We start from the raw sequence: 56838 nt of genomic DNA, 5'->3' as shown, positions 1-56838 counted from the left end.
GGCCGGCTACATCGCTTTCCCGCTGATCGGCTCGGTGCCCGCGCGCGGCAAGACGATCCAGGAGATGGAGAGCATCATCGCCGGCAAGCTCAGGCAGGGCTACCTGCGCGATCCAGACGTCTCGATCGAGGTGGCCAACTACCGCTCGATCTACATCATGGGCGAAGTCGGCCAGGCCGGGCAGTACAGCTACGTCGCCGGCATGACCGTGCAGAACGCGATCGCCGTGGCGGGCGGGTTCTCGCCGCGGGCGAACCAGGCGAACGTCGACGTCACGCGCAAGGTCAACGGAAGGATCATCACCGGACGCATATCGATCTCGGAACCGATCCTCGCCGGTGACACGATCTACGTGCGCGAGCGCCTGTTCTGACCCAATGGCTGACCAGGGACCGTTGCGCATCATTCACTGCTTCCGGTCTCCGATCGGCGGGATCTTCCGTCACGTGCGAGACCTGGCAGAATACCATGCGCGCCAGGGACACCAGGTCGGCATCGTCTGCGACAGCAGCACCGGCGGCGCGCACGAGGACAGGCTGTTCGACGAGATCCGCCCCTACCTCGCGCTCGGGATCTTCCGTCTGCCCATCCGGCGCTCGATCAGCCCGAGCGACGTGCGGGCGCTCTGGGACAGCTACCGGGAAATCAGAAATTTGCGGCCGGATGTGCTGCATGGCCACGGCGCCAAGGGCGGCGCCATCGCCAGGCTCATCGGCTCAGTGTTGCGGGTCAACAGGTATCGCGTAGCCCGCCTCTATTCACCGCACGGCGGCAGCCTGCACTTCACCCGCTCGACGCTCGCGGGCCGGACGGTCTTCCGGCTCGAACGCCTGTTCGAGCACTTCACTGATGCGATCGTCTTCGTCTGCGACTTCGAGCGCGACACCTATTTCGAGAAGGTCGGCAAGCCGCGCTGCCGCAGCGAGCGCATCTACAACGGCATCAGCGACCGCGACTTCGACACCGTTTACCCGCAGGAAGGCGCCGCCGATTTCCTCTATATCGGCATGCTGCGCGACCTGAAGGGACCGGACGTGTTCATCGATGCCTTCGCGCGGGCCGAGCGCCGGGTCGGCCGGCCGCTGTCGGCGCTGATGATCGGCGACGGGCCGGACCAGGAGAAGTACGAGCGCACCATGCTGCAGCTCGGCCTCGGCCGGCGGATCGCCATGATGCCGGCGATGAAGGCGCGCGACGCCTTCGCCATGACGCATGCCGTCGTCGTCCCCTCCCGCGCCGAGGCGATGCCCTATATCGTGCTGGAGGCGCTGGCGGCGAACGTGCCCGTCATCGCAAGCCGCGTCGGCGGCATTCCCGAGGTGCTCGGCGAGGACAGCATCGCGCTGGCCGCGCCCGCCGACGCCGATGCGCTGGCGGCATGCATGGCGCTGTCGGTCACCGATCCGAAATGGCGCCTGCAGGCGATGCCCGATCCGGCCCGTTTCAAGGCCACCTTCTCGGCCTCCGTGATGGCCGCCACACTGATGACGCTCTACCGGGACCTGCTGCCGCCGGCCGGGCGCAGCGCCGGTTGTACGGTATCCTCGCAACTCGCGTAAGCGTTTTCTTAGGAGCTTTCTGCTATCCGGTCGGGAACGATACCCGGTCTCGACGAGAGCCCCGGTATGACGCGCCGGGTGGAGCCATGAACCATATCGACAAGCCAGATGCCTTCGACGCGGAGCAGATCCGGCGCAAGGTGTCGGAGGTGCGCACCATCGCGCAGGGCGCGCAGCCCGAAGAGCAGGACGGCGGCAAGACGGTCGAGCTCAATCCGCTGGCGCAGCAGATCGCGCTGCAGTTTCGCGCCGACAGCTATTCGCCGAACATGATCACCGGGCTGCTGCGGCTGCTCGAATTCAGCGTGCTCTTCACCATCGGCTACGCCATCACCACCTTCTACGTGGCCCCGGCGAGAGAGCTGGTGCTGTTCTACGTCGGCGTGGTCGCCGGCGGCGCGGCACTCGGCGTGCTGCTCCTGCATCTCGTCGATGCCTACCAGATCCCGTCGCTGCGCGCCGCCTGGCGGATGATGCCGCGCATCCTCGGCGCCTGGGTGGTCGCCTTCGCGGCCATGGCGCTGGCGCTGTTCTTCTTCAAGACGGCGGAGACCACGTCCCGCGTCTGGTTCCTGCTCTGGTTCGTCCTCGGCGCCGTCTATCTCGTCGGCGAGCGGCAGCTGATCGCCTATTCGATCCGCCGCTGGGCCCGCAACGGCACGATGGAGCGCCGCGCGGTGATCGCCGGCGGCGGCGAGCCCGCCAAGGAGCTGATCCGCGCGCTGGAACGCCAGCCGGAAAACGACATCCGCATCTGCGGCATCTTCGACGACCGCGACGAACGCCGCTCGCCGTCGGTCGTGGCCGGCTATCCGAAGCTCGGCACCATCGCCGAGCTGGTCGAATTCGCCCGGCTCGCCCGCATCGACATGCTGATCATCTCGCTGCCGCTTTCGGCCGAGGCGCGGATCCTGACGCTCCTGAAGAAGCTCTGGGTGCTGCCGGTCGACATCCGGCTTGCGGCGCATGCGAACGGCCTGCGTTTCCGGCCGCGCAGCTATTCGCAGGTCGGCGCCGTGCACATGCTCGACATCTTCGACAAGCCGATCGCCGACTGGGATTCGGTCGCCAAGCGCATCTTCGACATCGCCTTCAGCGTGATCGCGCTGCTCCTGCTGTGGCCCGTGATGATCGGGGCCGCGCTGGCGGTGAAGTTCACCTCCAAGGGCCCGATCATCTTCAAGCAGAAGCGCCACGGCTTCAACAACGAGGTGATCGAGGTCTACAAGTTCCGCTCCATGTACACCAACATGTCGGACCCGACCGCCAAGGCCGCCGTCACCAAGGGCGATCCGCGCGTCACCCCGGTCGGACGCTTCATCCGCAAGACCTCGATCGACGAGCTGCCGCAGCTCTTCAACGTCCTGAAGGGCGAACTTTCCCTCGTCGGCCCGCGCCCGCATGCGATCCAGGCCCAGTCGCACGACCGCAAGTATGTCGATGTCGTCGAGGGCTACTTCGCCCGCCACCGGGTCAAGCCCGGCGTCACCGGCTGGGCGCAGATAAACGGCTGGCGCGGCGAGATCGACCATGACGACAAGATCCGCTACCGCACCGAATTCGACCTCTACTACATCGAGAACTGGTCGCTGCTGTTCGACCTGAAGATCCTGTTTTTGACGCCGATCCGCCTGCTCAATACGGAAAACGCCTATTGAGTACCGCGGCGATCCCGATGCACCGGCCGATGCGGCCGCAGCTTGCGACCATCGGCCTCATCGCCTCGTCGCTGGTGACGCTCGGCGTCTTTCTGTCCGGCTTCGTGATTTCCGAGCCGGCGCCCTACGAGCTGTTCATGGTCGGGCTGATCGGCGCCTGGGCGATCCTCGGCCTGCGCATCTCGCGCAGCGTCGCGCCGCTCTTGGCGCTCTATCTCACCTTCAACGTCGGCGGCATGCTGTCGCTGACCGTCATGCAGGACATGGCGGACGGGCCGATGTATGTCGCCGTCTCGCTGTTCCTCGCGCTCTCGGCCGTCTTCTTCGCCGCCATCATCGAGGCGAAGCCGCAGCGGCTGCGGCTGATCTTCCGCGCCTGGGTGGCGAGCGCGCTGATCACCGCGCTGCTCGGCATCCTCGGCTATTTCGGCGCCTTCCCCGGCGCCGAGGTCTTCACCCTCTACGACCGCGCCAAGGGCGCCTTCCAGGACCCCAACGTCTTCGGCCCCTTCCTCGTCGCCCCTGCCCTCTACCTGATGCACGGCTTGCTCGTGGGCCGGCTCGCCCGGGCGCCGCTCAACGTCGCCGGCCTGCTGGTGATTGCGCTCGGCCTTTTCCTGTCGTTCTCGCGCGCGGCCTGGGCGCTGTTCCTGTTTTCCGCCGCCGCCATGGTGTTCGTGATGCTGCTGAAGGAGCGGACCGGCGCCTTCCGCCTGAAGATCCTGACGCTGAGCATCGCCGCGGTCGGCGTGATGGCGGTCGGGCTCGTCGTCGCGCTGCAGGTGCCGCAGGTCGCCGACCTGTTCTCCAGCCGCACGCAGCTCGTCCAGGACTATGACGGCGGCCACCTCGGCCGCTTCGACCGCCACAGGCTCGGCTTTCTGATGTCGATGGAGCATCCGCTCGGCATCGGGCCGATGGTGTTCAGCACCATCTTTCCCGAGGACGAGCACAATATCTGGCTGAAATCGCTGACGAGCTACGGCTGGCTCGGGTTCCTGTGCTATCTGACGCTGGTGCTCTGGACGCTCTGGGCCGGGTTCCGCAACCTTTTGCTCGACCGGCCCTGGCAGCCGTTCCTGATGATCGCCTACATCGCCTTCGTCGGCCACACCGCCATCGGCTTCGTCATCGACACCGACCACTGGCGCCACTTCTACCTGATCGTCGGCATCATCTGGGGCTGCTTCGCGCTGGAGCACGATCACCGGCGGCAGCAGCTCGCCGCGAGGCGGGCGCCATGAAGCGGGCCGGCGACCGGGCGACGCGCCCCTTGCGGCTGATGCAGGTGCTGGAGCCGAGCGGCGGCGGCTCGGGCCGGCATTTCCTCGATCTCTGCCGCGGACTGAAGCAGCGCGGCCACATCGTCCATGCGGCCTTCTCGCCGCGCCGGGCGGAGGAGCGCTTCGTCAGCGAGCTCTTCTCGATCGGGCTCGACGGCGTACATTCCGTCGACATGGCGCGCGCGCCCGGCCCGTCCGATTTCGGCGCCTGGCGGCGCCTGCGCGGCCTGATGCGCGAGCACGGGCCCTTCGACGCCGTCCACGGCCACAGCTCCAAGGCCGGCGCACTGACGCGGCTGCGCCTGCCCGGCCCGCACGTGCCGCGGATCTACACCCCGCACGCCTTCCGCACGATGGACCCCGGGCTCGGGCCGGCCGGCTATTTCGTCTACGGCCTGATCGAGCGCTGTCTCGCGCGGTTCCTGACCGACCAGCTGATCTGCGTCTCCGCCGACGAATATGCCCATGCGCGCACGCTCGGCATGCCGCGCAAGAAGCTCTCGACCATCGTCAACGGCGTCGAGGAGCCGGCGCAGGGCCTGCGCCAGCGCATCCGCGCCGAACTCGCGCTGCCCGACAATGCGCTCGTCTTCGGCTTCGTCGGCCGGCTTTCGGCGCAGAAGGCGCCGGAGCGGCTGATCGAGGCCTTTACCATCGCCGCCCGGACGCTGCCGCATGCCTATCTCCTGATGGTCGGCTCGGGCGAGCTGGAACAGGCGGTGCGCGCGAAGATCCGCGCAAGCGCGGCTGCCGACCGCATCCGCCTGACCATGCACTATACCGGCCGCCAGGCGATGGACGCGATCGACGTGCTGGCGATGCCGAGCCGCTACGAGGCGATGTCCTACGTCATGCTGGAGGCGGCCGCCGCCGGCAAGCCGCTGGTGCTGACCGAGGTCGGCGGCGCCTCGACGGTGCTGGAAGACGGCCGAAACGGCGTCCTCGTCCCCAATGTCGACGACCCCGCCCCATTCGCCCGCGCCCTGATCAGGGCCTCCGACCCCCAGCGCCTCGCCCGCTACGAAATCGAAGCCGCCCGCAAGCAGGGCGACTACGGCCTGCCGCGGATGATCGCGGAGACGGAGGCGGTGTATCGGCGGGTGGCGAAGTGAGGGGCAAGATTCGCTGAACTTGCCAGATCCTCTCTTTCGGCTTTTCAGGTACGAACTTCAAACCGATTGGCCTCACCTCAAATGTAGCCGACTTCCCAAGTCGATCGGCCGCCTATAATCTCTGCACAAGGTCGTTTCCGAGGTTATGAATTGAATACCGAAAAATCTTTTGAACGATTTCTCATGGCGATTGGCGCCCTCGTTGCAGTCGGGGTTGCAATACATCTGGCACTAAATGACAAATCCGCGTCTGCAAGCGTCATGGCTGCTTTAGCGGCGGGATTCGCGGCTCTTTATTTTCTTCCCCTCATCGATAGTCTCGAGGTCTTCGGGCTAAAGGCCAAGCTGAGAGAAAGGATTGATGACGCTGACCGCCTACTTTCAACAATTCGTAAGAATGCCATCGTGTCCGCAGAAATCACGGCGGCCCAGGTATCATGGCTAGGGAGGAAGGGACCGTCGTGGAATGAGCGGAGGTTATGGATTGATGCTATTGAGAGACATTTAGTTGATCTTGGGGTGGATGATAGAGAGATCGCCCAAATTAAGAGACCGGTTTTGAATTTTTTGTCCTTCGACCTATATTCAATTTTCAACAAGGTTGTTATTGAGCGCCTGCAGTTTCACATCAAAGCATTTGATAAAGCGATCTTGGATCGTTGTGCCAAGCATGGTGCTGAAGACGTTGAACTTGCGAGTATGCGTGCAGCGCTTTCAGACGAGTTGCACGCCTTGCCTGAAGTTTGGGCAGATTCCCAAATCGCGCAACTTGAACAAATCGTTCAAAGGCGACTTGGACCGTTGTCATTGACGACCGAGGAGAAGCAGACCCTTCTTGCATACGCTGCCGACTTCATTCGGATCTCAGACACCGTGCAGGCCACTGCGACATTGACTGACGAAGCACTCGATCTAGTCCGGCGACATCATGAAAACAGTCGACTTTGGCTTGCTGACTACAGTCGTATTTTTCCGGACTGACGCCCTGTTCTCGGACGGCCGTCTGCTACGCAATCATAAACGTTTCCCCGCCTAGCGCTCCTCCTCTTTGGGTGGCCCCAAGATTGAAAGAACACTAGTGCGATAGTTGCTACTTGGGCCTACTTCCCCCGTCCTCTCTTTTTTCCACCCCCCGCCCATTTTTGCCCTTGCATCCAAATGCCCGAGAATATAGGGCTTTCGTCGGTTCGGAGCGTAGCGCAGCCCGGTAGCGCACTTGACTGGGGGTCAAGGGGTCGTGGGTTCGAATCCCGCCGCTCCGACCATTAAAATCAAATAGTTAGCTACCGCTGTTTGATCTGGCTACAAAAATTTATAGCCATATTGTAGCGTAACCTAAGCCAGATGGCGGGTGGTGAGCTGCATACCGATGAATTCCTACACTCGAGAAGAATTCCACGATCTCGTCTGGACTACGGCCCCCGACGTGCTGTCCGAACGCTTAGGAATCACGGTTCGGCAACTCGCGAAGACCTGCCACGTCCACTTGGTTCCGTTTCCGCCAAAAGGCTGCTGGCAGAAGATCCAGTCTGGACCACCAACAAAGAGAACTCCGCTTCGCTCCGTGGAGAACGCGGCGATCCAACGAGTTGTGCCAGGGAACAATGCTCCATCCGTGGCTAGTGCGTACGCCCTTGCAATCTTCAAGCAATCGCTAGAGGTGGCAGAGGGTATGCACCGCGACCATCAGGGACGTGGGTCGGAGAGTAAATGATGCGGTTGGCAAAAGGGATTGCGTGGCTCATCGCCGCCGTCACAGCGTTGATTTTCGCATTGATGTACACTGGAGAACCACCCCGCTCTCTAGTCGAAGCTGTATGTAAGGGTGACATCTTCGGTACAATTCGCTTAATCGCAAGCGATGCTGATCCGAATGTAATGGTACCGAACGGCAAGTCGGAAATGACCCCCTTGATAAGTGCAGTTGACGATGTGACCTGCCCCAAGATGCTACCGTCGTTGTGGATTCGGACGCTGGTAAGTTATGGAGCAGATGTAAATCTGGCAACATCGGCAGGTTTTACACCTGTAATGGCGTCAATTTCGAGTGGAAATTTATGGGCAGCTGAATATTTGATCAGCAAAGGCGCACATGTCAATGCAAGTGACCACCGAGGAGAGACAGCGTTGATGATTGCCGCGACAATTAATTCTCGCAGTTCCGTCCAGTTGCTGAAGACCATGGGAGGCGATTTGCGCCAGGTAAATAAGAGTGGGAAGACTGCTTACGACCTAGCTGCTGAGAATGAAAATACTGACTTATTACCCTTACTCCAATAAGTCAGATGTGTCCTGATACAATATTGCCTACGTTCGATCAGCCCGACCCATGCCGCGTTGGAGCAGGTTTGATGGTGTCGCCAAACGTCTCAAATCCGATGACCACGAACGTTGCCACAAAGGACAAGATGGCACGTCTCAAGCTGCGTAGCAGGCTTCGCCGCGCTATCCGCTGCCGGACGAGGAACTCTAGCTCATCACGATGATGCCGGCTGGGTAATGCGCCGTTGGTTTCACAAATTTGTGGAACGTGCAATTGGCGGTGTGCATGACATTGGCGCGCCGATGCGCTGGCGGTTGCGGCGGGCGCCGGCGACGGGCATGCCGGCTTCCAGGCAGGCGAAGGTGAAGGCCTCGCGGGCGACCGGCGCGGGCACCGTCCGTCCGAGCGCCTCGCGGCAGAGGCGAATGGCGCGGGCATAGAGCGCGCCGTCGCGCGTCGGCCATTCGTTTTCGAGGAAATCGAGCGCGTCGTAGATGCAGGAGAATTCGCGCGTCAGCCCGGATTGCAGATGGACCCGGACCGGATCGGTCCAGCGAGGATACGGGCTGTTCATTTCGGTGTCTCCTTGAGACCTGCATGCTTCTGTCTGCGCCGATAGACGAGTCGGATGACGATACCGCGACACCGCGGCTGCTCCCCTCTCCCGGCTTCCTTCCGCGCCGCCCTGACACTGGCCGTCACGGCTGCGCGCTCCATGAACGCCGTTCGCCACGGCTTGTTCCCCGTCGATCTCGAAATTTCATCAAATGCAACCTGTCCGGGCCGACAGGGTGGTCTCCCCCGGCGCCGGAACAATTCCGCGGGCGCGGCGGTTTCCCGAACGACCGCAGCGACAACGGGAAGGAGATCGCCATGGACGCATCCCGCAGCAACAGCCGGACAACGCCGGGGCCGGCGGAGGCGCCGGTGAAGGTCGGGCCGAACGCCACCCGGCCGGGACCGCTCGGAAAACCGGTGGCCATCATGCTCGCCTGCGCGCTCGCCCTTGCCGCCGTTGCCTGGGCCGGTGCCGCATTCTGGGGCGAGGCGCAGGATACCGACGCGGAAGGCACGCCGGGCGCCCAGCCCTCGCTCAGCGAGCAGGCGCCCGCCGGACCGTCGCCGTCCTCGGGCGAAGCCAGCGCACCATCACAGAGCGATCCGGCGAACACCGCACCGGCGGAGACGGATCCGACCCCGCCCTCCGCCACCGGCGGCGACAGCCAGAGCGTCACGCCGGACGGCACGCAGTCGGCCCCGGTAACGGCACCGCAGCAGTAGGCACTCGGGCGCAGGCGCGGCCGGCGGAGGCCCTGCCGTGTGACCCGATCGTGAGAGCCTCACACGCACCGTCATCCCGGACCTGATCCGGGATCCAGCGGCGTCCGTGGCGGGCGAAGTGCTCTTTTCGCGCAAGGACTTGCGCGGACTGGATGCCGGATCAGGTCCGGCATGACGGTGCTTTCGGCATGACGGTCATGGAGCGGCAGCGCGAGCCCGGCGGATGCGCGAGCTCGGCTGACACAAGTCTCGATGGCGGCGCAGGGAATTGAAGGACGGCGCGGAGCCCTCGCAGCATGCCCCAGGCGGGGCTAGCGGTCATGCCGGCGAGACGGTGGGCGGCAGGGGACCGGTTTTGCCGCTGCTGCAGCAGGAACCCGATCAGCCCGTCCCATCGGGTCAGCGCAGCAGCCCCTGCCCGCCGTCGATCCATAGCGGGGTTCCGGTGATGTGGCGGGAGGCCGGCGAGACGAGGAAGAGGATCGCCGCTGCCACGTCGCGGGCGTGGCCGGGCGCGCCGTCGGTGATCGGGATGTCGCCTTGCGGCCAGACCACCGGGATCTCCGCCTCGTCCGTATGCCGCCTGTCGGTGTTGTCGTCGATGTTGGTGTCGATCGCCCCGGGGCAGACGGCATTGATGCGGATATGGGCCTTGCCGAGCTCGAGCGCGAGCTGCTGCACCATGGCGAGCTGTCCCGCCTTGGTCGCGGAATAGGCGGTTGCGCCGGGGGTGGTGAACGTCCGGGTGCCGTTGATCGAGCCGACCACGACGATGGCGCCGCCGCCCGCCTTCTTCAGGTGCGGCACGGCCGCATGCAGGGTCAGGTAGGTGCCGCGCAGGTTGACGGCGATCGTTTCGTCCCACTCCTCGGGCGTCAGCTCGTCGATCGGCGCCCACACGCCGTTGATGCCGGCATTGGCGACCACGATGTCGAGCCTGCCCTCCGCCGCCACCAGCCGCGCGACGCGTGAAACGTCCGCTTCGAGCACGTGGCAGCGCCCGCCCGCGGCCGCGATCTCCCGCGCCGCTGCTTCCAGCTCGCCGGCGGATCGCCCGAGCGCGCCGACCACGGCACCCTGTTGCGCCAGCAGGATCGCCGTCGCCCTGCCGATGCCCGATCCGGCGCCCGTTACCAGTGCGACACGGCCCGCAAGCTGCATTCCGATCTCTCCCTCAACCCTTGCGGCGTGGCGGTCGGGAGAGGAAGGCGAGGAGCCGGCCCTCCTCGGCCCTGAGGCCGTTCGGAGCGGCCGCCTGCCGCCTGCCCGGAGAAAGGGGTGAAGTGCGATCGGCGAGCGCCAGCACGTCGGGATGGATGTAGCTCGAGCGGCAGATCGCCGGCGTGTTGTGCAGGACCGCGGCGGCCGCCTCGCTCATCCGGCGGATGGTGGGGCGCTCGTTCGCCTCCAGCATCCGGCGTGCCTCGGCAAAGGCGGCCAGCGTGCCCGCCCAGGTACGGAACGTCTTGGCGGTGACCGGCAGGTCCATGTGCTCGGCCAGGTAGGCGTTCAGCCGCCCGGAATCGACGGGGCGAACGGCCCCGTCCTCTCCCATCCAGACGAACAGCTGCCGCCCCGGCAGGTCCGACACCGCCTCGAGGATCCGGTGCAGCCGCGGATTGCGCAGGACGCGGCGCACCCGCTTGCCGCCCTTGGCGGTGAACCGCAGCTCGATGCCGTCCTCGGCCAGCCGCACGTGCCGCTTCAGCAGCGTCGTGGCGCCATAGGTGCGGTTCTCGGCGGCATAGGCGGAATTGCCGACGCGCAGGTGCTCTTCGTCCAGAAGCGTGACGAGGCCGGCCAGGATCGTGTCGGGATCGCTGATCGGCCCCTCGATATGCCGGCGCAGGATGCGGCGCAGCTTCGGCAGGGCGATCGCGAACGGCACCAGCTGTTGGAATTTGTCGGCGCTGCGCAGCGCCTTCCAGTCGCTGTGGTAGCGGTATTGCTTGCGCCCGCGCGCGTCCATGCCGGTCGCCTGCAGGTGCCCGTTCTCCAGCATGCAGATCCAGACGTCGCGATAGGCCGGCGGCAGCCCGAGCGCTGCGATGCGCATCTTGACGTCCGGGTCGTCCAGGAGCGTGCCGCACGGCAGGCGATAGCAGAAGCCGCGGCCGCGGCGCTCGCGCCGGATGCCCGGCTCGCTGTCGCTGACATAGGTCAGACCGATCTTCTGCAGCGTGCGGTCGAGCATCGCTCCCGCTCCCGTCTCAGGACGCCGGCTGGAATGCCAGCACGCATTCGCCGGGAGCCTTCACTGTTGCCTCTGCCGCAGCCGGGTCGAAGGAGGCTTGAGCGCCGGTGTCGAGCACGCGCTCCCAGGCTTCCACGCCATTGACGGAGGGCAGTCGCAATTCGCATTCGCCGCCGGCGTTGAAAACGAGGAGCAACTGGTCGAGGACCTTACCGACCTCGCCGTTGGTGCCGACCTTTGCGAGATAGAGCACGACGATGCGGCGGCCGGCCTGTCCCCAGGCCTCCTCGTCCATCGGCGCGCCGTCCTCGCGGAACCAGGCGATCTCGGTCGGGCCGTCGCCCTCGCCGTTCAGGAACCGTTCCGGCCGCAGGCAGCCGTGCTCCTTGCGGAAGGCTATCATCCGCCCGCAGAAATCCAGGAAGGAATCGTCGCGGCCGCTCCAGTCGGTCCAGCCGATTTCGTTGTCCTGGCAATAGGCGTTGTTGTTGCCGCCCTGGCTGTTTGCGATCTCGTCGCCGCCGAGGATCATCGGCACGCCCTGGCTCAGAAGCAGCGTCGCCATCATGTTGCGGCGGCGCCGGGCGCGGGCGGCGTTGATGCCGTCGTCGTCGGTCGGTCCCTCCCATCCCATGTTGTGGGAGTGGTTGGCGGAATGGCCGTCCTGGTTGTCCTCGCCGTTCGCCTCGTTGTGCTTGCCGTCATAGGAGACGGTGTCGGCGAGCGTGAAGCCGTCATGGGCGCTGAGCAGGTTGATCGAGGCGGTGGCGCCGCGGTCGGAATGGTTGAACTGCACGGCCGATCCGGTCAGGCGCTGCGAGACGTTGGCGATCATCCCCTCGTCGCCTTTCCAGTAGCGGCGCACGTCGTCGCGGTACTTGTCGTTCCACTCGCGGAACGGATGCGGGAAACCGCCGACCTGGTAGCCGCCGTCGCCGACATCCCAGGGCTCGGCGATCAGCTTGACGCCGGCGAGCACCGGGTCCTGCCGGATCGCATCGAAGAAGCCGCCGTCCCGGTCGAACTCGACATGGCGGGTGCGGCCGAGCGTGGAGGCGAGGTCGAAGCGGAAGCCGTCGACATGCATGACGCCGACCCAGTAGCGCAGGCTGTCGAGCACCATGCGCAACACCATCGGATGGGCGACATTGAGGGTGTTGCCGGTGCCGGTCGTGTCGTAGCTGTGGCGCTTGTCCTCCGGCGACAGGCGGTAGTAGCTGAGGTTGTCGAGCCCGCGGAAGCTCAAGGTCGGGCCGCGCTCCGAACCCTCGGCGGTGTGGTTGTAGACCACGTCCATGATCACTTCGATTCCCGCCGCATGGAAGCGCTTCACCATCGTCTTGAACTCGGTGATGCGGTCACCCGACATGAAGCGAGGCTGCGGCGCGAAGAAGCCGAGCGTCTGGTAGCCCCAGTAGTTTCTCAGGCCCTTGTCGAGAAGGTAGCGGTCATCGGGGAAATACTGGATCGGCAGCACTTCGACCGCCGTGATGCCGAGCTTCGTCAGGTGGTCGATGATCGGATCGGAACACATGCCGAGGAAGGTGCCGCGCAGCTCGTCGGGCACGTCGGGGTGCAGCATGGTCATGCCGCGCACATGTGCCTCGTAGATGATCGTGTCGGTCCAGGGCCGGCGGATCGCCTGGTCGCCGTCCCAGTCGAAGGTCGGGTCCTGGACGACGCCCTTGACCATGAACGGCGCGCTGTCGCGCTCGTCGAAGGAGAGGTCCGCCTCGGCCGCGCCGATCCGGTAGCCGTAGAGCGCATCGTCCCAGGCGAGCTCGCCGATCACCTGCTTGGCATAGGGATCCAGCAGCAGCTTGTTGGGGTTGAAGCGGTGGCCGGCGGACGGCTCGTAGAGGCCGTGCGCGCGGTAGCCGTAGACCGTGCCCGGCCCGAGGCCCGCGACATAGCCCGACCAGATGTCGCCCTCGCGCTTCGGCAGCGGCATGCGCGCCGTCTCCTCCTTGCCGTCGGGCGAGAACAGGCACAGGTCGACCTGCTCCGCATGGGCGGAAAAGACCGCGAAGTGCACGCCGTCACCCGTGAACTCGGCGCCCAGCTCGGGCTTGAGAAAGTCGAGTTCGGAAAAGGAAAAGGTCATCGTCGTCCCGCCCCATCGTTTGCTTGAATTCGGTGTCCGGCCCCAGGATTGGAGGCAGCCAGCGGCAGTGCCAGGCATGGAGGACGTCGCCGTGTCGTCAGTCCCCTCAGCCCTCGCCGGCCTGCTGGCGCGTCTCAGCAACGCGGCACCACCGCGAAAGTTCCGCGGCCGGATTTTTGCGATGCGGAACCTTTGCGGCAGCGCACCGTTTCGCAAACGATGCGGACTTCAGGAAAGACGGCATGGACTGGTCGGAACAGGGCAGACGCTGGGGCGCAACCTTTCTGGGCGACGGCCGCGTCCGGTTTCGCCTCTGGGCGCCCTCGCAGCCTTCGGTTTCCGTGGCGTTCGACGACCGGGACGTCGAGATGCGGCCCGTCGCCGACGGCTGGTTCGAGGCGGACGTCGCCGGCCTTGCGCACGGCACGGCCTACCGGTACCGGCTCGCCGACGGAACCTGCGTCGCAGATCCCGCCTCCGCCGCCCAGAGGGACGACGTCTTCGGGCCATCGCTCGTCATCGACCAGCAACGCTACCGGTGGCGGGACGACGGCTGGCGCGGCCGGCCCTGGCACGAGGCGGTGATCTACGAAGTCCATATCGGCACGTTCACGCCGGAAGGCACCTTCGGCGGCGCGATCGCGCGGCTCGACGGCCTCAAGGCGCTCGGCATCACCGCGATCGAGATCATGCCGGTGGCGCAGTTCTGCGGCCGGCACGGATGGGGATACGACGGCGTGCTCCACTATGCGCCGCACAATGCCTATGGCGGGGTCGAGGACCTGAAGGCGCTCGTGGACGCGGCGCACGCACGCGGCATCATGGTGTTCCTCGACGTCGTCTACAACCACTTCGGCCCGGAGGGCAATTTTCTTCCGCACTACGCCCCTTCCTTCTTTCACCCGGAGCGGCAGACGCCCTGGGGCGCGGCCATCGCCTACGAGCAGCCGGCCGTCAGGCGCTATTTCATCGAGAACGCGCTCCACTGGGTCGGAACGTTCCATTTCGACGGGCTGCGCCTGGATGCGACCGGGCAGATGGTCGACCCGAACGGCCGGCACATCCTGGAGGATATGGCGACCGCAATCCGCCATGCCTTTCCCGATCGCCACATCCATCTGATCACGGAGGATCCCGCCCATCCGGACCTCCTGCGCCGTGACCGGGACGGCCGTCCCCGCCTCTACACCGCCGCATGGAACCATGACCTGCACCATGTCCTGCACGTCGTGGCGACCGGCGAAGCGGCAGGCTACTTCGCCCCGTTCGCCGCTGCCCGGTGGACCGCGCTGGAGGCTGCCATCACCGGCCGGGTCCGCGCGTCCTCCACCGGCTCCGGCAATCTCGGCCCCACGGAACCGCTGCAGCCCTCGATGCAGGTCGCCTTCCTGCAGACGCACGACCAGGTCGGCAATCGGGCCTTCGGCGAGCGGCTCGCTGCGCTGACGGACGAGCGCGTCCTTCGCCAGATGACGGCGCTGCTGCTGCTGTCGCCCCAGGTGCCGCTGCTCTTCATGGGCGAGGAGCTTGGCGATGCCGGCCCCTTCCACTTCTTCATGGATCATGGCACGGCCACGTCGCAGGACCTGCACGAAAGCCGCCTGCGCGAGGCGGAGAATTTTGGCGGCGTCGCCGCGGGCGTCGTGGCCACGGACCTGCCGGATCCGCGCGACCCCGCCACCTTCGAGCGCTCCAGGCCGGACTGGTCGCGCGCCGACCACCCCGAGGGCCGGCGACAGGCAGAACTGGTGCGGGCGCTCATTGCCTTGCGACAGGCCCATGTTGCGCCGCTCGTTGCAAACTCCGCAGGTGTCGATGCGGAGGTGATACCGACAGCTCCCGGCGTGCTTGCGGTCGACTGGCGGTCCGGCACGACGGTACTCCGGCTCCGCGCGAATTTCCTCGACTGCGACTGCATCGCGCCGGGCGCGCCGGGAACCACCATCTTCGCAACGCCGGGCAGCAGCGGCGACAGCGGGGACCTGCCCGCACACGGCCTGCTCTTCGCGCTCGACCGGCAGCCCCGGAAGAAATGACTATCCGGTGAAGCACAGACTTCGCGACAAAAGACGGGAACTTTCCTCCTCTCCCGCCATTGGTGTGGCGGAAAGGCAGGATTTCATGATTCCATCCCATCAGAAACTGAACGTGCACTACGATCCGGCGAGCAGGACCGCGCTGCTCCAGTGCGGAAAGCGCAGCAAGGTGCTGCGGGATCTGCCGACCCGGCAGAGGGCGGAAGATGCGGCCCGCGCTTTCGCCTGCGACAACTGGGGCTATGTCGACCGGCAGGAAGACGATCTTCCGGACGGGCCTCACCCGGCAGGAACCGCCTGAACGACGCCCGCGCGCAGGTTCGCCCCGCTGCGTGGCGCAAGGCAGCCCCACGGTTTGCGGTGTTGCGCTTGGCAGTGTTGCGGTCGGCGTCCGGCGATGGCACAAGGCGGCATGGTGCCGGGCGACGCGACGAACTTGCAGGATTTCTTCCACCGGGAGGCGCACGCGGTCGCCCCGGACCTGATCGGCGCTGAGCTGACGATAGACGGCATCGGCGGGCTGATCGTGGAGACGGAGGCCTATGCGCCCGAGGACCCCGCCTCGCACAGCTTCCGCGGCGAGACGCTCCGCAACCGGGCGATGTTCGGCCCGCCCGCGCATGCCTATGTGTATCGATCCTACGGCATCCACTGGTGCCTGAACCTCGTCTGTCGGCCCGGCAGCGCCGTGCTGATCCGGGCGCTGGAGCCGACGGCGGGGATCGAAGACATGCAGGCGCGGCGGGCACTGGAAAACGTGCGGCTGCTCTGTTCCGGGCCGGGCCGCCTCTGCCAGGCGCTCGGCGTCACCGACGCGCTCGACGGACGGCCGGTCGACCGGCAGCCGTTCCATCTCGAGCTCCGCAAGGCGCCGGCAAGGGTCGGCGCCGGCGTCCGCATCGGCATCACCAAGGCGGTCGACCTGCCATGGCGGTTCGGCCTGCAGGGGTCGCCGTTCTTGAGCCGCAAGCTCTGACGGGCGCTGCCCGGCCGCATGGGCCGGTAAGGGAGCAGTGGCTGGTTGCGGGCGGGAGGCTACCTGACCTGGTCGAGCAGGCGCTTGCATTCCAGAAGATCGTAGAGCGCCTCCTGCAGGAGGGCACGGTCCTCCTTGCCGACGCTGCTCTTGCCGATCGAGATCTCCGGCGCGTCCTCGTTGCCGCCGCCGACGAAGGAGAAGAAGCGCCGGCTGGCCGGCGCCTTGGCGCGGCCGACGATCTGGTCGTCGTCGGCGGTCTTGGGCGCGGCCGGCTCCTCCTGGTTGGCGGCCGCCAGCGCCTCGACGGTCGCAAGATCGCCGCTCGCGATCGCCGCGACGAACTTGTTGCCGTTGTTCTTCAGGAGTTTCTGGACGCCCTTGATCGTGTAGCCGTGATCATAGAGCAGGTGACGGATGCCCTTCAGGAGCTCGACATCGTCGGGGCGGTAGTAGCGCCGCCCGCCGCCGCGCTTCATCGGCTTGATCTGCGAGAACCGCGTCTCCCAGAAGCGCAGCACATGCTGCGGCAGGTCGAGATCGTCCGCGACCTCACTGATGGTGCGGAAAGCGTCGGGGCTCTTCTCCATCGATACTCCTCACCGAAAAGGCAATTTCGACTCACGCTCCGGCAAACCGGCGAGTCTCAGCATTTCAGCGGGTTGTCGCCCTTTTTTCAAGCGGAGAATCGGAGCGTCCAAAGCCGATCGGCGATCAGGGCGCCGGCGCCTGCACCTTCTGCTTGGTCTTGCGGGCGGTGTGGGCCTTGAGAACGCGCTGCTTGAGCACGTTGGAGGCCTTGAAGGTCATGACGCGCCGCGGCGAGATCGGCACTTCCTCGCCCGTCTTCGGGTTGCGGCCGATGCGCTCGTTCTTGTCGCGCACCTGGAAGGTCGCAAAGGACGACAGCTTCACGCTCTCGCCACGGACGATGGCGTTGCAGATTTCATCGATCACGGTTTCGACGAGTTCAGCCGATTCTGTTCTGGAGAGACCGACCTTCCGAAAAACGGATTCGGCCAAATCTGCGCGTGTCACGGTTTTGCCGCTCATCTTCTCCCACCGTTTTCTTATTGAAAGCGCTTGCTTATCCGGCAAGAGTATTGCCCTTGCCCCTGTCGGTCAAGCACCGTTGAAGTAGGGGGCAAGGCCCCTTGCGCCTACCAGCGAAGCAGGACGGCGCCCCAGGTGAAACCGCCGCCCATCGCCTCCAGCAGCACGAGGTCGCCCTTCTTGATGCGACCGTCGGCTGCAGCGGACGCGAGCGCCAGCGGGATGGAGGCAGCGGACGTGTTTCCGTGCAGGTCGACGGTCACGACAACCTTTTCGAGCGGGATACCGAGCTTCTTGGCCGACCCATCGATGATGCGGCGGTTGGCCTGGTGCGGGACGAGCCAGTCGAGGTCGTCAATCTCAAGTCCGGTGGCATCGAACGCGGCGACGATCACGTCGGTGATCATGCCGACGGCATGCTTGAAGACCTCGCGGCCCTCCATACGCAAGTGCCCGACCGTGCCGGTGGTGGACGGCCCGCCGTCGACATAGAGCTTGTCGAGATGGGCGCCGTCGGAGCGCAGCTGCCCCGTCAGCACGCCGCGGTCGGCGACGGTCCCCTCGCCTTCCTGCGCCTCGAGCACGATCGCGCCCGCGCCGTCGCCGAAGAGCACACAGGTCGTGCGGTCGGTCCAGTCGAGAATGCGCGAGAAGGTCTCCGCGCCGATGACGAGCACCCTGCGCGCGATCCCGCCGCGGATATAGGCGTCGGCCGTGGTCACGCCGTAGACGAAGCCAGAGCACACGGCCTGGACGTCGAAGGCAAAGCCGTGATGCATGCCGAGCCGGTTCTGGATGTTGACGGCGGTGGCCGGGAAGGTGTTGTCCGGGGTGGAGGTGGCGACGATGATCAGGTCGATGTCGGCAGCCGTCATCCCCGCGCGGTCCAGCGCCTCGCGCGCCGCCGCCTCGCCGAGCGAAGCCGTGGTCTCGCCTTCTCCCGCGATGTAGCGCTGGCGGATGCCGGTCCGCTGCACGATCCATTCGTCGGACGTGTCGACCATGCTCTCCAGCCCACGATTGGTGAGCACCCGCTTCGGAAGTGCCGTCCCGAAACCGCGAACCACTGAACGGATCATCTTAATTCCTATATCCCGTCGCTCATGCTGCCGGCCGCGCCTTCGACGGGTCTGTCTGCATGATATCTCTTGAGGTCTTCTTCTATCTTTTCCTTCAGCCCGTTGCGGGCCATGTCATACCCGACGTCGACCGCCGCCGCGAAGCCCTCGGCGTCGGTGCCGCCATGGCTCTTGATGACGATGCCGTTCAGGCCGAGGAACACGCCGCCGTTGACCTTGCGCGGATCCATCTTCTCGCGCACGCGGTCGAAGGCGCTCTTGGCGAGGATGTAGCCGAGCTTGGCCATCCAGGTCCTGGACATCGCGGCGCGCAGGTATTCTGCGATCTGCCGCGCCGTGCCTTCGGCCGCCTTCAGCGCGATGTTGCCGGCAAAGCCTTCGGTGACGACCACATCGACCGTGCCGCGGCCGATGTCGTCGCCTTCGACGAAGCCATAATAGTCGATCGTGTCAAAATTGGCCTCGCGGATCAGCTGGCCGGCGGCCTTGACCTCTTCCTGGCCCTTGATCTCCTCGACGCCGACGTTCAGCAGGCCGAGCGTCGGGCGCTCGATCTCGAACAGCGCGCGCGCCATCGCCCCGCCCATCAGCGCGAAGTCGAACAGCTGGTTGGCGTCGGCCCCGATCGTGGCGCCGATGTCGAGCACGATGCTCTCGCCCTTCAGCGTCGGCCAGATGCCGGCGATCGCCGGCCGTTCGATATCGGCCATCATGCGCAGGCAGAACTTCGCCATCGCCATCAGCGCGCCGGTGTTGCCGGCGGAGACGGCGACGTCGGCGTCCCCCTTCGCGACCGCGTCGAGCGCCATCCACATCGAGGACTTGTTGCGGCCGCGGCGCAGCGCCTGGCTCGGCTTCTCGTCCATCGCGATCGCGACTTCGCAATCGGTGAAGGTGCTTGCGTCCTTCAGCTTCGGATAGCTTTCAAGCAGCGGCAGGCATTGGGAAGCGATGCCGAACAGGCAGAAACGAATGTCGGGGTGACGTTCGAGCGCCTTGGCTATGCCAGGGATGACGACCTGCGGGCCGTAATCGCCACCCATGACATCGACAGAAATTCTGACCACGCGAGTCCAGTCCTTGTTCTCCAGCCCCGGGGGCGGAATTTTCGGTCAAAATACCGCTTTTCATCCGGGTGACAACTGAATTGTCTTAGGGCCGAAAGCCCATTCAGCTCTTTTTCCAATCCTTTAAAGCGGCAAACGGCGACGGTTTTGCATCATCGGCCTCCGTGCTCTCCACATGCGCGGAAAAGGCCGCCCCGTCCTTGCGCGGATAGGGATCGATGGCCATGGCCGCATATTCGGCGGCGACGGCGCCGACGTCGATCGTGTCGCCGTGGAAGATCTCGGGGCTGTCGGGCCCGTCCGGGTCGAGCAGCATCTCGCCGGTGTCGCTCAGCGGCGCACGCGCCAGCTTGGAGCCCTCCGGCACGAAGATCGCGTCGATCGGCTCGTCGATCGTCGATGCGACCGGCTCCAGGGTGACGACGCAGGTCTGCACGATCTCGGTCGCGACCCTGCCCTTCAGCCTGACGCCGTCCTTCTTCCAGCGCCGGATCTCGAACTCGGCCGCAAAGCCCTTGACCTCCAAGACATCCCACTGGCCGGCCAGCAGGCGGCATTCCGCAGCATCGGCGGCGATCTTCACCGTCACCGGGTTGGCCGAGATGTGCCCCACCTTGACGGGATAGGAGAAGGGTTGGTCTTCGCTCTTCTTCATGGTCTTTTTCCTCAGCCGGCGTCCCGTCTCAGACGGCGCCACCTGCCGGAGGCAGCCTTGCCTCCCCGGTTTCGATGACGGCTTCATCCAATGCCGTCAGATGCGTTTCGGCGGCAAAGAGATAGCGGGCGAGATCGTGCATGTCGGCGCCGCCCTCGCCTTCCTCCGGATAGATATTGCGTTTCAGCGCCTGCGCAAGGGCCGCCTCGTCGCCGCCATCGAGCGCCGCCGCATAGGCCTCCAGCCGCCCGTAGAAGCGGCCGGCGAGCTTCTTCATCCGCTTGGGCACGCCGACGTCGCTGATGCCGAGCTCGCGGATCGAGTGATCGATGTCCTGGAAGAAGGCGTCGACGATCTGCTGGGCGATCTCCTGGCCGGAGGTGGCCGAGGCGCGGGTGCGGCGGAAATAGAGAATCATCACCGCCGACAGCATTTCCAGCCGCCCCATCACCGTGTCGGGAACGCCGAGCGCTTCATAGAGGTAAGGCTGCCGGGCAGCCGCCGTCAGGTGGGCGTACTGGCGCTCGACGATGCGCTGGTTCGCGTTTTTTTTCCTGAGCAGGCCAAAAATCATCATAACGCCCAGTTTTGGCTGATTGAAGAAGCGAGCGCTGCCAGTGTCGTGTTGCATGACAGCCGAAGCTGGTTTACCGAAGCATCCACGAATTGCAATGGCTTGAGGGCCATCTTAGCCTCAAGGGGATTGTCGTTGAAGAGACGCTATTTTGGGACTGACATGAATTTGCTCCGCAGCACCACCATTGCCCTGATCCTTTCCTCCACCGTGCTTGCCGGCTGCCAGACAGGCGAGATCCTGAACCAGGGCTATGTGGTCGACGAGCAGACGCTCGCGCTTGCCCCGGTCGGCTCGTCGCGCGAGCAGGTGCTGTTGTCGCTCGGCACGCCCTCCACGACGGCGACCTTCGATACGGAGGTGTTCTACTACATCTCGCAGAAGCGGTCGCGCCCGGTCGCCTTCATGAAGCCGAAGCTGATCGAGCAGAGCATCCTGGCCGTCTACTTCAACAAGGACGGCAATGTCGATCGCCTGGCGAACTACACGATGAAGGACGGCGTGCCGTTCGACATGATCTCGCGCACCACGCCGACCGGCGGCGTCGAGCAGACCTTCCTCGGCCAGCTGCTGAAGGGCGGCGCGGACCCGAACACGGCGATCCGCAACGCGCTCAGCCAGCCGCAGTAACGGCGTCACCACCGCATGCAGAAAGGCCGCGAAGCTTGCGCTCCGCGGCCTTTTTCGTTCACGGCTCGCCGTTCGCTCAGGCGAGGACCGCCAGGAGCAGCAGCGCCACGATGTTGGTGATCTTGATCGCCGGGTTCACCGCGGGGCCAGCCGTGTCCTTGTAGGGGTCGCCGACCGTGTCGCCGGTGACGGAGGCCTTGTGCGCCTCCGAGCCCTTCATGTGGCGGTGGCCGTCCTTGTCGACGAAGCCGTCCTCGAAGCTCTTCTTGGCGTTGTCCCAGGCCCCGCCCCCGGACGTCATCGAGATCGCCACGAACAGGCCGTTGACGATGACGCCGAGCAGCGAGGCGCCGAGCGCCGCGAAGGCCGAGGCCTTGGAACCGGAGATCAGGAGCACGCCGAAATAGACGACGAGCGGCGCCAGCACCGGCAGGAGCGAGGGCACGATCATCTCGCGGATCGCCGCCTTCGTCAGAAGGTCGACGGCGCGGCCGTAGTTCGGCTTGTCCGTGCCCTGCATGATGCCGGGCTTCTCCTTGAACTGCTTGCGCACCTCCTCGACGATCGAGCCGGCGGCGCGGCCGACGGCGGTCATGGCGATGCCGCCGAAGAGATAGGGGATGAGCCCGCCGAAGATCAGACCCGCCACCACGTAGGGGTTGGAGAGGTCGAAGGAGATCTCGCCGATCCCGGCAAAGTACGGGTAGCGGTCCGCATTGGCGGCGAAGTAGGCCAGGTCGTTCGAATAGGCGGCGAACAGCACCAGCGCGCCGAGGCCGGCCGAACCGATCGCGTAGCCCTTGGTGACGGCCTTGGTGGTGTTGCCGACCGCATCGAGCGCATCCGTCGACTTGCGCACCTCCGGCGGCAGGTGCGACATCTCGGCGATCCCGCCTGCATTGTCGGTCACCGGGCCGAAGGCGTCGAGCGCCACGATCATGCCGGCGAGGCCGAGCATGGCGGTAACCGCGATGCCGGTGCCGAACAGGCCGGCGAGCTGGTAGGTGGCGATGATGCCGCCGACGATGACGATCGCCGGCAGCGCGGTCGATTCCAGCGAGACGGCGAGGCCCTGGATGACGTTGGTGCCGTGGCCGGTGACGGACGCCTGGGCGATCGAGTTGACCGGGCGCTTGTTGGTGCCGGTGTAGTACTCGGTGATGACCACGATCAGGGCGGTGACGACGAGGCCGAGCAGGCCGCAGACGAACAGGTTCGCACCCGTGACGTCGACGCCGCCGCCCATGCCGATCGAGCCCCAGCCGATCGTCAGCGAGGTCGCCGCCGCAAGGCCGAGGATCGACAGCAGGCCGGTGGCGATCAGCCCCTTGTAGAGCGCGCCCATGATCGAGCTCTTGGTGCCGAGCTTGACGAAGAAGGTGCCGATGATCGAGGTGATGACGCAGGCCGCGCAGATCGCCAGCGGATAGGTCATCGCCGCCGCCAGCACCGGCGTGCCGGCAAAGAAGATCGCCGCCAGCACCATGGTCGCCACGACGGAGACCGCATAGGTCTCGAACAGGTCGGCCGCCATGCCGGCGCAGTCGCCGACATTGTCGCCGACGTTGTCGGCGATGGTCGCCGGGTTGCGCGGGTCGTCCTCGGGAATGCCGGCCTCGACCTTGCCGACGAGGTCGCCGCCGACGTCCGCACCCTTGGTGAAGATGCCGCCGCCGAGACGGGCGAAGATGGAGATGAGCGAGGCGCCGAAGCCGAGCGCCACGAGCGAATCGATGACCTCGCGGGAGGCCGGATCATGGCCGAGGACCGCCGTCAGGTAGTAGTAGTAGATCGACACGCCGAGAAGGGCGAGGCCGGCGACCAGCATGCCGGTGATCGCGCCGGACTTGAAGGCGATCTCGAGGCCGGCCGCAAGGCTGACCGACGACGCCTGCGCCGTGCGGACGTTGGCACGGACGGAGACGTGCATGCCGATGAAGCCGGCCGCACCGGAAAGCACCGCGCCGATCAGGAAGCCGACCGCGGCGGTGGACGACAGAAGAAGCCAGGCGGCGATGAACACGACGACGCCGACGAATGCGATGGTCTTGTACTGGCGGGTGAGATAGGCCTGCGCCCCCTCCCGGATATAGCCTGCAATTTCCTGCATGCGGGCGTTCCCCTGATCGGCGGCAAGCACCGACCGCGTCGCCCAGATGGCATAGACCACCGAGAGCAACCCGCATGCGATAACGCCCAACAATATGGCCATTTCGCTATTTCCTCCTGTGAAGCCGCAGGTCCCAGCGCTGCGGCCATAAAAAACGCCAGCGGCCCGCTTGCCTCCTCACAAAACGGGCGGTTGACGACAGGGGGCAGAGTGCAAGTGCGAATCGCCCGCGTCAAGACGCAGCCGCCAGATCACATTGATCGGCGTGGCTTATCCTCCTGAACGCTTCGGATCAGCGGGCGTGCGGCCGGGCGCGGTAGAGCAGCATCAGAACGAGGAGCAGGCTGACGCCCGTCACCGGCCAGAAGACGAGGTTGATGGTCTGCCAGCCGTAGGCGTTGAAGACCTTGCCGGAGGAGAAGGAGGCGAGCGCGACGGTGCCGAACAGCACGATGTCGTGGAAGCCCTGGACCTTGTCGGCCTCATGCGGGCGATAGCTGGAGGCGACGATCGTGGTGGAGCCGATGAAGCCGAAATTCCAGCCGATGCCGAGCAGGATCAGCGCGCCCCAGAAATTCCAGAGCGCGATGCCCATATGGGCGATCGCCGCACAGGCCATCAGGATCAGTAGGCCGGCCGCGACCACCTTCTCGCTGCCGAAGCGGTTGATCAGCATGCCGGTGAAGAAGCTCGGCGCGAACATGGCGAGCACGTGCCACTGGATGCCGAGGGTGGCGAGTTCCGGCGAGAAGCCGCAGCCGATCACCATGGCGAGCGGCGCGCCGGTCATCATGAAGGTCATCAGCGCATAGGTGGCGATGCCGCAGACCATGCCGGTCAGGAATCGCTGGGTGAGCACGATCTCGGCGAGCGGGCGAACGGCTTCGGCATGCCCTGCCCGCGATGCCGACATCGCCGGCAGCCGCAGCATCAGAAACAGCACGATCGCCGCCAGCGACAACGGCACCAGCGCCACGAAGGCGCCGGCAAACAGCACCGGCTCGAACAGGTCCTTGGTGAAGATCACGAGTTGCGGACCGAGAACGGCGGAGACGACGCCGCCGGCGAGGATCCAGGAAATCGCGCGCGGCTTGTAGAACGACGGCGAGGCATCGGCCGCGGCAAAGCGGATCTTCTGGGTGAAGCCGGCGGAAATACCGATCATCAGGAAGCCGGCGGCCATCAGCCAGAAATCGGAGCGGAACAGCGCGATCGCCGCGAGCAGGCCGCCGGAGGCTCCCAGCAGGGCGCCGGCGATGAAACCGTTGGCGCGGCCGAGGGCGCGCGCGAGGATCGCAACGAGCATCGCGCCGAGCGCCACGCCGATGTTGAAGCCGGTCAGGGGGGCGGTTGCGAGCGACTTGTCGTCGCCGAGCATCTGGTAGCCGGCAAGGCCGCCCACGGAAAAGACGATCGGCCCGGACGAGGCGAGGATCGCCTGGGCCGCGGCCAGCAGGAAGACGTTGCGGCGCGCTGCGGATAGTTCACGCTCCAGTCCTTCCACCGCCACCGTCATCGCGGGCTCCTATGCCTTGCGTTCGCCGCGGACCTGCTTGGCAATGCGGTCCAGAACCGCGTTGACGAGCTTCGGTTCGTCGTCCTCGAAGAACGCCTTGGCGATCTCGACATATTCGGTGACGATCACGGCGACGGGCACGTCCTTGCGCTCGAGGATTTCGAAGACGCCGGCGCGCAGGATGGCGCGCACGGTGGCATCCAGCCGCGACAGCGCCCAGTCGTCCTGCAGCGCGCCGCCGATCAGGGGATCGAGCTTGCGCTGGTCGCGCACGACGCCGGAGACGATCGAGCGGAACCAGGCGGGGTCCGCCTTCAGATAGGTCTCGCCGTCGATCTCCTGGCCGAGGCGATGCGCCTCGAATTCGGCGACGATCTCGAGGACGCCCGCGCCGCTGATGTCCATCTGGTAGAGCGCCTGAACGGCGGCCAGGCGGGCAGCCCCGCGCTGGTTTGCCTGTCTTACCGGCTGGTCCGATTTGTCCTTGGTCACGATACGCCGCCCAGTTTCTTCTTCAGTTCGATCATCTTCAGGGCCGCGCGCGCGGCAAAGCCGCCCTTGTCGCCCTCCGAGCGGCGGGCGCGCGCCCAGGCCTGCTCGTCGTTCTCGACCGTGAGGATGCCGTTGCCGATCGGCAGGCTCTCGCTGACGGTCAGGTCCATGATGGCACGGCAGGACTCGTTGGCAACGATGTCGAAATGGTAGGTCTCGCCGCGGATGACCATGCCCAGCGCCACGAAGCCGTCATATTCCGTGCCGCCGTAGTCCATGCCGTCGAGCGCCATGGAGATCGCGCCCGGGATCTCGAGCGCGCCCGGAACGGTCACCACGTCGTAGGTCGCGCCGGCCGCATCGAGCGCCGCCTTGGCGCCGTCGAGCAGGGCGTCGGACATGTCGTCGTAGAAGCGCGCCTCGACGATGAGGAGATGTGGGTTTTCAGCATTTGCCATGGGTCACCCGAAACGTTGGAAGAGTGGCGCGCGCATCGTCGCGGCAGAGGCGCGGTCAAACCATGCCGGACGGGCGATGGCAAGGAAATTCGCACATATCTGTGCAAATCGCGCAATCCGTGCGCATTGTGGCGCCGTCGCGATCCAGGCCGACGCGCCGATCGCGATCGCGGATTTCGGGGCGAAGGCATCACAGCCCCCACCGGAGGAAACAGGCATGGCCAAGACACCGAAACCGATCGTCAACCCGGGCCGGGCGACGCTCGATCACTGGACGAAGGGCAGCCTCTACGAATCGCGCGACATCGCGTTCGGCAGGCTGCTAGGACTGAAGGACCTCGGGATCGGCTACAGCGAGGTGCCGCCCGGCAAGTCCGGCTGTCCGTTCCACAACCACCACGTGGAGGAAGAGCTGTTCATCATCCTGGAGGGCACCGGCACCTACCGCTTCGGCAGTGCCCGCCACGAGGTCGGCCCCGGAGACGTGCTCGGCGCGCCGGCCGGCGGGCCGGATACGGCGCATCATCTGATCAATACCGGCGACGTGCCGCTGAAATACCTGTCGATCTCGACCATGGCGGCGACGGAGATCTGCGAGTATCCGGATTCCGGCAAGTTTCTCGCCAAGACCCGGACGGTGGCCGGCGGGCCTGCGGATTTCCGCTACATCGGACGGACGGAGACCGCCGTCGACTATTGGGAGGGCGAGCCGGGGGCGGACGAGGCGTAGGACGGACGCTTCGCCAGCCGCAAACGCATGAACAGCCGCGGTCCGCGGCTGTTCTCGGGGTCGGACTGGCTCCCGCCGAGGGAGCCCTCTATCGGTTCAGGCGAGTGTCCTGGCGCGCTCGGCCAGCCGCTCATGCGCATCGCCGATCGGGTCGTCGACCTTGGCGAACGGCATCACCACCGAACGAAGCAGCGCCTGGAGATGATCGCGGCCGCGCTGGTGAACGACCGGGGCGAAGGACGCCATGGTGAGCGTGGCCGCATCCGGCATGATCCTCGTCACTTCGGCGAAGTTCGAGAAGATCTCGTAGTTCGCGGCCTCGATGCGGAAGGTCTCGACCGGCGCGCCCTCGGCGAGCACGACCTCGTGGCTGTCCAGCAGGATGTGGAAATAGTCGGCCGTATCCTGCCCCTTCGGCATTGCCGGAGCGATCGAACGGCCGTTGGCCAGGTCCTTGGCCTGCATCAGCACGCCGTCCACATGCAGGTGGTGGTAGGGCGACAGATACAGATCCCTCGTCGGGACACCGTCTGCGAGCGCGCCGCGGGCGATGCGGACCGGCATCACGTCGCGCGTCCATGCGGCGCCGGTGCGCTTGAAGGTCTGCCGGCCGATCCAGCGAACGGGCATGCTCTTGCCGGTCACCGTCGTCACACGATCGCCGACACGAAGGTTTTCGATGAGGACTTCGCCTTTCGGGGTCGCAATCGCCGTGCCGCGCAGGAAACAGCGCGGTCCCCAGCCCGGCTTGCCATTGCGTCCGCGATGGGCGAGCGCGCTGCCGGGAAGGATGCCGGATGCCAGAACGCCGATGGCCGCGACCTTTGCCCCTGCCGCCGCTGCGGCGCCGAGGAAGTTGCGCCGCGTCCTGTTCAGGCCGGAGCCCCGCTTACGACTTGTAGACATAGTAATCTCCCTGCCTCTCACGATCCGCTACCGTACACAGCACATCCTGCCGCAATCAGGGATGTTAAGGAACATGCGTCCCGCATGCCCCCCGCCCCAACTACGGCGAAGCCGGTTGCAGCGGAGGAGGTAGGGATACGCCTTTGGGAGGCAGGGGTAGAGCGAAGGTGATAGCCGGGAGCGGGCTCCAGACCTCGAACGAACGATCTAGCTCGTCCGGGCGGCCGGAAACTCGGCAAGTCGGGCGGCATAGCGGGCCATGGTGTCGGCCTCGAAGTTGACGAAGTCGCCGACCCGGCGCTCGCCCCATGTCGTCACCTCCAGCGTGTGCCGGATCAGCAGGACGTCGAAGACGTCGCCGTCGACGCTGTTGACCGTCAGCGAGGTACCGTCGAGCGCGACCGAGCCCTTCGGCGCGACGAAGCGTTCGAGGCCGGCGGGGGCGCGCAGCGTGTAGCGGGTGGCATCGCCCTCGGCCTCGACGGACAGGATCTCCGCCTTGCCGTCGACATGGCCGGAGACGAGGTGGCCGCCCAGCTCGTCGCCGATCTTCAGCGAGCGCTCGAGGTTGATGCGGCTGCCGGCCGTCCAGCTTCCGATCGTGGTCAGCCGCAGCGCCTCCTCCCAGGCCTCGACCTCGTACCAGCGTTCGTTCGAGCCCGGCTCGGGAAGCGCCGTCACCGTCAGGCAGGTGCCGGCATGGGAGATGGAGGCGCCCATGTCGATCGTCGCGGGGTCATAGGCGGTTCCGACGCGCAGCCGGACGCCCTCGTTCATCGGTTCGACGCGCTCGACGGTGCCGACATCCGTTACGATTCCAGTGAACATGACAAATCTCTCTCGTATTCTTCGAAATGGTCGGGACCGAGCGCCAGACTGCGCACCAGCGAAAAGCCGGCAGGCGCCACTCCCGGTACAAGTGGGGATCGGACCCCGCCTTCGCCAACCGGCACCGCACCCCGGTAGAGATGAATGCGATCGACCAGGCCCGCTTCGAGGAAGCTCGCGGCAACGGTGGCGCCGCCCTCGACGAGAAGGGAGGAGATGTCGCGCGATGCCAGCCCCTGCAGGAGCACGTGCAGCTTGCGCGGGTCGCACTGCAGCACCTCGACGCCGGCCTCGTCCAGCACCGAACGCCGGGCGAGAAACGCCTTGTCGGTGACATCGTCGAACCGCGGCGGCTCCGCCGCCACCGCGATCACCGGCACCGCGCGCGCCGAAAGCGCCAGCTTGCCGTAGGGCGGCAGCCTCAGGTCGTGATCGAGGACGATGCGGATCGGGGAGCGGTCCGCAAGGCCCGGCAGGCGGCAGGTCAGTTCCGGATCGTCCGCCCTGGCCGTGCCGATGCCGACCAGGATGGCATCGCTCTGGGCGCGCAGGACCTGGACCTGGCCGCGCGCCACGGGGCCGGTGATGGCCACCTGCCCGGCGCCGAGCCGGCCGATCATGCCATCGGGCGAAACGGCAAGCTTGAGCGTGACATGCGGGCGTTTCTTGACCTGGCGCGTGAGATAGGCGGCAAGCGCCCGGCGGCCCTCGACCTCCAGGACGCCGGTCCGAACGGCGATGCCGGCCGCCTGAAGCATCGCAAGCCCCCTGCCGGAGACGCGCTCATCGGGATCGGTGACGGATACGACGATCCGCGCGACGCCGGCCTCGATCAGCGCATCGGCGCAGGGCGGCGTCCGGCCGTGATGGGAGCAGGGTTCGAGGCTCACATAGGCGGTGGCGCCGCGCGCCCCCTCGCCTGCCGCCGCAAGCGCGATGCGCTCGGCATGCGGGCGGCCGCCGACGTCGGTGACGCCTGTGGCGAGCACGGTGCCGTCCTTCACCAGCAGGCAGCCGACGGAGGGATTGGTGCCGGTGCGGCCGAGATTGCGCAGGCTCAGCCGGATCGCGGCGGCCATGAAGCGCTGGTCTTCCGCCGCATCCGTCATGCTCAGCCCTCGTCTCCGGGGTCGCGCGCGATCTTGGCGGCGACCTCGGATAGTGTCTTTTCGAAGTCGTCGACGTGGGAGAAGTCGCGGTAGACGGAGGCGTAGCGGACGAAGGCCACGTCATCCAGCGCCTTCAGCGCCTCCAGAACCTGCAGGCCGATCTGCTCGGAGGAAATCTCGGTCTCGCCCGAGCTCTCCAGCCTGCGGACGATGCCCGAGACCGCGCGCTCGATCCGGTCGCGGTCGACCGGGCGCTTGCGCAACGCGATCTCGAACGACTTCATCAGCTTCTCGCGCTCGAAGGGGGCCTTCCTGCCCGTCTTCTTCAGCACCATCAGCTCGCGCAGCTGCACCCGCTCGAAGGTGGTGAAGCGGCCGCCGCAATCCGGGCAGATGCGGCGACGCCGGATGGCGGCCCCGTCCTCTGCAGGACGGGAATCCTTCACCTGGGTATCTTCCGAGGCGCAATAGGGGCAGCGCATGCTCGTCCTTACATGTAGGGATACATGGGGAAGCGGTCGGTCAGCTTGACCACCTTCTCCCGGACCGCTGCCTCGACGGTGGCGTTGCCCTCGTCGGAGTTGGCGACCTTCAGGCCATCCAGGACCTCGACGATCAGGTTGCCGATCTCCTTGAACTCGGCCTCCTTGAAGCCGCGGGTGGTGCCGGCCGGCGTGCCGAGGCGGATGCCGGAGGTGACGAAGGGCTTCTCGGGGTCGAAGGGGATGCCGTTCTTGTTGCAGGTGATGTAGCCGCGACCGAGCGCTGCCTCGGCGCGCTTGCCGGTGGCATTCTTCTTGCGCAGGTCGACCAGCATCAGGTGGTTGTCGGTGCCGCCGGAGACGATGTCGAGGCCGCCGGCGATCAGCGTCTCGGCCAGCGCCTTGGCGTTCTTGACGATCTGGGCGGCGTAGTCCTTGAACTCGGGCTTCAGCGCCTCGCCGAAGGCCACCGCCTTGGCGGCGATGATGTGCATCAGCGGGCCGCCCTGCAGGCCCGGGAAGACGGCCGAGTTGATCTTCTTGGCGATGTCCTCGTCATTGGTCAGCACGACGCCGCCGCGCGGGCCGCGCAGCGACTTGTGGGTCGTGGTGGTGGCGACGTGGCAATGCGGGAACGGCGAGGGATGCTGGCCGCCGGCGACGAGGCCGGCGATATGGGCCATGTCGACCATCAGGTAGGCGCCGACCGAATCGGCGATCTCGCGGAAGCGCTTCCAGTCCCAGATGCGCGAATAGGCGGTGCCGCCGGCGATGATCAGCTTCGGCTTGTGCTGCTCGGCCTTGCGCGCCACGTCTTCCATGTCGAGCAGGTTGTCGCCCTCGCGCACGCCGTAGGAGACGACGTTGAACCACTTGCCGGACATGTTGACCGGCGAACCGTGCGTCAGGTGGCCGCCCGAGTTGAGGTCGAGGCCCATGAAGGTGTCGCCGGGCTGCAGCAGCGCCAGGAACACCGCCTGGTTCATCTGCGAGCCGGAGTTCGGCTGGACGTTGGCGAAGTTGACGCCGAACAGCGTCTTGGCACGCTCGATCGCCAGTTCCTCGGCGATGTCGACATACTGGCAGCCGCCGTAGTAGCGCTTGCCCGGATAGCCCTCGGCGTACTTGTTGGTCATGATCGAGCCCTGGGCCTCGAGCACGGCGCGCGAGACGATGTTCTCTGACGCGATCAGTTCGATCTCATGGCGCTGGCGGCCGAGTTCCTTCTGGATCGCGCCGAAGATGTCCGGATCGGTATCGGCAAGCGAGCGGGAGAAGAATGCTTCGGTGTTGGAAGAAAGGCTCATCCTCGAGGCTCCTGTAAGACGGTGGCACGGTGTTTATCGTCCTCGCATGGCAAGGGCAATATCCGCTGTGCCGATTGCGGCATTTCCAGCCTGGCTTTGAAATAAATACGACACGCGTAGCCCTGCGGAACGGAAAAGGCCGCGCAACCTTCCGATTGCACGGCCCTGAAAAATCGTGACACTTCGCGCCTATTGCGGCAGGAAGTCCTGCTCCACCGAACCGGCGGCCTGTTCGACGCCGATATTGGTCTGCAGGGCCAGTTCGGCCGCCCCGTCGAGCTCGTAGATGTCGTCGCGGAACTGCACCACGCGGTCCGTCGCCGACCAGGCGGTGACGTAGACGATGTAGACGGGCACTTCCTCGGTGAGCTTGATCGGCGTGTTCTGGCGCGTGGAGATGACGCGCTCGATCTCCTGGCGCGACCAGCCGGGCGTGTCGCGCAGCAGCCAGGTGACGAGGTCGCGGACGTTCTGGACGCGGACGCAGCCGGAGGACTCGAAGCGCATCAGCTTGTTGAACAGGCCCTGCGACGGCGTGTCGTGCATGTACTCGTTGTTGGGATTGTGGAAGTTGATCTTGGTCGAGGCCATGGCGTTGATCTTGCCCGGGTCCTGACGGAACATCAGGTTCGGCGCCTTGTCGGCGAACCAGTCGATCGTCTCCGGCGCCACCTCGTTGCCCTTGCCGTCGATGAGGCGGATCGAGTTGCGCGTCAGGTAGGTCGGATCCTTGCGCATCAGGGGCACGATGTCCTTCTCGACGATCGAGCGCGGCGCGGTCCAGTACGGGTTCAGGATGACTTCGTAGATCTTGGAATTGATGGCGTGCGTCGGCCGGTCGATCTTGCCGACGATGGCGGCGTGGCGGAGTGCGACGCGGTTGTTCTCGACAGCCTCGATATAGGCGGCCGGAATGTTCACCATCACGAAGCGGTGGCCGAGGTCGCCGGACATGGCCTGGATGCGGACGAGATTGGTCCGCAGCTGGCCGAGGCGGATGTCGGCGGACACGTTCATCGCCTTCAGCGTGTATTCGCCGAGCACGCCGTCCGCCGGCAGGCCGTGCCGGGCCTGAAAGCGCTTGACCGCGCCATCGACGTAGGAATCGTAGGCGTTCGAGATGCCGGCGGAGCGCGGCAGGTCGCCCGAGATGATCAGGCGCTGGCGCAACTGCTGGACGGAGGGATCGCTGACGCCGAGCTCGAGCTTCTGCGGGGCGTTGACCATCGGCCAGCCGCCACCGGAAACGATGTTCTGGTAGTCGTAGATCGCCTGCTGGATATGGCCGGCCGAACCGGGGCCGAAGATCGGATTGTTGGAGACGACGGCGGTCGCCGTGCGCGACGCCTTGGCGTCGAACTGGTCGTCCCAGTTGCCCCGCCCGTTGGCGTTGAGGATGTCGTCGATCGCGGTCTGGGCGGCGGCCGATCCGGCAACGGCGGCAGCACCGGCGGATGCTGCCGTACGCAGGAAGGCGCGGCGCGAAAACACATCAATTCCGATCTTGCGAGACATCTATCCTACCATTCTCTGCCCGGCCGCAAACGGCCATCGCCCGTGCGAATCTTGCGCCAGAAGGCCCATATCCCACGGAACCTAATACGAACAGGGTTAACAAACGGAAACCGGCCATGCGGAACATGCATGGCTTCAGCCGCCTTCTCGCTGTCACAGTAATATGGCCAAAGCGTGTCTGGCACGGACACCGCCATGTGACCGAGGCGTGATCGCAGGGACTTCCGCGCCGCCCCTGCCTTCCGGGCCATCGTTCAATTCATCGATTGCCATTTTAGGAATGTGTGAAATATTGTCCGGGCACGGCTTTCATATCATTCGCTCGCGAGAGCAGATCGATGACCATAGATCGCCCCTCTCCCACACCCTATACCGACCTGCCGCCGTCCCGATACTGGCGCAGCGCCGTTGCGGAAAAGCACCCGCTGGACATGGACGAGCTGTTTTCGCCGAAGTTCCGCATCGGCCCGGAGGAGCGGATCGCCGTTGCGGGCAGCTGCTTTGCCCAGCACGTCGGCCGCGCCTTGCGATCGAACGGCTTTTCCGTCCTCGACGAGGAGCCGGCGCCGAACGGCCTGGAAACCGAGGTCGCCGAAACCTTCGGCTACGGCATCTATTCGGCGCGGTACGGCAACATCTACACCGCCAGGCAGCTCGTGCAGCTGCTGAAGGACTGCGCCTCGGGCACCGTCCGCGAAACCGACTTCTGGATCCGCGGCAATCGCTACTACGATGCGCTGCGCCCCTCGGTGGAGCCGGAGGGACTGGGGAGCCTCGAAGAAGCGGTGGCGCACCGCCGGCAGCACCTGCGCAAGGTCAAGGCCATGCTGGGGAAGACCGACGTCTTCATCTTCACGCTGGGCCTGACGGAAGCCTGGCAGGACATCGCCACCGGCATCGTCTATCCGAGCTGCCCCGGCGTCATCGCCGGCAGGTTCGACCCCGAAAAGCATGCCTTCAAGAACTTCGATGTCGAAGAGGTCATGCAGGACATGATCGAGGCGAGAAGCCTGTTCAAGGCGATCAACCCGGCCATGCGTTTCCTGTTCACCGTCTCGCCGGTGCCCCTGACGGCGACGGCGTCCGGCCAGAACGTCCTCGTCGCTACCACCTACTCCAAGTCGGTCCTGCGCGCGGTCTGCGGCGCGCTCTACGGCAAGTTCGAGGATGTCGACTATTTCCCCTCCTACGAGATCATCGTCTCCCCCTCCACGCGCGGCTTCTTCTACGAGCCGAACATGCGTTCGGTGAACCGGCACGGCGTCGACCACGTCATGCGGACCTTCCTGACGGCGCAGGGAGTTGAGACGGCCGGCAGGGGCAAGCGCGCCGGCGGCCAGGGCAAGAAAGCCAATGGCAAGGCACCGGCGCGCAAGGACGACGTCGTCTGCGAAGAGGCGCTGCTGGAGGCGTTCTCCTGATGGCATTGAAGATCTGTGTTGTCGGCAATTCCCACGTCGGCGCGTTGAAGTTCGGCTGGGAAAACATCAGAAGCAGCCATCGCCACGAGCTGACGTTCCTGGGCGTGCCCGGAACCAGCGTGAGGGACCTGACGGTCGAGCACGGCATCGTCCTGCCGACGACGAACACCGCACGGAAATTTTTCCTGAAGACTTCGGGGTCGGAAGGGATCGCGCTCGACAGCTATGATGTCGTCCTGCTTGTCGGGGCGGGCCTGACCTTGACCTCTGCGCTGAGCCTGACAAACAGATGGCGTCCATACGGCCTTGTGGACGAGACGATCCGCGACAGCCAGTCACAGTTCAATCTCGTTTCCGATCAGTTGTTCGCGGAACTCATCTCGTCACGGGTTCGCAAGAGCTTCGCCAACCGGTTGCTGAGGAAGGTCACGCGTCAAAGCGCCGTGCGTGCGCTTTATGTGACGACCCCCCTGCCCTCGTCGGAGCTCAGGTTGGCCCGTTCAGACGACCCGGTTCTCAGCCTCATCGCCGGCACACACGGACCCTCGATCGCCTCGCTGTATCGCAACTCGCTCGAGCGCGTGATGGGAAAGGATAAGGTCATCTTTCCGCCGGCCCATGCGCTGGTGGACGGGGCGATGACCGATGCGCGCTACAGCAGGGGATCGCTGCGTCTCGACGGCGAGCGCGAGCACCCCGACACCGACCTGAACCACATGAACGCGGCCTACGGCGCACTCGTTCTGGAAGAGGTCTTCAACCGTCTGGGCAGCGCAACCAGTTCGCGCTGACGTCCTCGACCGTCAGGTCCGGCACCGGCGGCACATCAGTGCCGCCGCCGTGACGATCCGGTTCCTTGCGGCCACTCAGAGCCGATACAGGATCGAGTCGTTCCAGAAGCGGTCGAGGCGCTGCAGCAGGCGGTTCATCTCGGTGAACTCGTTCTCGCCGATGCCGCCGACCTTCTGGATCGAGCCGATGTGGCGCTCGTAGAGCTTTGCGACGGTCTCGGCCACTTCCTGGCCGCTCTCGGTCAGGCTGATGCGGACCGAGCGGCGGTCGACGCGCGAGCGCTGGTGGTTGATGAAGCCGAGGTCGACCAGCTTCTTGACGTTGTAGGAGACGTTCGAGCCGAGATAGTAGCCGCGGGAGCGGAGCTCGCCGGCGGTCAGTTCGGCGTTGCCGATGTTGAAGAGGAGCAGCGCCTGGATGGCGTTGACGTCGGAGCGACCGGCACGGTCGAACTCGTCCTTGATGACGTCGAGCAGACGACGGTGCAGACGCTCGACGAGGTGGAGGGATTCGAGATACAGGTTGCGGATCGCCACTTCCTGCTGATCGACGGCGGGTGCCTGCGGCTTGAGCTTCGTGTTCATTTTCTGCCTCACTGTTTTGGTGGCGGTGTCTTTTCCCGCCTTGAGTGAGACCCTATCGAATGCGTCTAAAATTCTACTTAAACCGCAGCCTTAACAGCGCCTTACCGGAAGCAGACCCTGTCTCACGGTAAATCAGTCCTTACCTGTCTGGCCTGCTTGCGCCGCTGCAGGAAGAGGGCGAGCTGGAAAAGGACGTACACGACGGCGACCGCGATGTGGGCGATGACGAGCAGCGGCTTGATGCCGAAGATGGACGGATAGAACTCGTGCATGGCGATCTCGGTGGCGGCGGCCAGCACCCAGATCACCGCGCCCCAGGGCGCCAGCAGCCAGAGGCCGACAGCGGCGACGGGGAACATCACGGCCAGCGCCGTCGAGGCCGCCTTCCAGGCCGGCGGCAGCAGATCGAAACGCCCCCTGCCCCCCAGCGAGAAGCCGGTCAGCATCGCCCAGTACTGCAGCGCGAACCACAGGCAGATGATCGCCATCATCCTGAGGAACAGCACATACAGCGTGTCCGTCAGCGTCCAGCGCGGGACTTTTGGAGAATCAGGAGCCATGGGCGGACAATAGCAGCCTGCCCCCGCGCATAAAGCGTCAATCTCGAGCCCGAGCGGCTTCGTGCCGCATTCGCACGGCGCGCCACCCTTTGGTATGGGAGCAGGTGCGTGCTATGAGCGGGCAGGAAATCGCAAGGACAGTCCCATGACAAACATCGTCGACCAGATCACCGGCCACCGGCGCATGCGCCGCAATCGCAAGGCGGACTGGACGCGACGCCTCGTGCAGGAGAACCGGCTGACGGTCGACGACCTGATCTGGCCGGTCTTCGTGGTCCCCAGTACGAATGTCGTCGAGCCGATCCCCTCCATGCCGGGCGTCAACCGGATGAGCGTGGACCGCCTGGTCGAGGCGGCAAAGGAGGCCGCCGACCTCGGCGTGCCGGCGCTGGCCACCTTCCCCAACGTCGAGATGAGCCTGCGCGACGAGACCGGCTCGAACAGCCTGGCGGCCGACAACCTGATCAACCAGGCGACGCGGGCGCTGAAGAAGCACGTGCCGCAGATCGGCGTCATCACCGACGTGGCGCTCGACCCCTTCACCAGCCACGGCCATGACGGCATCCTGCGCGGCAGCGAGATCGTCAACGACGAGACGGTGGCGCAGGTGGCGAGGGCCGCGGTCGTGCAGGCAGATGCCGGCTCCGACATCATCGCGCCGTCGGAGATGATGGACGGGCGCATCGGCGCGATCCGGCAGGCGCTGGACGAAGCCGGTCACCAGAACGTCGGCATCATGTCCTATGCGACGAAGTTCGCCTCCGCCTTCTATGGCCCCTATCGCGAGGCGATCGGCACCGGCGGCCTGCTCAAGGGCGACAAGAAGACCTACTACATCGACCCCGCCAACGGCACCGAGGCGATCCGCGACGCCGCCCTCGACGTCGAGGAGGGCGCGGACATGCTGATGGTCAAGCCCGGCCTGCCCTATCTCGACATCTGCTTCCGGATGAAGGAGGCGTTCGGGCTGCCGGTCTTCGCCTACCAGGTCTCCGGCGAGTATGCGCAGATCAGGGCCGCCGCCATCAACGGCTGGATCGACGGCGACCGGGTGATGATGGAGACGCTGCTCGCCTTCAAGCGCGCCGGCTGCGACGGCATCCTGACCTACTTCGCCGTCGAGGCCGCGCGGGCGCTGGCGAAGAAGGGCTGACACGCTCCGACGGTCGACATCGGCTGTGCCGGGTCGCGGCACGGCTTCATTGCATTCGCATCGGCAGTTCCCATATCAGTGACATGAATGAAACCAGGAGCCGTTCGATGAGTAACTATGACGAAGTTCGTCTGCCGAGCACGGACTGGCGCGCCTACCGCGGCGTGCTGTCCCGACGGATTTTCGCCTTCCTGATCGACTATGCGATCGTGGCACTCCTCTGGGTGCCGGCGGCCGTCGTCGTCTTCTTCCTCGGCATCATCACGCTGGGCCTCGGCTGGATGCTCTATCCGGCCCTGTTCGTGATCGTCGCCATGCTCTATTTCGGGTTGACGATCGGCGGCCCGAACCAGGCGAGCGTGGGCATGAACGTGATGGACCTCGCCGTCATGCGCGTCGACGGCCGGCCGATGGATTTCCTCACCTCCATCGTCTACCTCGTGCTGTTCTGGCTGGGCAACGCGGTGCTGACGCCGTTCATCCTGCTGATCGGCCTGTTCACCGACCGCAGCCGCCTCCTGCACGACCTTCTGCTCGGCACCGTCGTCGTCCGCCGCTCCAGCCTCTGAAGGGCGCCGGCAATCCGCATCGCAAGCGCCTTGCGTCGCATGCCCTCAGCCTTTGCGCTGGCGGCATGCTTCGAAAGGTGGCTGCGGATGCGATGCATTTGTAATGTTTCGCCGGGGCCCGACCGGTTGACCTTTTCCTTACTTGCGCCATGCTAATATTGAAAGTCAGGCCCGGTTGGAGTCGCGCGCCGAAAACATGAATACCCAGACAACCCCTGCCCCCCAGTTCTACCTGACGGCCCCGGCTGCGTGTCCGTACCTGCCGCACGAAATGGAGCGGAAGGTCTTCACCCATCTGGTCGGCGAGCGTGCGCCCGAACTGAACGACCTTCTGACCCAGGGCGGCTTCCGCCGGTCGCAGAACATCGCCTATCGCCCCGCCTGCGAGACCTGCCGCGCCTGCATCTCGGTGCGCATCCTCGTCAACGAGTTCCAGCCCACCCGCTCGATGCGGCGCGTGCTTGCGGCCAATGCCGACCTGGTCGGCTACGAGTACCCCGCCGAACCCTCGAGCGAGCAGTATTCGCTGTTTCGCAGCTACCTCGATCGCCGCCACCAGAAGGGCGGCATGTCGGACATGTCGGTGCTCGACTATGCAATGATGGTGGAAGACACCCATGTGCACACCAAGATCATCGAGTACCGCAAGCGCGCCGAGGGCTCCGGCATCGAGGAGCGGCCGCGCGGGGAACTCGTCTCCGTCGCGCTTACCGACCGGATGGGCGACGGGCTCTCGATGGTCTATTCCTTCTTCGACCCCGACCAGGAGCAGCGCTCGCTCGGCACCTTCATGATCCTGGACCATGTGCGGCGCGCAAAGGCGCTGGGCCTGCCGCACGTCTATCTCGGCTACTGGGTCAAGGGTTCGCGCAAAATGGACTACAAAACAAAGTTTTTGCCGCAGGAACACCTGATGGCGCGTGGCTGGGAACGCTATGATGGCGAAAATCAAGACTGAGAATCGGACTTTCGCGTGCCACAATCCCAAGACCCCGCCCTGCACCGCCGCGGCCTGCTGATCACCGCGATCGGCGGCCTCGCCCTTTCCTTCGACATCCCGCTGATCCGCTCCTCGCACGGCGAGGTCTGGTCGGTACTCGCCGTGCGCAGCTTTTCGACCTTCGCCGTCGCATTCGCGCTGTGGGCGGTGCTGCGGTTCCTGCTGAAGCGCCCCGTCACGCTGCTGCCCGGCCGCGCCGGCCTTCTGGCGGGGCTGCTCTACGGCGTCGGCTCGCTGACCTTCATGCTCGCCGTCTTCAACACGACGACGGCCAACGTCGTCTTCATCCTCGCCTTCACGTCGATGTTTGCGGCACTGCTGTCCTGGATCTTCCTCGGCGAGCGTCCGGCCAACGCCACGCTCTTGGCCATGGCCGCCATGGTCTGCGGCGTGGCCTTGATCGTGCAGGACGGGCTTTCGAGCGGCCACATGTTCGGCGATGCGATGGCGGCGCTGAATGCGCTGATCCTTGCAAGCGCGATCACCATCAGCCGCAAGAGCGGCGCCGACATGGGCCTCGTGCCGCTGGTCACCGCGATCATCCCCGGTCTTACCGCCCTGATCATGCTGCCGGGCGGGGCGCTGCAGATCGAGCAACCGGCCTTCATCCTGTTCAACGGCCTGGTGATGATCCCGCTCGCCTTCTTCTGCCTCGCCACCGGGCCGCGCTATCTTTCTGCACCGGAAGTCGGCATGTTCTACCTGCTGGAGACGATCCTGGCGCCGATCTGGGTGTGGGTCATCTTCACCGAGCGCCCCTCCAGCCAGACGCTCATCGGCGGCTCCATCCTGATCGTTGCCCTGCTCGTGCATTCGCTGTGGCAGATGCGCAGCAAGGCACGAGCGGCGCGGCTGCGCGCCGGCGGCCCGGAAATCGCGGCGACACAGGCCTGAAGCTTGAAATTGCGGCAGGGCGCAACCCATGTTATAACATTGTTGCAACATGAGGACACGGCCATGAACGTCACCATCCGCAAGATCGGCAATTCCGAAGGCATCATCATCCCCAAGGAGGTGCTGGAGCGTCTGGGGGTCAAGGCCGGCGATGAGTTCACCGTTACCGAGGAAAACGGCCAACTCACGCTCATTCCGCAGAATGCGGACTTGGCCGAACAACTTCGCGCCGCAAGCGTCGGCATGGAGAAGTATCGGGTCGCGTTGCGTGAACTCGCCAAATGACGTCGATGAAGTGGCTCACGCGCGAAGCCGTCGAACTCGTCCATCACGAGCAGTTGAAGGAGCACGGCGGTCTGCCGGGCCTGAAAGATGAAAATGCGCTGGAAGCGGCGCTCGCCCGTCCGCAACACAAGGCAGCCTACGGCGAAGATGATCTCTTCGTCCTTGCCGCGGCCTATCTCTACGGAATCGTCCGCAACCATCCGTTTTCTGACGGAAACAAGCGGACCGGGTTTCTGGCCGCGTTCATGTTCCTGTACATCAACGGCCACCTGATCCAGGCGGACCAGGCCCAGGTGATCGAATTCGTCCTCGGCGTTGCCGCCGGCGAGATCGACGAGGACGGGGCGACGCGCTTCCTGCGCGATTTCACCGTCCCCCTGCCCTCCGGAAGCTGAGCCCTACCCGCTGAACTTGCCGCTGCGCGGGAAGCCCTTGGGCACGGTGCGGCCGGCGCCGGCGCGGTCGCCCATCCACTCGGCCAGTTCTTCCTTCGTGCGGACGAAATTGCGGCCGGCGCTGTCGTCCCAGGACAGGCCCTCGTCGAGCGCGAAGCAGCGGACGTCCGAGACGCCGCCGTCCTTGTAGCGCTGCAGGCGCACGCCCTTGCCGCGCGACATTTCCGGCAGCTGCACGAGCGGGAAGATCAGCATCTTGCGGTTCTCGCCGACGACGGCGACGTGGTCGCCGCGCACCGGCACGACCAGCTTCGTCTCGTCCGGCATGCCGACATTCATGATCTGCTTGCCCTTGCGGGTGTTGGCGACCATTTCCGTCTCGGCGACGACGAAGCCGTTGCCTGCCTGCGAGGCGAGGATCACCTTGCGGCCGGGATCGTGGACGAAGGCGGTCAGCACGTCCTGGTCGTTCTCCATGTCGACCATGATGCGCAGCGGCTCGCCGTGGCCGCGGCCACCCGGCAGCTTGTCGGCGCCGAGGGTATAGGCCTTGCCGCCGGTGGTGACGATCAGGATCTTGTCGGTCGTCTGCGCCGGGAAGGCGACGTTGAGCGCATCGCCCTCCTTGAACTGCAGGCCGGAGGTGTCGGCGATGTGGCCCTTGAGCGCGCGGATCCAGCCCTTCTCGGAGATGACGACCGTCACCGGCTCCTTCTCGATCATCGCCTGCTGGATCGCCTCGATGTCGGTCTCGGGCGCATCGGAGAACTGGCTGCGGCGGCGGCCGATCTCGGTCGCCTTGGCGAACTTCTTCTTCACCTCGCCGATCTGCCAGGCGACGGTCTGCCACTGCTTGGCCTCCGAGGCGAGCAGGGATTCGATCTCCGCCTTCTCCTTCGTCAGGCCGTCGAACTCGGTGCGGATCTCGAACTCCTCGAGCTTGCGCAGCGAGCGCAGCCGCATGTTGAGGATCGATTCGGCCTGCAGGTCGGTCAGCGTGAAGCGCGCCATCAGCGCCGGCTTCGGCTCGTCCTCCTCGCGGATGATGCGGATGACCTCGTCGATGTTGAGATAGGCGACGAGATAGCCGCCGAGGATCTCCAGCCGGCGCTCGATCGCGGCGAGCCTGTGGCGCGAACGGCGCAGAAGCACCTCGCGGCGGTGCGCCAGCCATTCCGACAGCACCTCGTTCAGCGCCATCACCCGCGGCACGCGCCCCATGGACAGCACGTTCATGTTGAGCGGGATGCGGCTTTCCAGCTCCGACAGCTTGAACAGCGACTCCATCAAGAGCGCCGCATCGACGCTGCGGCTCTTCGGCACGAGCACGATGCGCACGTCCTCGGCGGATTCGTCGCGGATGTCCTCCAGCAGCGGAACCTTTCGCGCCAGGAGCAGTTCGGCGATCTTCTCGATCAGCCGCGACTTCTGCACCTGGTAGGGGATTTCGGTGACGACGATCTGGTAACCGCCGCGGCCGAGGTCCTCGGTCTCCCACTTTGCCCGCACGCGGAAGCCGCCGCGACCGGTGCGGTAGGATTCCAGCATGCTCGCGCGGCTCTCGACGATGACGCCGCCGGTCGGGAAGTCCGGTCCCTCGATGCCGCCCTTCTGCGGGTTGGCCGGATCGAACATCAGGTCCTCGACGGTGGCTTCCGGATGCTTGATCAGGTGCAGGGCGGCGTCGCAGAGCTCGTGCGCATTGTGCGGCGGGATCGAGGTCGCCATGCCGACCGCGATGCCCGAGGCGCCGTTGGCCAAAAGGTTGGGGAAGGAGCCGGGGAGCACGACGGGCTCGTCGTCCTCCTCGTTGTAGGTCGGGCGAAAATCGACCGCGTCCTCGTCGATCCCCTCGAGGATCAGGGTGGCGACGTCGGTCATGCGCGCCTCGGTGTAGCGCATGGCCGCCGGGTTGTCGCCGTCGATGTTGCCGAAGTTGCCCTGCCCGTCCACCAGCGGATAGCGGATGGCGAAGTCCTGCGACAGGCGCACCAGCGCGTCGTAGATCGAGGCGTCGCCGTGCGGATGGAACTTACCCATCACGTCGCCGACGATGCGGGCGCACTTCTTGTAGGCCTGGCCGGGGTCGAGCCTCAGCACGCGCATCGCATGGACGATGCGGCGATGGACCGGCTTCAGCCCGTCACGGACGTCCGGCAGCGCGCGGTGCATGATGGTCGACAGCGCATAGGCGAGATAGCGCTCCTCGAGCGCCGCCTTCAGATCGACCGGAAGGATATTGTCGTCGTCTCCGCCACCGGGCGGCAAAATCTCTTGTCCCATGGGACTTGACTAGCGAATTCGCCGATTCGCGGCAAGGAATCCGGGCGATTGCGCTGTGGATAGCCGGAGCCGGGGAACCCGAAGTTGCGCACGGAATGGTTGTCATAAGCCTCGGAAGCCAATAGGAATTCCGCGTCCCCGCATTTTCCGGGGGATATCCGTTCCACTTCAACCAGCGTGATCCAGATGCTCACAGTCGCCCATTGGCGGAAGGTCCTCCTTCCGGCCGCATTGCTCGCCGTTACCGCCGTTCCCGCCCAGGCCGCCGAGGACGTGCTGACCCTCCCGGCCAACCGCGAGACGCAGATCGGCTTCATAGCCCCCATCGCCGCAACGACCTGCGAGGTGGCAGGTAAGCCCAAGATCCACATCGCCAAGGCACCCGCGCACGGGAAGGTGCGCACGCAATGGACGACTGCGAAATACCGCAACCCGAGCAGTAACCCGGCCTACAATCTATGCAACGGCAAGACCGTCCACGGCACCGCCATCTTCTATCGGCCGGACAACGGCTTCCGCGGTACCGACACGTTCTCGTTGGGGGTGACCACGCAGCGCTACGTCGACGGCCCCGGCAACCAGACTTTCCTCATTCCCGCCACCATTCATGTGAAGTAGTGCTGGCAGGGCCCGCAAAACGCGGGGCGGGCCGCACCGCCTGCGAATAGACGAGGCGGATCAAACGTTTCCGACCGGACGTCGGTCGCGGCCGATACGGCAAAAAGGAACCACAATGCATTATCATCGTCCCTTTACGACCCTCTTTGCAGGCGTTGCGCTTGCAGCGCTCGCAAGCCCCGCCTTCGCGCTCGACGGCGTCGACCTCGTCGCCAAGCTGAATGCGGCGAACGGTGCAAGCGGGCTGACGGTCGCCTACGGCACCATCGCGACGGACGGCGATACGGTCACGCTGAAGTCCACGACGGTAACACCGGCCGGCGGCGAGGCGATGGCGCTCGGTGACGTCAGGCTCGAAGGTGTCGCCGAGGACGGCGACGGCGGCTACACGGTCGAGACCGTCCGCTTTGCGGATGTCGATCGCACCGAGGGCGACATGACCATCACCGCGACCGACATGCAGCTCAGCGGGCTGGTGGTACCGGCAAAGGCCGACGGCACCTCGCTCGACACCATGCTCTTCTACGAGCGGGCCAGTTCCGGCCCGATCAAGGTCACGAGCAAGGGCACCGAGGTCTTCTCCGTCGCCGGCATGGAGGCCAATGTCATCCGCCGCGCCAACGATGCCGGGCTGGATTACGACGCCACCGTCTCCGGCATCAAGGCCGACCTAAGCAAGGTCGAGGACCCGAAGAGCCGCGACATGATCCAGAAGCTGGGGATGACGACCATCGACGGCAAGGCCAGCGTGAAGGGCAGCTGGACGCTCGACACCGGCCTGATGACCGTCGACGAATATGCGTTCGATTTCACCGATATCGGCCGGCTCGACCTCTCCTTCGCCATTTCCGGCTATACGCTGGAGTTCCTGAACGCCATGCGCGAGGCGGTGGAGACGGCGCAGGCGAGCCCCAACAAGGAAGAGGCCAACAACGCGTTCGGCATGTCGATGATGGGGCTGATGCAGCAGTTGAGCTTCAACAGCGCCAAGATCAGCTTCAACGACGCCTCGCTGACGAAGAAGGTGCTGGACGTCGTCGGCGCCGAACAGGGTGTCACCGGCGAGCAGATGGCGCAGTCGCTGAAGGGGATGGCGCCGCTGATGATCGCCCAGCTGAACATGCCCGAACTGCAGAACCAGATCTCGCAGGCGATCAATACCTATCTCGACGACCCGAAGAGCCTGACGATCACCGCCGCACCGGCCGCACCGGTCCCCTTCCCGATGATCATGGGCGCCGCCATGGGCGCACCGAACACGATCCCGCAGGTGCTGGGCGTGACGGTGAAGGCGAACGAATAGGCGTTCGGCCAGAGCCGACGATGAATGACCCGGCGGCAATCCCGCCGGGTTTTCTGTTGTCGTCCACGGCAAAGCGGCCGCGCATGCGGGCGCTTGGCTCGTTCGGCGAAAGCATCCCGCCGAAGGGGACCGCGCCAGGCTGCCGCGACCCGGGCGCCAGGCACAAGCTGTGCCCGGGCGACCGGGACTGTCGACTTACCGCCCTACCGTGCGAACCGCAGGATCCGGCCCTGTTCGTGGCCGACCGCGTCCCGGGTCTCGGCCGCTTCCGGCAGGCGGAAGGCGGCGACGAGGGCGCGCAGGCGTTCGGCCTGGGCGGCGAGGACGGCGCTGGCGGCGTTGTTCTCCTCCACCATGGCGGCGTTCTGCTGGGTGCCCTGGTCCATCTGGTTGACGGCCTGGTTGACCTCCTTCAGCCCCAGCGACTGTTCTCGGGCGGAGACGGCGATCGCCTCCATCAGGGCGTGGATCGCCTTGACCTCGCTGCCGATCGCCTCCAGCGCCGTGCCGGTGGTGCGGACGATGCCGACGCCGTCCTCGACCTCGGTGCTCGACTGGCGGATCAGGTCCTTGATCTCCCTTGCGGCGACCGCCGAACGCTGCGCGAGCTCGCGCACCTCCTGGGCCACGACGGCGAAACCCCTGCCCGCTTCGCCGGCGCGTGCGGCCTCGACGCCGGCGTTCAGTGCCAGCAGATTGGTCTGGAAGGCGATCTCGTCGATGACGCCGATGATGCTGGAAATGCGGCGCGAGGACTGCTCGATCCGCTCCATCGCGCCGACGGTGCCGCCGACGAGCGCGGCCGTGCGCTCGGCATTGGCGTTGGCGCGAGTGGCGACGTCGCGGGCCTCCTGCGCCCGGTCCGCCGCCATCGTGACGTTGGCCGTGATCTCGTCGAGTGCCGCAGCTGTCTCCTCCAGCGCCGCCGCCTGCCGCTCGGTGCGGCCGGCCAGCGTCTCGGCGCTGGCGCTGATCTCGCGGCTGCCGCCGTCGATGGTGCTACCGGCGGCAGCGATCTGCGCCAGCGTCCCGCCGAGCTGGCGTAGCGCCTGGTTGAGATCGTGGCGCAGCCCCTCGAACTCGGGAGCGAACGGCTCGGCCAGCGAAAAGTCCAGGTCGCCGTCGGCGAGACGCCGCAGGCCGGTCGCCAGGCCGCCGGTCGCCTGCAGCAGCCGCGCGTTCGCCTCGGCCTCGGCGGCCGCCTGGATGGCGACGCGCTCGGCCTCGGCCCGGCCGCGTTCGGCTTCCGCCTGCTCCTCGAGCCGCCTGTTGTCGATCGCAGCCTTGCGGAACACCTCGAGCGCGGTCGCCATGGCGCCGATCTCGTCGCGCCGCTCCAGTCCCGGGACGGCGATCTCCGTCCGGCCGCCGGCGAGCGTGCGCATCGCCGCGGTCATCTGCCCGATCGGGCGGACGATCGAGCGGCCGACCAGCCAGACGGCCAGCAGCAGCACCAGCACGGCGGCGCCGATCAGCGCGGCGACCACCGCGATCGTGCGGGCCGCTGAGGCGTCGCTTGCGGCGATGTGGCCGGTGCGCTCGGCCGCAAACAGCGCCGTCGCCCGCTCCTTCGCCGGACCGATCGCGGCATGGGCGGCGCCGACCGCCTGCCGGGCGGCCGCCTCCTTCAGGCTCACCTCGGCATAGAGCCGGAAGGCGTTGCGGTAGACGTCGAACCGTTCCATCACCCGCTGGCGCTGCGCGCCCGGCCGGTAGAGCTTGCGCACCAGCCCGGTGAAGGTCTCCGCCTCGGCGGCGTGGCTTTCGATGTATTTCGGGTCGCGGCGCAGGATGAAGTCCTTCTCGTGGCGGCGCAGCATCAGCATGCTGGCGAGCACGCCGGTGTCCTCGACACCCTGCAGCTGCTCCTCGATGTCGTGGACGGCCGAGCGCATGGCGCCCTCCAGCCCGCTCGACGGGTCAAGCCCCAGTTCCCGGTTGATGCCGACGAGGGCGGTAAAGGCGGCGCGATACTCCGCAAAGCGGGCGCCGACGTCCTGCAATTCCTTCGCCAGCTCCGGTCCGGCGCCGGCCTTCAGCCGCTCGAGGCGGTCGGTGGCGGACGCGGCGGTCTTTTCGAAGGCGGCATCGGCGGCCATGTCGCGGGCGAGCAGGAAGTCCTTCTCGGCAAGGCGGGCCGCCAGAAAATCCGCCGCCAGATCGCCGAACTCGGCCTCGCGCGCGGCCAGCCGGTAGCCGGTCTCGCGATTGACCGCCTCGACCTGCCGCTGGACCAGCAGGATGCCGGCAATGACGGCAATGCCGGTCACGGCGAGGACGCCGAGCAGCAGCACGCGGTGTGCAATCTTCAGCCTGGAGAAAACGGACATGGTCAAGCGCCCCGGAAAACATCAGAGCCCGACCTATCGCCTTGAAGAGATTAAGAGAAACTCAACCGTTCATGAAGGTTTCATGACAATGCACAGGGCGGCGGGAACGGCCGCCGCCGGGGGCGGGAGAAGGCTGCCCGAGCGCGGTCGGCCAGCCTCCGAAGCAAGGGATCAGTCCTTCTTCGGCGTCGGCATGACGCGGAGCGCCAGCTCGCGCAGCTGCGCCGGGGTTGCCGGGGTCGGCGCGCCCATCAGCAGGTCCTGGGCCTGCTGGTTCATCGGGAACAGCGAGATCTCGCGCAGGTTCTTGGCGCCGACGAGCAGCATGACCACACGGTCGATGCCGGCCGCCATGCCGCCATGCGGCGGCGCGCCGTACTGGAAGGCGCGGTAGAGGCCGCCGAAGCGCTCCTCGACGTCCTGCTGGCTGAGGCCGACCTTCTCGAAGGCCTTGACCATCAGTTCCGGCGACTGGTTGCGGATCGAGCCCGAGGCGATCTCGAAGCCGTTGCAGACCATGTCGTACTGGAAGGCCTTGATCGTCAGCGGATCCTGGCTTTCCAGCGCCTCGAGGCCGCCCTGCGGCATCGAGAAGGGGTTGTGGGCGAAATCGATCTTCTTCTCGTCCTCGTTGTATTCAAAGAACGGGAAGTCGACGATCCAGCAGAGCTCGAAGCGGTCGCGGTCGACGAGGTTCAGCTCCTCGCCGGCGCGGGTGCGGGCTTCGCCGGCGAACTTGTAGAACTTGGCCGGGTCGCCGGCGACGAAGAAGCAGGCGTCGCCGTCGTCGAGGCCGAGCTGGGTGCGGATCGCCTCCGTGCGCTCCTCGCCGATGTTCTTGGCGAGGGGACCCGCGCCTTCGAGCTTGTCGCCTTCCTTGCGCCAGAAGATGTAGCCGAGGCCCGGCTGGCCGGTCGACTGCGCCCAGGCGTTCATGCGGTCGCAGAAGGCGCGCGAACCACCGGTCTTCGCCGGGATCGCCCAGACCTCGACCTTCGGGTTGGAGGCGATCATGTTGGCGAAGACCTTGAAGCCGGAATCGCGGAAATGATCGGTGACGGCCTGCATCTCGATCGGGTTGCGCAGGTCCGGCTTGTCGGAGCCGTAGGTGCGGATGGCGTCGTCATAGGCGATGCGGCGGAATTCTTTCGTCACCGGCTTGCCGCCCGCGAATTCCTCGAAGATGCCGCGGATGACCGGCTCCATCGTGTTCCAGACATCCTCCTGCTCGACGAAGCTCATCTCCAGGTCGAGCTGGTAGAATTCGCCCGGCAGGCGGTCGGCGCGCGGGTCCTCGTCGCGGAAGCACGGCGCGATCTGGAAGTAGCGGTCGAAGCCGGCGACCATCAGGAGTTGCTTATACTGCTGCGGGGCCTGCGGCAGCGCGTAGAAGGTGCCCTCGTGGATGCGGCTCGGCACCAGGAAGTCGCGCGCGCCTTCCGGCGAGGACGCCGTCAGAATCGGCGTCGAATATTCGGTGAAGCCGACCTTGGTCATCTCGCGGCGCATGGCGGCGATGATCTGGGTGCGCTTGACGATGTTCTTGTGCAGCGTTTCGCGGCGCAGGTCGAGGAAGCGGTACTTGAGGCGCACGTCCTCCGGATAGTCCGGCTCGCCGAACACCGGCAGCGGCAGTTCCTTGGCGGCCGAAAGCACCTCGATCTCCTTGGCATAGAGCTCGATCTCGCCGGTCGGCATATTCTTGTTGACCGTATCCTCGGTGCGCGCCTTGACGAGGCCGTCGATGCGGATCACCCACTCGCCGCGGACCGTCTCCGCGGTCTTGAAGGCGGGGCTGTCGGGATCGGCGACGACCTGGGTGATTCCGTAGTGGTCGCGCAGGTCGATGAAGAGCACGCCGCCATGGTCGCGGACGCGGTGGACCCAGCCGGAAAGACGGACGGCCTGGCCGACATCGGACTTGCGGAGGGCGGCGCAGGTGTGGCTGCGGTAACGGTGCATTGTTCTATCCTGGAATGCTGCGCGGCCAGATCCGGACAGCGGGGCCGCGCTTCTTCAAAATCGGGCGGAAAAGCGCATGACCGCTCCGATTTGTCAAGGCTTGCGGCGGCAACGCCGGGGGCAATCGCCTATGGAAAGGCCGTGGCCGCGGTCGCGGCCTGCGTGGTGAGAAAAAGACACACAACCGGTAAAACAGTATGTGAACACCTTCTGAAGGACTTGTCCGCCCGCCCGAGAGCGCGCATGAAGACTTTGTTAACCCTGCCTGCGCCGCGCCGCCCCGCCGAGCCGCGGTCCGGGGAGGTCCCCGCCGGAAGCAGAGCGACGTCATGCCTGAACTCCTCCAAATGTGGCCCCTGCTCGTCACCTCGGTCGCGATCTACTATTTCTACCGCTGGGTCGTGACCGACATGAACGGCCGATAAGAGCGCGCCCGCCGTCCCTCCAGAACATCGTCGCGATCGTCTCGCGGCCACCGTACAGCGTTGCACGTTCGCGCGACGGAAGCACCGCCCGCGGCATGTTTCTGCGGACCCCTGTGTGCAAGGACGCGCGTCCCTTCCTCGCACAAGGCGCCGGCTCCGCCTCGCCGCGACGCCTCGCGGTGCATCCGTGACGGAACGAGGCTCAGTATGGCCCGGCGGCGATCGGCGGACATGGCCGACGGGGCCATGCGTTGAAAGGATTGCCGAATTTCCGTTCGTCGTCCCGACAAGCGACACGCTTCATCCCCGCCCCGCGGCAAGCAGAACCGTGAAGACGGCATGGAAGACGACGGCAGGCCACAGGAGAACGCCGGCGAACGTGCCCGTCAGGCCGAGCCAGGCCAGGTAGAGCGTGGCGGTGCCGCTGTAGACGAGCATGCCGAGAAGCGGCGAAATGCGGATGCAGGCGATCGCCAGCGCGATCAGGGCAAGGCCGGCCACCCGCGCCGCCGGAACGCCCGCGCCGGTCATCTCCGCACCGAGGAGCAGCCGCCCGACGACCGACGGGGCGGCCAGCAGGGCGAGCCCGGTCGCCGCCTCGCCGGCTGCGGCGACCATCAGCGCCCGGTTGCGGGACCCGTTCATCGCAGGCGCCTCTCAGATCGGCCATGCGAAATTGCGCCGGTCATGGGGCGGCCTTCGGCTGCTGGCCGAGACGGAAGCTCAACCGGTCGAGCTTGCCGGTGAACCGGAACGGCACCTCGTAGCGATATTCGAGCAGGGCCACGCCGGAGCGGGTGTCCAGCCCGACGTCGAAGCTCTCGTCCTCCGGGAAGGTGACGGGCGTACCGTGCTCCAGGGTGTTGCTGGCAACCGCCTTGCCGTCGACCGAAAGCGTGCCCTTGCCGCCCTTGCCCAGTTCCGGGCCGTCGGAGACGAAATCGAAGACGATCGTGTGCTTGCCGGCTTCGAGCGTCGGCCCCTCCCAGGCGGTGCGCTTGAGGTCGAGGAGATTGTAGAGGAAGACGACCTTGCCCTTGCCGAAGCCCAGTTCGCCCTTGCTGAGGAACAGCGCGTAACCGCCGAAGCGTCCGCCCTCGGTGACGATCACGCCCTCCGCGCCGCCTTGCGGGATCTCGACCTCGGCGGTGATGGTGTAGGACCTGTTCAGGATGCTGGGCGCGGCACTCTTCGGCACGCCGCTGAGTTCGCCCGAATAGGCGAACTCAGTGCGGCCGGCCGTCAGGCTCGGGCGAGCGGCGTTCCAGCGCGCCAGCGTCGAATTGTCGAGCGGCAGCACGTCGTACTTCGCGGCCTCCGCATAGAAGAGCGCCTGCATCTCCTTCAGCTTGTCGGGCATCGATGCGGCGAGGTCGTTCGACTGGGTGGGATCCTCGGCGACGTTGTAGAGTTCCCAGGCATAGCCTGTGATCACGTCCGGCGGCGCCTTGGTGCTCAGTTCCCACGGCAGCGTCGCGGGCGTGGTCGCCGCCACCCAGCCCTCGTCATAGATGGCGCGGTTGCCGAGCATCTCGAAATACTGCGTCTTGCGGGCCGACGGCGCGTTCTCGTTCGCCTTGTCGAAGGCATAGGCCATGCTGACGCCGTCCATCGGGCGCTGCCTGATGCCGTCGATCGTGTCCGGCTGGGCGATGCCGGTCACCTCGAGGATGGTCGGAGCGATGTCGATGAAATGATGGAACTGCCGGCGGATGCCGCCCGCATCGGTGATGTGGCCGGGCCAGGACACCGCCATGCCCTGCGCGGTGCCGCCGAAATGCGACGGCACCTGCTTCATCCACTTGAACGGCGTGCCCATGGCCCAGGCCCAGCCGGCGGAGAAATGCGGGAAGGTGCGGTCCGAGCCCCAGAATTCGTACCAGAGGTACTGGTCCTTCACCGGCACCGGGACGCCGTTGAAGGTGGTGAACTCGTTCGGCGTGCCGTTGACCATGCCCTCGGCGCTCGCGCCGTTGTCGCCGCTGATGTAGAAGATCAGCGTGTCGTTCCATTCGCCGAGATCCTGCACCGCCTGGATCACGCGGCCGATCTCGTGGTCGGTATAGGCGAGATAGGCGCCGTAGATGTCCGCCTGTTTGACGAACAATTTTTTCTGCTCGATGTCGAGCGTGTCCCACTGCGGCAGCTCCTTCGGCCACGGCGTCAGCTTCGCATTCTCGGGCATGATGCCGAGGCGCTTCTGGTTGGCGAAGATCGTCTCGCGCAGCTTGTTCCAGCCCTCGTCGAAGAGGTGCATGCCGGAGATCCTGTCGATCCATTCCGGCGTCGGATGATGCGGGGCGTGGCTGCCGCCGGGCACGTAGTAGACGAAGAACGGCTTGTCGGGCGCGATCTCCTTCATCTGCTTCATGTACTGGATGGCGTCGTCGGCCATCGCCGTCGTCAGGTTCCAGGAAGGATTGCCCTCGAAGGGGTAGATGGCGGTGGTGTTGCGATAGAGGTTCGGCTGCCACTGGCTGGCGTCGCCGCCGACGAAGCCGTAGAAATAGTCGAAACCCATGCCGATCGGCCACTGGTCGAAGGGCCCGGCCTGGCTCGCCTGGTAGAAGGGCGTGTTGTGGTTCTTGCCGAACCACGAGGTGGCATAGCCGTTTTCCTTCAGGATCGTGCCGATCGTGCCGCATTCCTTGCGGATCACCGAATCATAGCCCGGATAGCCGGTGGCGATCTCGCCGACGACCCCGAAGCCCGCGACATGGTGATTGCGCCCGGTGATCAGCGCCGCGCGCGAGGGCGAGCAGAGCGAGGTGGAGTGGAAGTTGGTGAACCGCAGGCCCTCGTTCGCGATGCGGTCGAGCGCCGGCGTCGGAATGACCCCGCCGAAGGTGGAGGGCGCCCCGAAGCCGACGTCGTCGGTCATGATCAAGAGCACGTTCGGCGCGCCCCTGGGCGGAACGATGCGCGGCGCCCACCAGGGCCTGGAGTCCGATGCCTTCTCCTTGATCACCCCGCCGAAGGAAGGATCCGGCTGCGGCAGCTGCCTGCCCTCGATCGTCGTCGTGGCGCCCGGCGAGCCGGGGACGCCGCCTGTCTCCTGCGCCCAGCCGAAGGTGCAACTCAGCGCGAGAAAACCCACGCCCGCAAGCATGCTGCGACCGATGCCCATGGTGAAATCCCCCCGTACAGAGCCATCCTTAATTTTAGCATACACTAATATCCCGTCCGTCGCCGCGTTTGATGAACCTCTCCGCCTCCGCGCGGGACGGCAATTATTTCTTCCCCGGACGGAATTCTCCTGTCACCGGCGCCGTTTCGCCTGTAGACATCGCTATCGATTGCGCGGCGTCCCCCGGTTCCCCTCCCCGGCAGCAGCATGAGCCACATCCGTCCCCTCGTTCCCCTTTTGATCACCGCCGGCATCCTGATCGGCGGCAACGGGCTGCAGGGGACCTTCATCTCGCTGCGCGCCTCGTATGAGGGGTTTTCGACCTCGCTGATCGGCCTCGTCGGCGCCGGCTACAACATCGGCTTCGCCATCGGCTGCATCTACGTGACCCGGGTGCTGCGGGCGATCGGGCATATCCGGACGTTCTCGGCCATGGCGGCGATCGCCTCGGCCTCGGCGATCGCGATGCTCCTGGTGATCGACCCGACCTTCTGGTTCTTCATGCGGCTGCTCGCCGGGCTCTGCTTCGCCAGCCTGTTCGCAACCGTCGAGAGCTGGCTGAACGCCAGCGTCACCAACGCCAACCGGGCGCGCACGCTCTCCATCTACCGCCTCGTCGACCTCGGCTCGGTGACGGCGGCGCAATATCTCATCCCCGGCGTCGGCATCGGCGGCTTCCAGCTGTTTGCGATCGTCTCGATGGCGCTGACCCTGTCGCTCGTGCCGATCTCGCTTGCCGACCGCTCCGCGCCGGTGGCGCCCGAGGCGATCCGCTTCGACGTCAGGAAGCTCTGGAACATCTCGCCGCTGGCGACGATCGGCTGCATCGTCGTCGGGCTCACCAATGCCGCCTTCCGCTCGCTCGGGCCGATCTACGGCGAAGAGATCGGGCTGTCGGTGACCGAGATCGCGAGCTTCATGAGCGCCGGCATCATCGGCGGCGTGGTGCTGCAATATCCGCTCGGCCTCTATTCGGACAAGCTCGACCGGCGCGTGATCATCCTCGTCGCGACGCTCGGCGCCACGCTCGCAGCCCTCTTCCTGGCGATCTTCGCCGGCGGCGACGAATGGATGAACATGGCCGGCATCTTCGTCTTCGGCGCGTTTGCCATGCCGCTCTATTCGCTCTGTTCGGCGCACGCCAACGACCATGCGGGGGACGGCGAACATGCGCTGGTCTCTGCCGGCATGCTGTTCTTCTGGTCGATCGGCGCGATCATGGGCCCACTGTTCGCCTCGGTGCTGCTCGACTTCTTCGGACCGGACGCGCTGTTCATCTACACCGCCGTGATCATGGTCATCTTCATGGCCTATACGGGGCTGCGCATGAGCGCGCGGCCGGGGGTGCCGGCCGAACAGCGGCACGGACGCTTCCGCAACCTCTTGCGCACCTCGGCCTTCTTCAACAAGCTTGCCGGCGAGGAGCGGAACGGCCGGGGCCGGTGAGCGACGGCGGAGGCTATCTGCCGTATTGATGAGTGCGCCGATCAGGATTATGCAGGGGCAGCCTCACCAGACCGGGACCTGCACATGCCGATCAGCCGACGCACGCTTCTCAAGGGTTGCTCGATCGCGGCCGCCGCCTACGGCACCGGGCTGGCGCTGCCGGCGGCGCGGCGTGCGTTCGCAGATGCGCCGGCCGAACTCGTCGCGCATGAGGGCAGCGCGCTGCTCGCCGACGGACGCCCGACCGACGCGGTGATGACCTACGGGCTCGGCGGGGCCGGCGACGGCGTGCCGCCGGTGCTGCGGATGCGCAAGGGCGAGGAATTCGCGGCACGGCTCGTCAACCGCCTGCAGGAGCCGACCACCGTGCACTGGCACGGGCTTCGGATCGTGAACGCCATGGACGGCGTTCCGGAGATGACCCAGCCCTATGTCTATCCCGGCGACGGCTTCGACTATCGCTTCACCCCGCCCGACGCCGGCACCTTCTGGTATCACCCCCATTGCAACACGCTGACGCAGATGGGCCGCGGGCTGACCGGCGTCCTCGTCGTCGAGGACCCGACCGACCCGGTGTTCGACGCGGAGATCGTCCTCAACCTGCGCGACTTCCGGCTCGGCGGCGACGGGCAGTTCATCGCCCCGTTCAAGCCGCGCGACGCCGCCCGCGGCGGCACCTTCGGCACGGTGCGCACGACCAACTGGCAGAAGGAGCCCATCTATGACGCGCCGGCCGGCGGGCTGGTGCGGGTGCGGATCGCGGCGACCGACGTGACGCGGGTCTACCGGCTGGGGCTGGAAGGCGCCGGCGCGATGGTCGTGGCGCTCGACGGCGATCCGCTGGCAGCCCCCTTCCCGCTCGATCTCTGCGACGTCGGCCCCGGCCAGCGGATGGACATCGTGCTGCGGATGCCGGCGTCCGAAGGCATGGTCGCGACGCTCTCCAACGTCAAGGGCAGCGCGCCCTGGACCGTCGCGCGCTTCCGCGCGGTGGGCGCGGACGCGAAGCGTTCGCTGCGGGATGTCGGCGCGCTGCCCGCAAACCCGATCCCGGTCGCCGACCTGAAGGCCGCCGAGATCATCCCGATGGAATTCACCGCCACGGCCGAGCATGGCGCGAGGGAGAGCATCTGCGGCTCGCTCGGCTACACGTTCTGGGCGATCAACCGCGTCGCCTGGCCGGGCGACACGGCGGACGGCGTGGCGCCGCTGGCGGAGCTGAAGCTCGGGAAGAGCTACGTCTTCCGCGTCGCCAACCGCACCCCGCACGCGCATCCGATCCATCTGCACGGGATGAGCTTCCACATCGTCGCCTCGAACCAGCCGCGGCTGCTCGGCCACGCCACCGACACGATCCTGCTGCAACCTGACGAGACCGCCGACCTTGCCCTCGTCGCCGACAATCCCGGCGCGTGGATGCTTCATTGCCACATCATCGAGCACCAGAAGACCGGAATGAGCAGCTACGTTACGGTAACCTGAGTGGCCTCGGCAGTTTTTGATTGTGGCGAAATGGTGGAGCGGGTAAATCATCTGATCTTTTGAAACCAGCCGTCGCCCGAGCAGATTGATGCAGATCATCGAAACAACCGCAGCCCTGGCCGAAGCCTGTGCGCTGCTCGCCAAGTCCGACTACCTGACCATCGACACCGAATTCCTGCGCGAGACCACCTTCTGGCCGGAGCTCTGCCTGATCCAGATGGCCGGCCCGGAGACGGCGGTGATCGTCGACCCGATGGCCAAGGGCATCGACCTTGCGCCGTTCTTCGCGCTGATGGCCGACACCGGCGTGGTCAAGGTGTTCCATGCCGCCCGGCAGGATCTCGAGATCATCTACAATCTCGGCAAGCTGATCCCGCACCCGATCTTCGACACCCAGGTCGCAGCCATGGTCTGCGGCTTCGGCGACAGCGTCTCCTACGACCAGCTCGTGCAGAAGACGAAGGGCGTGCAGATCGACAAGTCGTCGCGCTTCACCGACTGGAGCCGCCGGCCGCTGACGGACAAGCAGCTGGAATATGCGCTCGCCGACGTCACCCACCTGCGCGACGTCTACCAGTTCCTGAAGGCCCGGCTGGAACAGGAAGGCCGCAGCCTGTGGGTGACCGAGGAGATGGCCGTCCTGGAGGCGCCCGGCACCTACGACATCCACCCCGACGACGCCTGGAAGCGGCTGAAAATGCGGGTGAAGAAACCGTTGGAACTCGTTGTCCTGCAAAAGGTCGCGGCCTGGCGCGAGCGCGAGGCGCGCGCCCGCAACGTGCCGCGCTCGCGCATCCTCAAGGACGACACGATCTACGAGATCGCCCAGCAGCAGCCGGCCGACGCCGAGGCGCTCGGCCGGCTTCGCACGATCCCCAAGGGCTGGGAGCGCTCGCAGTCGGGCACGGCCCTGCTCGAGGCGATCAGGGACGCGCTCGAGACGCCGAAGACGGACCTGCCGAAGCTGCCGCGCCAGCAGCACGTGCCCGAGGGGGCCGCCGCTGCCAGCGAAATGCTGAAGGTCCTGCTGAAGCTCGTCTCCGAGAAGGAGGGCGTCGCCGCCAAGATCATCGCCAACAGCGACGACCTGGAGAAGATCGCGATCGACGGCGAAGGCGCCGACGTTCCCGCGCTGCACGGCTGGCGGCGGGAACTGTTCGGCGACGTCGCCCTCGACCTGATCGGCGGCAAGGTGGGCCTGCGCTTCGTCAACAAGAAGATCGAGGCCGTCG

Annotated in this window: 53 protein-coding genes and 1 tRNA gene (1 of these 54 only partly in view); 27 read left to right on the top strand and 27 right to left on the bottom strand. The window is 66.0% G+C overall.

The features are described from left to right. The 8 genes from P0086_RS23665 to P0086_RS23630 all read left to right on the top strand — a co-directional run. Positions 1-373, top strand: the 3' portion of a protein-coding gene (locus P0086_RS23665) for a polysaccharide biosynthesis/export family protein (protein ID WP_112598657.1). Its footprint begins 206 nt before the window's first position; only the last 373 of its 579 coding nucleotides appear in the window; the start codon falls outside the window, past its left edge; its stop codon occupies positions 371-373. Positions 374-377: 4 nt separating this feature from the next. Next, positions 378-1559: a glycosyltransferase family 4 protein gene (locus P0086_RS23660; protein WP_112598659.1), complete on the top strand. Its 1182-nt coding sequence runs from the start codon at positions 378-380 to the stop codon at positions 1557-1559. Between the two features lie 86 nt (positions 1560-1645). Next, a complete protein-coding gene (locus P0086_RS23655) occupies positions 1646-3217 on the top strand; it encodes an undecaprenyl-phosphate glucose phosphotransferase (RefSeq protein WP_112611745.1) in 1572 nt (523 codons plus the stop codon). Between the two features lie 17 nt (positions 3218-3234). Beyond that, positions 3235-4461 (top strand): O-antigen ligase family protein, encoded by a 1227-nt coding sequence (locus P0086_RS23650; protein WP_112613654.1) that lies wholly within the window; start codon positions 3235-3237, stop codon positions 4459-4461. After that, a complete protein-coding gene (locus P0086_RS23645; RefSeq protein WP_275790505.1) occupies positions 4458-5612 on the top strand; it encodes a glycosyltransferase in 1155 nt (384 codons plus the stop codon). The genes P0086_RS23650 and P0086_RS23645 overlap by 4 nt, the downstream gene beginning before the upstream one ends. Positions 5613-5762: 150 nt before the next feature. Beyond that, positions 5763-6593: a hypothetical protein gene (locus tag P0086_RS23640; protein WP_275790502.1), complete on the top strand. Its 831-nt coding sequence runs from the start codon at positions 5763-5765 to the stop codon at positions 6591-6593. 207 nt (positions 6594-6800) lie between these two features. Beyond that, positions 6801-6877 (top strand) — tRNA-Pro (locus P0086_RS23635). 445 nt (positions 6878-7322) lie between these two features. Further along, positions 7323-7892, top strand: coding sequence for an ankyrin repeat domain-containing protein (locus P0086_RS23630; protein WP_275790501.1), 570 nt, complete (start codon positions 7323-7325; stop codon positions 7890-7892). A gap of 233 nt (positions 7893-8125) precedes the next feature. On the opposite strand, the gene P0086_RS23625 is transcribed toward P0086_RS23630, so the two are convergent. Further along, the gene (locus P0086_RS23625; RefSeq protein ID WP_112598668.1) at positions 8126-8449 is read right to left on the bottom strand and encodes a DUF982 domain-containing protein; all 324 of its coding nucleotides are present in this window, start codon (positions 8447-8449) and stop codon (positions 8126-8128) included. A gap of 299 nt (positions 8450-8748) precedes the next feature. On the opposite strand from P0086_RS23625, the gene P0086_RS23620 reads away from it, so the two are divergent. Next, complete coding sequence (locus P0086_RS23620) at positions 8749-9156, top strand: hypothetical protein (RefSeq protein WP_275790499.1); 408 nt, start codon at positions 8749-8751, stop codon at positions 9154-9156. Positions 9157-9555: 399 nt separating this feature from the next. On the opposite strand, the gene P0086_RS23615 is transcribed toward P0086_RS23620, so the two are convergent. From P0086_RS23615 to glgX, 3 genes are read right to left on the bottom strand one after another with little or no spacing between them, the layout of a single operon-like run. Further along, positions 9556-10317 carry an SDR family NAD(P)-dependent oxidoreductase gene (locus P0086_RS23615; protein WP_275790496.1) on the bottom strand — a complete coding sequence of 254 codons (762 nt, stop codon included), beginning with the start codon at positions 10315-10317 and terminating at the stop codon, positions 9556-9558. A gap of 13 nt (positions 10318-10330) precedes the next feature. Then, entirely contained in the window at positions 10331-11350 is a 1020-nt protein-coding gene (locus P0086_RS23610) for a DNA topoisomerase IB (RefSeq protein ID WP_275790494.1), read from the bottom strand. Between the two features lie 16 nt (positions 11351-11366). Then, the gene (gene glgX, locus P0086_RS23605) at positions 11367-13454 is read right to left on the bottom strand and encodes a glycogen debranching protein GlgX (RefSeq protein WP_275790491.1); all 2088 of its coding nucleotides are present in this window, start codon (positions 13452-13454) and stop codon (positions 11367-11369) included. A 242-nt stretch (positions 13455-13696) separates the two neighbouring features. Between glgX and treZ the strand changes: the two genes are divergently transcribed. The 3 genes from treZ (at position 13697) to P0086_RS23590 (ending at position 16466) form a co-directional block, all read left to right on the top strand. Next, positions 13697-15490: a malto-oligosyltrehalose trehalohydrolase gene (gene treZ, locus P0086_RS23600; RefSeq protein ID WP_275790488.1), complete on the top strand. Its 1794-nt coding sequence runs from the start codon at positions 13697-13699 to the stop codon at positions 15488-15490. Positions 15491-15575: 85 nt separating this feature from the next. After that, a complete protein-coding gene (locus P0086_RS23595; protein ID WP_112613636.1) occupies positions 15576-15791 on the top strand; it encodes a hypothetical protein in 216 nt (71 codons plus the stop codon). 96 nt (positions 15792-15887) lie between these two features. After that, positions 15888-16466, top strand: coding sequence for a DNA-3-methyladenine glycosylase (locus P0086_RS23590; RefSeq protein ID WP_275790483.1), 579 nt, complete (start codon positions 15888-15890; stop codon positions 16464-16466). Between the two features lie 59 nt (positions 16467-16525). Here P0086_RS23590 and P0086_RS23585 read toward each other — a convergent pair whose 3' ends face one another. From P0086_RS23585 to P0086_RS23560, 6 genes are all read right to left on the bottom strand, one after another. Further along, on the bottom strand, positions 16526-17056 hold the full coding sequence (locus P0086_RS23585) for a MerR family transcriptional regulator (protein ID WP_112597709.1): 531 nt from the start codon (positions 17054-17056) through the stop codon (positions 16526-16528). A gap of 124 nt (positions 17057-17180) precedes the next feature. Then, the gene (locus P0086_RS23580; protein WP_112597707.1) at positions 17181-17519 is read right to left on the bottom strand and encodes an integration host factor subunit alpha; all 339 of its coding nucleotides are present in this window, start codon (positions 17517-17519) and stop codon (positions 17181-17183) included. 107 nt (positions 17520-17626) lie between these two features. After that, the gene (locus tag P0086_RS23575; RefSeq protein ID WP_275790480.1) at positions 17627-18598 is read right to left on the bottom strand and encodes a beta-ketoacyl-ACP synthase III; all 972 of its coding nucleotides are present in this window, start codon (positions 18596-18598) and stop codon (positions 17627-17629) included. Positions 18599-18606: 8 nt separating this feature from the next. Further along, positions 18607-19665, bottom strand: coding sequence for a phosphate acyltransferase PlsX (plsX, locus tag P0086_RS23570; RefSeq protein ID WP_112597703.1), 1059 nt, complete (start codon positions 19663-19665; stop codon positions 18607-18609). Between the two features lie 103 nt (positions 19666-19768). Then, entirely contained in the window at positions 19769-20320 is a 552-nt protein-coding gene (locus tag P0086_RS23565; protein WP_148189776.1) for a YceD family protein, read from the bottom strand. Positions 20321-20348: 28 nt separating this feature from the next. Continuing rightward, positions 20349-20951, bottom strand: coding sequence for a ubiquinol-cytochrome C chaperone family protein (locus tag P0086_RS23560; RefSeq protein ID WP_275790477.1), 603 nt, complete (start codon positions 20949-20951; stop codon positions 20349-20351). Positions 20952-21056: 105 nt separating this feature from the next. Between P0086_RS23560 and P0086_RS23555 the strand changes: the two genes are divergently transcribed. Then, positions 21057-21524 (top strand): outer membrane protein assembly factor BamE, encoded by a 468-nt coding sequence (locus P0086_RS23555; protein ID WP_112597697.1) that lies wholly within the window; start codon positions 21057-21059, stop codon positions 21522-21524. Positions 21525-21600: 76 nt separating this feature from the next. On the opposite strand, the gene P0086_RS23550 is transcribed toward P0086_RS23555, so the two are convergent. The 4 genes from P0086_RS23550 to ribH all read right to left on the bottom strand — a co-directional run bounded on the left by P0086_RS23550 (position 21601) and on the right by ribH (position 26100). Beyond that, a complete protein-coding gene (locus P0086_RS23550) occupies positions 21601-23736 on the bottom strand; it encodes a sodium-translocating pyrophosphatase (RefSeq protein ID WP_112597695.1) in 2136 nt (711 codons plus the stop codon). Positions 23737-23926: 190 nt separating this feature from the next. Then, on the bottom strand, positions 23927-25150 hold the full coding sequence (locus P0086_RS23545; RefSeq protein WP_275790473.1) for an MFS transporter: 1224 nt from the start codon (positions 25148-25150) through the stop codon (positions 23927-23929). Positions 25151-25159: 9 nt separating this feature from the next. Further along, a complete protein-coding gene (gene nusB, locus P0086_RS23540) occupies positions 25160-25642 on the bottom strand; it encodes a transcription antitermination factor NusB (protein ID WP_112597691.1) in 483 nt (160 codons plus the stop codon). Then, a complete protein-coding gene (ribH, locus tag P0086_RS23535) occupies positions 25639-26100 on the bottom strand; it encodes a 6,7-dimethyl-8-ribityllumazine synthase (RefSeq protein WP_112597689.1) in 462 nt (153 codons plus the stop codon). The genes nusB and ribH overlap by 4 nt, the downstream gene beginning before the upstream one ends. Positions 26101-26317: 217 nt before the next feature. Between ribH and P0086_RS23530 the strand changes: the two genes are divergently transcribed. Then, the gene (locus P0086_RS23530; protein ID WP_148655396.1) at positions 26318-26830 is read left to right on the top strand and encodes a cupin domain-containing protein; all 513 of its coding nucleotides are present in this window, start codon (positions 26318-26320) and stop codon (positions 26828-26830) included. Positions 26831-26926: 96 nt separating this feature from the next. Here the strand turns inward: P0086_RS23530 and P0086_RS23525 are convergent, their stop codons facing one another. From P0086_RS23525 to P0086_RS23500, 6 genes are all read right to left on the bottom strand, one after another. Continuing rightward, a complete protein-coding gene (locus P0086_RS23525; RefSeq protein ID WP_275790468.1) occupies positions 26927-27736 on the bottom strand; it encodes a Hint domain-containing protein in 810 nt (269 codons plus the stop codon). A 207-nt stretch (positions 27737-27943) separates the two neighbouring features. Continuing rightward, positions 27944-28564 (bottom strand): riboflavin synthase, encoded by a 621-nt coding sequence (locus P0086_RS23520; protein WP_112607954.1) that lies wholly within the window; start codon positions 28562-28564, stop codon positions 27944-27946. After that, positions 28546-29673, bottom strand: coding sequence for a bifunctional diaminohydroxyphosphoribosylaminopyrimidine deaminase/5-amino-6-(5-phosphoribosylamino)uracil reductase RibD (gene ribD, locus P0086_RS23515; RefSeq protein WP_275790465.1), 1128 nt, complete (start codon positions 29671-29673; stop codon positions 28546-28548). The genes P0086_RS23520 and ribD overlap by 19 nt, the downstream gene beginning before the upstream one ends. Before the next feature lie 2 nt (positions 29674-29675). Beyond that, positions 29676-30155 (bottom strand): transcriptional regulator NrdR, encoded by a 480-nt coding sequence (gene nrdR, locus P0086_RS23510; RefSeq protein ID WP_112597679.1) that lies wholly within the window; start codon positions 30153-30155, stop codon positions 29676-29678. An 8-nt stretch (positions 30156-30163) separates the two neighbouring features. Further along, on the bottom strand, positions 30164-31462 hold the full coding sequence (gene glyA / locus P0086_RS23505) for a serine hydroxymethyltransferase (RefSeq protein WP_112597677.1): 1299 nt from the start codon (positions 31460-31462) through the stop codon (positions 30164-30166). Between the two features lie 189 nt (positions 31463-31651). Continuing rightward, positions 31652-32977 (bottom strand): L,D-transpeptidase family protein, encoded by a 1326-nt coding sequence (locus P0086_RS23500; protein WP_112597675.1) that lies wholly within the window; start codon positions 32975-32977, stop codon positions 31652-31654. A 338-nt stretch (positions 32978-33315) separates the two neighbouring features. Between P0086_RS23500 and P0086_RS23495 the strand changes: the two genes are divergently transcribed. Continuing rightward, positions 33316-34398, top strand: coding sequence for a GSCFA domain-containing protein (locus P0086_RS23495; RefSeq protein WP_275790460.1), 1083 nt, complete (start codon positions 33316-33318; stop codon positions 34396-34398). Then, a complete protein-coding gene (locus P0086_RS23490) occupies positions 34398-35189 on the top strand; it encodes a hypothetical protein (protein ID WP_275790458.1) in 792 nt (263 codons plus the stop codon). Before P0086_RS23495 ends, P0086_RS23490 begins: the two co-directional genes overlap by 1 nt. A 75-nt stretch (positions 35190-35264) precedes the next feature. Here the strand turns inward: P0086_RS23490 and P0086_RS23485 are convergent, their stop codons facing one another. Together P0086_RS23485 and P0086_RS23480 are read right to left on the bottom strand one after the other, a co-directional pair. Then, positions 35265-35774: a MarR family winged helix-turn-helix transcriptional regulator gene (locus P0086_RS23485; RefSeq protein ID WP_148189759.1), complete on the bottom strand. Its 510-nt coding sequence runs from the start codon at positions 35772-35774 to the stop codon at positions 35265-35267. Positions 35775-35896: 122 nt separating this feature from the next. Then, positions 35897-36334 carry a DUF6163 family protein gene (locus tag P0086_RS23480; RefSeq protein WP_112597667.1) on the bottom strand — a complete coding sequence of 146 codons (438 nt, stop codon included), beginning with the start codon at positions 36332-36334 and terminating at the stop codon, positions 35897-35899. 145 nt (positions 36335-36479) lie between these two features. Here P0086_RS23480 and hemB point away from each other — a divergent pair, with 145 nt between their 5' ends. The 6 genes from hemB to P0086_RS23450 all read left to right on the top strand — a co-directional run bounded on the left by hemB (position 36480) and on the right by P0086_RS23450 (position 40630). After that, positions 36480-37487, top strand: coding sequence for a porphobilinogen synthase (hemB, locus tag P0086_RS23475; protein WP_275790454.1), 1008 nt, complete (start codon positions 36480-36482; stop codon positions 37485-37487). 107 nt (positions 37488-37594) lie between these two features. After that, the gene (locus tag P0086_RS23470) at positions 37595-38056 is read left to right on the top strand and encodes an RDD family protein (protein WP_112597663.1); all 462 of its coding nucleotides are present in this window, start codon (positions 37595-37597) and stop codon (positions 38054-38056) included. A 196-nt stretch (positions 38057-38252) separates the two neighbouring features. Beyond that, positions 38253-39014 carry an arginyltransferase gene (locus P0086_RS23465; RefSeq protein WP_275790452.1) on the top strand — a complete coding sequence of 254 codons (762 nt, stop codon included), beginning with the start codon at positions 38253-38255 and terminating at the stop codon, positions 39012-39014. A 15-nt stretch (positions 39015-39029) separates the two neighbouring features. Further along, the gene (locus P0086_RS23460; protein WP_275790449.1) at positions 39030-39950 is read left to right on the top strand and encodes a DMT family transporter; all 921 of its coding nucleotides are present in this window, start codon (positions 39030-39032) and stop codon (positions 39948-39950) included. 63 nt (positions 39951-40013) lie between these two features. Next, positions 40014-40235, top strand: coding sequence for an AbrB/MazE/SpoVT family DNA-binding domain-containing protein (locus P0086_RS23455; protein ID WP_112607942.1), 222 nt, complete (start codon positions 40014-40016; stop codon positions 40233-40235). Further along, on the top strand, positions 40232-40630 hold the full coding sequence (locus P0086_RS23450; protein WP_148179462.1) for a type II toxin-antitoxin system death-on-curing family toxin: 399 nt from the start codon (positions 40232-40234) through the stop codon (positions 40628-40630). The genes P0086_RS23455 and P0086_RS23450 overlap by 4 nt, the downstream gene beginning before the upstream one ends. 3 nt (positions 40631-40633) lie before the next feature. Here the strand turns inward: P0086_RS23450 and parC are convergent, their stop codons facing one another. After that, on the bottom strand, positions 40634-42913 hold the full coding sequence (gene parC, locus P0086_RS23445) for a DNA topoisomerase IV subunit A (RefSeq protein WP_148179463.1): 2280 nt from the start codon (positions 42911-42913) through the stop codon (positions 40634-40636). Between the two features lie 186 nt (positions 42914-43099). On the opposite strand from parC, the gene P0086_RS23440 reads away from it, so the two are divergent. After that, complete coding sequence (locus P0086_RS23440; RefSeq protein WP_275790445.1) at positions 43100-43531, top strand: hypothetical protein; 432 nt, start codon at positions 43100-43102, stop codon at positions 43529-43531. Positions 43532-43646: 115 nt separating this feature from the next. Then, positions 43647-44834, top strand: a complete 1188-nt coding sequence (locus tag P0086_RS23435) for a hypothetical protein (RefSeq protein ID WP_275790443.1) — start codon at positions 43647-43649, stop codon at positions 44832-44834. 203 nt (positions 44835-45037) lie between these two features. Here the strand turns inward: P0086_RS23435 and P0086_RS23430 are convergent, their stop codons facing one another. The 4 genes from P0086_RS23430 to P0086_RS23415 form a co-directional block, all read right to left on the bottom strand. Then, entirely contained in the window at positions 45038-47164 is a 2127-nt protein-coding gene (locus tag P0086_RS23430; RefSeq protein WP_275790441.1) for a methyl-accepting chemotaxis protein, read from the bottom strand. A gap of 171 nt (positions 47165-47335) precedes the next feature. After that, positions 47336-49126, bottom strand: a complete 1791-nt coding sequence (gene aspS, locus P0086_RS23425) for an aspartate--tRNA ligase (protein ID WP_148149909.1) — start codon at positions 49124-49126, stop codon at positions 47336-47338. Positions 49127-49851: 725 nt separating this feature from the next. After that, the gene (locus P0086_RS23420) at positions 49852-50196 is read right to left on the bottom strand and encodes a hypothetical protein (protein ID WP_275790438.1); all 345 of its coding nucleotides are present in this window, start codon (positions 50194-50196) and stop codon (positions 49852-49854) included. 40 nt (positions 50197-50236) lie between these two features. Further along, complete coding sequence (locus P0086_RS23415; protein ID WP_275790435.1) at positions 50237-52678, bottom strand: arylsulfatase; 2442 nt, start codon at positions 52676-52678, stop codon at positions 50237-50239. A gap of 207 nt (positions 52679-52885) precedes the next feature. Between P0086_RS23415 and P0086_RS23410 the strand changes: the two genes are divergently transcribed. The 3 genes from P0086_RS23410 to rnd all read left to right on the top strand — a co-directional run. After that, positions 52886-54124: an MFS transporter gene (locus tag P0086_RS23410; RefSeq protein WP_275790433.1), complete on the top strand. Its 1239-nt coding sequence runs from the start codon at positions 52886-52888 to the stop codon at positions 54122-54124. Between the two features lie 84 nt (positions 54125-54208). Further along, on the top strand, positions 54209-55606 hold the full coding sequence (locus tag P0086_RS23405) for a multicopper oxidase family protein (protein ID WP_275790431.1): 1398 nt from the start codon (positions 54209-54211) through the stop codon (positions 55604-55606). A 94-nt stretch (positions 55607-55700) separates the two neighbouring features. Next, a partial coding sequence (gene rnd, locus P0086_RS23400; RefSeq protein WP_275790546.1) for a ribonuclease D occupies positions 55701-56838 on the top strand: 1138 nt, incomplete at its 3' end.

The sequence above is a fragment of the Mycoplana sp. MJR14 genome, from assembly GCF_029210525.1.
Taxonomy (GTDB): domain Bacteria; phylum Pseudomonadota; class Alphaproteobacteria; order Rhizobiales; family Rhizobiaceae; genus Mycoplana.
Note: the sequence above shows the minus strand (reverse complement) of the source record. Positions and strands in the feature narration are given on the sequence as shown.

Coding starts and splice junctions, on each gene's coding strand:
- P0086_RS23660 (WP_112598659.1), top strand. CDS start 378: ATGGCTGACCAGGGACCGTTGCGCATCATTCACTGCTTCCGGTCTCCG.
- P0086_RS23655 (WP_112611745.1), top strand. CDS start 1,646: ATGAACCATATCGACAAGCCAGATGCCTTCGACGCGGAGCAGATCCGG.
- P0086_RS23650 (WP_112613654.1), top strand. CDS start 3,235: ATGCACCGGCCGATGCGGCCGCAGCTTGCGACCATCGGCCTCATCGCC.
- P0086_RS23645 (WP_275790505.1), top strand. CDS start 4,458: ATGAAGCGGGCCGGCGACCGGGCGACGCGCCCCTTGCGGCTGATGCAG.
- P0086_RS23630 (WP_275790501.1), top strand. CDS start 7,323: ATGATGCGGTTGGCAAAAGGGATTGCGTGGCTCATCGCCGCCGTCACA.
- P0086_RS23625 (WP_112598668.1), bottom strand. CDS start 8,449: ATGAACAGCCCGTATCCTCGCTGGACCGATCCGGTCCGGGTCCATCTG.
- P0086_RS23620 (WP_275790499.1), top strand. CDS start 8,749: ATGGACGCATCCCGCAGCAACAGCCGGACAACGCCGGGGCCGGCGGAG.
- P0086_RS23615 (WP_275790496.1), bottom strand. CDS start 10,317: ATGCAGCTTGCGGGCCGTGTCGCACTGGTAACGGGCGCCGGATCGGGC.
- P0086_RS23610 (WP_275790494.1), bottom strand. CDS start 11,350: ATGCTCGACCGCACGCTGCAGAAGATCGGTCTGACCTATGTCAGCGAC.
- glgX (WP_275790491.1), bottom strand. CDS start 13,454: ATGACCTTTTCCTTTTCCGAACTCGACTTTCTCAAGCCCGAGCTGGGC.
- treZ (WP_275790488.1), top strand. CDS start 13,697: ATGGACTGGTCGGAACAGGGCAGACGCTGGGGCGCAACCTTTCTGGGC.
- P0086_RS23595 (WP_112613636.1), top strand. CDS start 15,576: ATGATTCCATCCCATCAGAAACTGAACGTGCACTACGATCCGGCGAGC.
- P0086_RS23590 (WP_275790483.1), top strand. CDS start 15,888: ATGGCACAAGGCGGCATGGTGCCGGGCGACGCGACGAACTTGCAGGAT.
- P0086_RS23585 (WP_112597709.1), bottom strand. CDS start 17,056: ATGGAGAAGAGCCCCGACGCTTTCCGCACCATCAGTGAGGTCGCGGAC.
- P0086_RS23580 (WP_112597707.1), bottom strand. CDS start 17,519: ATGAGCGGCAAAACCGTGACACGCGCAGATTTGGCCGAATCCGTTTTT.
- P0086_RS23575 (WP_275790480.1), bottom strand. CDS start 18,598: ATGATCCGTTCAGTGGTTCGCGGTTTCGGGACGGCACTTCCGAAGCGG.
- P0086_RS23565 (WP_148189776.1), bottom strand. CDS start 20,320: ATGAAGAAGAGCGAAGACCAACCCTTCTCCTATCCCGTCAAGGTGGGG.
- P0086_RS23560 (WP_275790477.1), bottom strand. CDS start 20,951: ATGCAACACGACACTGGCAGCGCTCGCTTCTTCAATCAGCCAAAACTG.
- P0086_RS23555 (WP_112597697.1), top strand. CDS start 21,057: ATGAATTTGCTCCGCAGCACCACCATTGCCCTGATCCTTTCCTCCACC.
- P0086_RS23550 (WP_112597695.1), bottom strand. CDS start 23,736: ATGGCCATATTGTTGGGCGTTATCGCATGCGGGTTGCTCTCGGTGGTC.
- P0086_RS23545 (WP_275790473.1), bottom strand. CDS start 25,150: ATGACGGTGGCGGTGGAAGGACTGGAGCGTGAACTATCCGCAGCGCGC.
- ribH (WP_112597689.1), bottom strand. CDS start 26,100: ATGGCAAATGCTGAAAACCCACATCTCCTCATCGTCGAGGCGCGCTTC.
- P0086_RS23530 (WP_148655396.1), top strand. CDS start 26,318: ATGGCCAAGACACCGAAACCGATCGTCAACCCGGGCCGGGCGACGCTC.
- P0086_RS23525 (WP_275790468.1), bottom strand. CDS start 27,736: ATGTCTACAAGTCGTAAGCGGGGCTCCGGCCTGAACAGGACGCGGCGC.
- P0086_RS23520 (WP_112607954.1), bottom strand. CDS start 28,564: ATGTTCACTGGAATCGTAACGGATGTCGGCACCGTCGAGCGCGTCGAA.
- ribD (WP_275790465.1), bottom strand. CDS start 29,673: ATGACGGATGCGGCGGAAGACCAGCGCTTCATGGCCGCCGCGATCCGG.
- nrdR (WP_112597679.1), bottom strand. CDS start 30,155: ATGCGCTGCCCCTATTGCGCCTCGGAAGATACCCAGGTGAAGGATTCC.
- glyA (WP_112597677.1), bottom strand. CDS start 31,462: ATGAGCCTTTCTTCCAACACCGAAGCATTCTTCTCCCGCTCGCTTGCC.
- P0086_RS23500 (WP_112597675.1), bottom strand. CDS start 32,977: ATGTCTCGCAAGATCGGAATTGATGTGTTTTCGCGCCGCGCCTTCCTG.
- P0086_RS23495 (WP_275790460.1), top strand. CDS start 33,316: ATGACCATAGATCGCCCCTCTCCCACACCCTATACCGACCTGCCGCCG.
- P0086_RS23490 (WP_275790458.1), top strand. CDS start 34,398: ATGGCATTGAAGATCTGTGTTGTCGGCAATTCCCACGTCGGCGCGTTG.
- P0086_RS23485 (WP_148189759.1), bottom strand. CDS start 35,774: ATGAACACGAAGCTCAAGCCGCAGGCACCCGCCGTCGATCAGCAGGAA.
- P0086_RS23480 (WP_112597667.1), bottom strand. CDS start 36,334: ATGGCTCCTGATTCTCCAAAAGTCCCGCGCTGGACGCTGACGGACACG.
- hemB (WP_275790454.1), top strand. CDS start 36,480: ATGACAAACATCGTCGACCAGATCACCGGCCACCGGCGCATGCGCCGC.
- P0086_RS23470 (WP_112597663.1), top strand. CDS start 37,595: ATGAGTAACTATGACGAAGTTCGTCTGCCGAGCACGGACTGGCGCGCC.
- P0086_RS23465 (WP_275790452.1), top strand. CDS start 38,253: ATGAATACCCAGACAACCCCTGCCCCCCAGTTCTACCTGACGGCCCCG.
- P0086_RS23455 (WP_112607942.1), top strand. CDS start 40,014: ATGAACGTCACCATCCGCAAGATCGGCAATTCCGAAGGCATCATCATC.
- P0086_RS23450 (WP_148179462.1), top strand. CDS start 40,232: ATGACGTCGATGAAGTGGCTCACGCGCGAAGCCGTCGAACTCGTCCAT.
- parC (WP_148179463.1), bottom strand. CDS start 42,913: ATGGGACAAGAGATTTTGCCGCCCGGTGGCGGAGACGACGACAATATC.
- P0086_RS23440 (WP_275790445.1), top strand. CDS start 43,100: ATGCTCACAGTCGCCCATTGGCGGAAGGTCCTCCTTCCGGCCGCATTG.
- P0086_RS23435 (WP_275790443.1), top strand. CDS start 43,647: ATGCATTATCATCGTCCCTTTACGACCCTCTTTGCAGGCGTTGCGCTT.
- P0086_RS23430 (WP_275790441.1), bottom strand. CDS start 47,164: ATGTCCGTTTTCTCCAGGCTGAAGATTGCACACCGCGTGCTGCTGCTC.
- aspS (WP_148149909.1), bottom strand. CDS start 49,126: ATGCACCGTTACCGCAGCCACACCTGCGCCGCCCTCCGCAAGTCCGAT.
- P0086_RS23420 (WP_275790438.1), bottom strand. CDS start 50,196: ATGAACGGGTCCCGCAACCGGGCGCTGATGGTCGCCGCAGCCGGCGAG.
- P0086_RS23415 (WP_275790435.1), bottom strand. CDS start 52,678: ATGGGCATCGGTCGCAGCATGCTTGCGGGCGTGGGTTTTCTCGCGCTG.
- P0086_RS23410 (WP_275790433.1), top strand. CDS start 52,886: ATGAGCCACATCCGTCCCCTCGTTCCCCTTTTGATCACCGCCGGCATC.
- P0086_RS23405 (WP_275790431.1), top strand. CDS start 54,209: ATGCCGATCAGCCGACGCACGCTTCTCAAGGGTTGCTCGATCGCGGCC.